General features: G+C 66.6%; 57 protein-coding genes (2 of these 57 cut by a window edge). 23 read left to right on the top strand and 34 right to left on the bottom strand.

The features are described from left to right. The 5 genes from NP511_RS03495 to NP511_RS03475 form a co-directional block, all read right to left on the bottom strand. Nucleotides 1-1,703: the 5' portion of a formate/nitrite transporter family protein gene (locus NP511_RS03495; RefSeq protein WP_049964433.1), read on the bottom strand. The gene continues 169 nt to the left of window position 1, outside the view; 1,703 of the gene's 1,872 nt are visible here — the first part of the coding sequence; the start codon lies at nt 1,701-1,703; the stop codon falls past the left edge of the window. Nucleotides 1,704-1,784: 81 nt separating this feature from the next. Beyond that, a complete protein-coding gene (locus tag NP511_RS03490; protein ID WP_049964431.1) occupies nt 1,785-2,936 on the bottom strand; it encodes an ABC transporter permease in 1,152 nt (383 codons plus the stop codon). After that, the gene (locus tag NP511_RS03485) at nt 2,926-4,815 is read right to left on the bottom strand and encodes an ABC transporter permease family protein (RefSeq protein ID WP_049964430.1); all 1,890 of its coding nucleotides are present in this window, start codon (nt 4,813-4,815) and stop codon (nt 2,926-2,928) included. The genes NP511_RS03490 and NP511_RS03485 overlap by 11 nt, the downstream gene beginning before the upstream one ends. After that, nucleotides 4,812-5,729, bottom strand: a complete 918-nt coding sequence (locus NP511_RS03480; protein WP_049964428.1) for an ABC transporter ATP-binding protein — start codon at nt 5,727-5,729, stop codon at nt 4,812-4,814. The genes NP511_RS03485 and NP511_RS03480 overlap by 4 nt, the downstream gene beginning before the upstream one ends. 79 nt (nt 5,730-5,808) lie before the next feature. Then, on the bottom strand, nt 5,809-6,201 hold the full coding sequence (locus NP511_RS03475) for a winged helix-turn-helix domain-containing protein (protein ID WP_049964426.1): 393 nt from the start codon (nt 6,199-6,201) through the stop codon (nt 5,809-5,811). Between the two features lie 106 nt (nt 6,202-6,307). Here NP511_RS03475 and NP511_RS03470 point away from each other — a divergent pair, with 106 nt between their 5' ends. Then, complete coding sequence (locus tag NP511_RS03470; RefSeq protein WP_049964425.1) at nt 6,308-6,976, top strand: DUF7509 family protein; 669 nt, start codon at nt 6,308-6,310, stop codon at nt 6,974-6,976. Between the two features lie 55 nt (nt 6,977-7,031). After that, nucleotides 7,032-7,451, top strand: a complete 420-nt coding sequence (locus NP511_RS03465) for an SRPBCC family protein (protein ID WP_049964424.1) — start codon at nt 7,032-7,034, stop codon at nt 7,449-7,451. A 41-nt stretch (nt 7,452-7,492) separates the two neighbouring features. Here NP511_RS03465 and NP511_RS03460 read toward each other — a convergent pair whose 3' ends face one another. Further along, nucleotides 7,493-8,122 (bottom strand): flavin reductase family protein, encoded by a 630-nt coding sequence (locus NP511_RS03460; RefSeq protein WP_049964561.1) that lies wholly within the window; start codon nt 8,120-8,122, stop codon nt 7,493-7,495. A 123-nt stretch (nt 8,123-8,245) separates the two neighbouring features. Here NP511_RS03460 and NP511_RS03455 point away from each other — a divergent pair, with 123 nt between their 5' ends. Further along, nucleotides 8,246-8,596 (top strand): winged helix-turn-helix transcriptional regulator, encoded by a 351-nt coding sequence (locus NP511_RS03455; RefSeq protein ID WP_006648922.1) that lies wholly within the window; start codon nt 8,246-8,248, stop codon nt 8,594-8,596. A gap of 39 nt (nt 8,597-8,635) precedes the next feature. Here the strand turns inward: NP511_RS03455 and NP511_RS03450 are convergent, their stop codons facing one another. After that, nucleotides 8,636-9,082, bottom strand: a complete 447-nt coding sequence (locus NP511_RS03450; RefSeq protein ID WP_006181749.1) for a UPF0179 family protein — start codon at nt 9,080-9,082, stop codon at nt 8,636-8,638. A gap of 79 nt (nt 9,083-9,161) precedes the next feature. Further along, on the bottom strand, nt 9,162-9,593 hold the full coding sequence (locus NP511_RS03445) for a DUF5820 family protein (protein ID WP_049964421.1): 432 nt from the start codon (nt 9,591-9,593) through the stop codon (nt 9,162-9,164). 585 nt (nt 9,594-10,178) lie between these two features. Here NP511_RS03445 and NP511_RS03440 point away from each other — a divergent pair. The 6 genes from NP511_RS03440 (at nt 10,179) to NP511_RS03415 (ending at nt 19,489) form a co-directional block, all read left to right on the top strand. Continuing rightward, nucleotides 10,179-12,251, top strand: a complete 2,073-nt coding sequence (locus tag NP511_RS03440) for a PrkA family serine protein kinase (RefSeq protein ID WP_049964419.1) — start codon at nt 10,179-10,181, stop codon at nt 12,249-12,251. A 1-nt stretch (nt 12,252) separates the two neighbouring features. After that, complete coding sequence (locus tag NP511_RS03435) at nt 12,253-14,544, top strand: PrkA family serine protein kinase (protein ID WP_049964417.1); 2,292 nt, start codon at nt 12,253-12,255, stop codon at nt 14,542-14,544. Further along, nucleotides 14,535-15,860 carry a YeaH/YhbH family protein gene (locus NP511_RS03430; protein WP_049964415.1) on the top strand — a complete coding sequence of 442 codons (1,326 nt, stop codon included), beginning with the start codon at nt 14,535-14,537 and terminating at the stop codon, nt 15,858-15,860. Before NP511_RS03435 ends, NP511_RS03430 begins: the two co-directional genes overlap by 10 nt. Further along, nucleotides 15,853-17,880: a SpoVR family protein gene (locus NP511_RS03425; protein WP_049964414.1), complete on the top strand. Its 2,028-nt coding sequence runs from the start codon at nt 15,853-15,855 to the stop codon at nt 17,878-17,880. The genes NP511_RS03430 and NP511_RS03425 overlap by 8 nt, the downstream gene beginning before the upstream one ends. Before the next feature lie 146 nt (nt 17,881-18,026). After that, nucleotides 18,027-19,049: a HEAT repeat domain-containing protein gene (locus NP511_RS03420; RefSeq protein WP_049964413.1), complete on the top strand. Its 1,023-nt coding sequence runs from the start codon at nt 18,027-18,029 to the stop codon at nt 19,047-19,049. Between the two features lie 50 nt (nt 19,050-19,099). Then, nucleotides 19,100-19,489, top strand: a complete 390-nt coding sequence (locus tag NP511_RS03415; RefSeq protein WP_049964412.1) for a secondary thiamine-phosphate synthase enzyme YjbQ — start codon at nt 19,100-19,102, stop codon at nt 19,487-19,489. A 50-nt stretch (nt 19,490-19,539) separates the two neighbouring features. Here NP511_RS03415 and NP511_RS03410 read toward each other — a convergent pair whose 3' ends face one another. Next, nucleotides 19,540-20,205 (bottom strand): glycerophosphodiester phosphodiesterase, encoded by a 666-nt coding sequence (locus NP511_RS03410; protein WP_049964411.1) that lies wholly within the window; start codon nt 20,203-20,205, stop codon nt 19,540-19,542. A 182-nt stretch (nt 20,206-20,387) separates the two neighbouring features. Here NP511_RS03410 and NP511_RS03405 point away from each other — a divergent pair, with 182 nt between their 5' ends. Continuing rightward, nucleotides 20,388-20,834, top strand: coding sequence for a response regulator (locus NP511_RS03405; protein ID WP_049964410.1), 447 nt, complete (start codon nt 20,388-20,390; stop codon nt 20,832-20,834). A gap of 257 nt (nt 20,835-21,091) precedes the next feature. Then, nucleotides 21,092-21,826: an SDR family oxidoreductase gene (locus tag NP511_RS03400; RefSeq protein WP_049964409.1), complete on the top strand. Its 735-nt coding sequence runs from the start codon at nt 21,092-21,094 to the stop codon at nt 21,824-21,826. Between the two features lie 20 nt (nt 21,827-21,846). Here NP511_RS03400 and NP511_RS03395 read toward each other — a convergent pair whose 3' ends face one another. After that, nucleotides 21,847-23,196, bottom strand: a complete 1,350-nt coding sequence (locus tag NP511_RS03395; RefSeq protein WP_084158221.1) for a sodium-dependent transporter — start codon at nt 23,194-23,196, stop codon at nt 21,847-21,849. A gap of 353 nt (nt 23,197-23,549) precedes the next feature. Here NP511_RS03395 and NP511_RS03390 point away from each other — a divergent pair, with 353 nt between their 5' ends. From NP511_RS03390 to NP511_RS03380, 3 genes are all read left to right on the top strand, one after another. After that, the gene (locus tag NP511_RS03390; protein ID WP_006181734.1) at nt 23,550-25,094 is read left to right on the top strand and encodes an acyl-CoA carboxylase subunit beta; all 1,545 of its coding nucleotides are present in this window, start codon (nt 23,550-23,552) and stop codon (nt 25,092-25,094) included. Nucleotide 25,095: 1 nt separating this feature from the next. Continuing rightward, a complete protein-coding gene (locus NP511_RS03385) occupies nt 25,096-25,449 on the top strand; it encodes a DUF8022 family protein (protein WP_006648908.1) in 354 nt (117 codons plus the stop codon). A 136-nt stretch (nt 25,450-25,585) separates the two neighbouring features. After that, the gene (locus NP511_RS03380; RefSeq protein WP_049964406.1) at nt 25,586-26,509 is read left to right on the top strand and encodes a DUF3267 domain-containing protein; all 924 of its coding nucleotides are present in this window, start codon (nt 25,586-25,588) and stop codon (nt 26,507-26,509) included. Nucleotides 26,510-26,595: 86 nt separating this feature from the next. Here NP511_RS03380 and NP511_RS03375 read toward each other — a convergent pair whose 3' ends face one another. Continuing rightward, on the bottom strand, nt 26,596-27,741 hold the full coding sequence (locus NP511_RS03375) for an SPFH domain-containing protein (RefSeq protein ID WP_049964405.1): 1,146 nt from the start codon (nt 27,739-27,741) through the stop codon (nt 26,596-26,598). Nucleotides 27,742-27,930: 189 nt separating this feature from the next. Here NP511_RS03375 and NP511_RS03370 point away from each other — a divergent pair, with 189 nt between their 5' ends. Next, nucleotides 27,931-29,772 carry an acetyl-CoA carboxylase biotin carboxylase subunit gene (locus NP511_RS03370; RefSeq protein WP_049964404.1) on the top strand — a complete coding sequence of 614 codons (1,842 nt, stop codon included), beginning with the start codon at nt 27,931-27,933 and terminating at the stop codon, nt 29,770-29,772. Between the two features lie 416 nt (nt 29,773-30,188). On the opposite strand, the gene NP511_RS03365 is transcribed toward NP511_RS03370, so the two are convergent. After that, nucleotides 30,189-31,328, bottom strand: a complete 1,140-nt coding sequence (locus NP511_RS03365; RefSeq protein WP_049964402.1) for a TIGR04053 family radical SAM/SPASM domain-containing protein — start codon at nt 31,326-31,328, stop codon at nt 30,189-30,191. A gap of 147 nt (nt 31,329-31,475) precedes the next feature. Between NP511_RS03365 and NP511_RS03360 the strand changes: the two genes are divergently transcribed. Together NP511_RS03360 and NP511_RS03355 are read left to right on the top strand one after the other, a co-directional pair. Further along, nucleotides 31,476-31,823: an Htur_1727 family rSAM-partnered candidate RiPP gene (locus NP511_RS03360; RefSeq protein WP_049964401.1), complete on the top strand. Its 348-nt coding sequence runs from the start codon at nt 31,476-31,478 to the stop codon at nt 31,821-31,823. Next, nucleotides 31,820-33,043 carry a TIGR04347 family pseudo-SAM/SPASM protein gene (locus NP511_RS03355; RefSeq protein WP_049964400.1) on the top strand — a complete coding sequence of 408 codons (1,224 nt, stop codon included), beginning with the start codon at nt 31,820-31,822 and terminating at the stop codon, nt 33,041-33,043. Before NP511_RS03360 ends, NP511_RS03355 begins: the two co-directional genes overlap by 4 nt. Nucleotides 33,044-33,079: 36 nt before the next feature. On the opposite strand, the gene NP511_RS03350 is transcribed toward NP511_RS03355, so the two are convergent. From NP511_RS03350 to NP511_RS03340, 3 genes are all read right to left on the bottom strand, one after another. Further along, nucleotides 33,080-33,229, bottom strand: coding sequence for a DUF7577 domain-containing protein (locus NP511_RS03350; RefSeq protein ID WP_158413746.1), 150 nt, complete (start codon nt 33,227-33,229; stop codon nt 33,080-33,082). 70 nt (nt 33,230-33,299) lie between these two features. Further along, a complete protein-coding gene (locus NP511_RS03345) occupies nt 33,300-33,605 on the bottom strand; it encodes a CGCGG family putative rSAM-modified RiPP protein (protein WP_006181727.1) in 306 nt (101 codons plus the stop codon). Between the two features lie 87 nt (nt 33,606-33,692). Beyond that, nucleotides 33,693-34,118 carry a hypothetical protein gene (locus tag NP511_RS03340; protein WP_049964399.1) on the bottom strand — a complete coding sequence of 142 codons (426 nt, stop codon included), beginning with the start codon at nt 34,116-34,118 and terminating at the stop codon, nt 33,693-33,695. A gap of 88 nt (nt 34,119-34,206) precedes the next feature. Here NP511_RS03340 and NP511_RS03335 point away from each other — a divergent pair, with 88 nt between their 5' ends. Beyond that, nucleotides 34,207-35,586, top strand: coding sequence for a hypothetical protein (locus NP511_RS03335; RefSeq protein ID WP_211249085.1), 1,380 nt, complete (start codon nt 34,207-34,209; stop codon nt 35,584-35,586). Between the two features lie 8 nt (nt 35,587-35,594). Here NP511_RS03335 and NP511_RS03330 read toward each other — a convergent pair whose 3' ends face one another. Next, nucleotides 35,595-36,197: a DUF8159 domain-containing protein gene (locus tag NP511_RS03330; protein WP_049964398.1), complete on the bottom strand. Its 603-nt coding sequence runs from the start codon at nt 36,195-36,197 to the stop codon at nt 35,595-35,597. A gap of 94 nt (nt 36,198-36,291) precedes the next feature. On the opposite strand from NP511_RS03330, the gene NP511_RS03325 reads away from it, so the two are divergent. Next, nucleotides 36,292-37,563 carry a cation:proton antiporter gene (locus NP511_RS03325; protein WP_049964397.1) on the top strand — a complete coding sequence of 424 codons (1,272 nt, stop codon included), beginning with the start codon at nt 36,292-36,294 and terminating at the stop codon, nt 37,561-37,563. Nucleotides 37,564-37,659: 96 nt separating this feature from the next. On the opposite strand, the gene NP511_RS03320 is transcribed toward NP511_RS03325, so the two are convergent. From NP511_RS03320 to NP511_RS03305, 4 genes are all read right to left on the bottom strand, one after another. Beyond that, nucleotides 37,660-38,025 (bottom strand): DUF7344 domain-containing protein, encoded by a 366-nt coding sequence (locus tag NP511_RS03320; RefSeq protein ID WP_049964396.1) that lies wholly within the window; start codon nt 38,023-38,025, stop codon nt 37,660-37,662. A 59-nt stretch (nt 38,026-38,084) separates the two neighbouring features. Beyond that, the gene (locus NP511_RS03315; RefSeq protein WP_049964395.1) at nt 38,085-38,753 is read right to left on the bottom strand and encodes a helix-turn-helix domain-containing protein; all 669 of its coding nucleotides are present in this window, start codon (nt 38,751-38,753) and stop codon (nt 38,085-38,087) included. 100 nt (nt 38,754-38,853) lie between these two features. After that, nucleotides 38,854-40,074, bottom strand: a complete 1,221-nt coding sequence (locus tag NP511_RS03310) for a hypothetical protein (RefSeq protein WP_049964394.1) — start codon at nt 40,072-40,074, stop codon at nt 38,854-38,856. A 6-nt stretch (nt 40,075-40,080) separates the two neighbouring features. Beyond that, a complete protein-coding gene (locus NP511_RS03305) occupies nt 40,081-40,659 on the bottom strand; it encodes a DUF7998 family protein (protein WP_049964393.1) in 579 nt (192 codons plus the stop codon). A 297-nt stretch (nt 40,660-40,956) separates the two neighbouring features. On the opposite strand from NP511_RS03305, the gene ddfA reads away from it, so the two are divergent. After that, nucleotides 40,957-41,250, top strand: coding sequence for a DdfA family disk-determining factor (gene ddfA / locus NP511_RS03300; protein WP_049964392.1), 294 nt, complete (start codon nt 40,957-40,959; stop codon nt 41,248-41,250). Nucleotides 41,251-41,254: 4 nt separating this feature from the next. On the opposite strand, the gene NP511_RS03295 is transcribed toward ddfA, so the two are convergent. Next, on the bottom strand, nt 41,255-41,653 hold the full coding sequence (locus NP511_RS03295) for an acyl-CoA thioesterase (protein WP_049964390.1): 399 nt from the start codon (nt 41,651-41,653) through the stop codon (nt 41,255-41,257). A gap of 81 nt (nt 41,654-41,734) precedes the next feature. Continuing rightward, nucleotides 41,735-42,487 carry a ribonuclease H-like domain-containing protein gene (locus NP511_RS03290; protein ID WP_049964389.1) on the bottom strand — a complete coding sequence of 251 codons (753 nt, stop codon included), beginning with the start codon at nt 42,485-42,487 and terminating at the stop codon, nt 41,735-41,737. A gap of 289 nt (nt 42,488-42,776) precedes the next feature. Here NP511_RS03290 and NP511_RS03285 point away from each other — a divergent pair, with 289 nt between their 5' ends. Continuing rightward, entirely contained in the window at nt 42,777-43,541 is a 765-nt protein-coding gene (locus NP511_RS03285; RefSeq protein WP_049964388.1) for a DUF7547 family protein, read from the top strand. Nucleotides 43,542-43,801: 260 nt separating this feature from the next. Here the strand turns inward: NP511_RS03285 and NP511_RS03280 are convergent, their stop codons facing one another. The 4 genes from NP511_RS03280 to hflX all read right to left on the bottom strand — a co-directional run bounded on the left by NP511_RS03280 (nt 43,802) and on the right by hflX (nt 47,667). Continuing rightward, a complete protein-coding gene (locus NP511_RS03280; protein WP_006648890.1) occupies nt 43,802-44,161 on the bottom strand; it encodes a hypothetical protein in 360 nt (119 codons plus the stop codon). Beyond that, complete coding sequence (locus NP511_RS03275; protein ID WP_049964387.1) at nt 44,158-45,315, bottom strand: thiolase family protein; 1,158 nt, start codon at nt 45,313-45,315, stop codon at nt 44,158-44,160. The genes NP511_RS03280 and NP511_RS03275 overlap by 4 nt, the downstream gene beginning before the upstream one ends. A gap of 96 nt (nt 45,316-45,411) precedes the next feature. After that, nucleotides 45,412-46,257 (bottom strand): class I SAM-dependent methyltransferase, encoded by an 846-nt coding sequence (locus NP511_RS03270; RefSeq protein ID WP_049964386.1) that lies wholly within the window; start codon nt 46,255-46,257, stop codon nt 45,412-45,414. A 108-nt stretch (nt 46,258-46,365) separates the two neighbouring features. Beyond that, a complete protein-coding gene (gene hflX / locus NP511_RS03265) occupies nt 46,366-47,667 on the bottom strand; it encodes a GTPase HflX (protein WP_049964385.1) in 1,302 nt (433 codons plus the stop codon). Between the two features lie 366 nt (nt 47,668-48,033). On the opposite strand from hflX, the gene NP511_RS03260 reads away from it, so the two are divergent. Then, nucleotides 48,034-48,336 (top strand): FUN14 domain-containing protein, encoded by a 303-nt coding sequence (locus NP511_RS03260; RefSeq protein WP_049964559.1) that lies wholly within the window; start codon nt 48,034-48,036, stop codon nt 48,334-48,336. Between the two features lie 28 nt (nt 48,337-48,364). On the opposite strand, the gene NP511_RS03255 is transcribed toward NP511_RS03260, so the two are convergent. The 7 genes from NP511_RS03255 to tbsP form a co-directional block, all read right to left on the bottom strand. Further along, nucleotides 48,365-49,090: a ribosome assembly factor SBDS gene (locus tag NP511_RS03255; RefSeq protein WP_006181709.1), complete on the bottom strand. Its 726-nt coding sequence runs from the start codon at nt 49,088-49,090 to the stop codon at nt 48,365-48,367. A 171-nt stretch (nt 49,091-49,261) separates the two neighbouring features. Further along, nucleotides 49,262-50,026, bottom strand: a complete 765-nt coding sequence (psmA, locus tag NP511_RS03250) for an archaeal proteasome endopeptidase complex subunit alpha (protein ID WP_049964384.1) — start codon at nt 50,024-50,026, stop codon at nt 49,262-49,264. Nucleotides 50,027-50,030: 4 nt separating this feature from the next. After that, nucleotides 50,031-50,516 (bottom strand): Rpp14/Pop5 family protein, encoded by a 486-nt coding sequence (locus NP511_RS03245; RefSeq protein WP_006648885.1) that lies wholly within the window; start codon nt 50,514-50,516, stop codon nt 50,031-50,033. After that, the gene (locus NP511_RS03240; protein WP_049964383.1) at nt 50,513-51,151 is read right to left on the bottom strand and encodes a class I SAM-dependent methyltransferase; all 639 of its coding nucleotides are present in this window, start codon (nt 51,149-51,151) and stop codon (nt 50,513-50,515) included. Before NP511_RS03240 ends, NP511_RS03245 begins: the two co-directional genes overlap by 4 nt. After that, nucleotides 51,135-51,839: an RNase P subunit p30 family protein gene (locus NP511_RS03235; protein WP_049964382.1), complete on the bottom strand. Its 705-nt coding sequence runs from the start codon at nt 51,837-51,839 to the stop codon at nt 51,135-51,137. The genes NP511_RS03240 and NP511_RS03235 overlap by 17 nt, the downstream gene beginning before the upstream one ends. A 159-nt stretch (nt 51,840-51,998) precedes the next feature. Further along, complete coding sequence (locus NP511_RS03230) at nt 51,999-52,286, bottom strand: hypothetical protein (protein WP_049964381.1); 288 nt, start codon at nt 52,284-52,286, stop codon at nt 51,999-52,001. A gap of 371 nt (nt 52,287-52,657) precedes the next feature. After that, the gene (tbsP, locus tag NP511_RS03225) at nt 52,658-53,476 is read right to left on the bottom strand and encodes a transcriptional regulator TbsP (RefSeq protein WP_049964380.1); all 819 of its coding nucleotides are present in this window, start codon (nt 53,474-53,476) and stop codon (nt 52,658-52,660) included. A 271-nt stretch (nt 53,477-53,747) separates the two neighbouring features. Between tbsP and NP511_RS03220 the strand changes: the two genes are divergently transcribed. Beyond that, nucleotides 53,748-53,891 carry a hypothetical protein gene (locus tag NP511_RS03220; RefSeq protein WP_211249079.1) on the top strand — a complete coding sequence of 48 codons (144 nt, stop codon included), beginning with the start codon at nt 53,748-53,750 and terminating at the stop codon, nt 53,889-53,891. Between the two features lie 76 nt (nt 53,892-53,967). Here the strand turns inward: NP511_RS03220 and NP511_RS03215 are convergent, their stop codons facing one another. After that, nucleotides 53,968-54,606 carry the 3' end of a hypothetical protein gene (locus NP511_RS03215; RefSeq protein WP_049964379.1) on the bottom strand. The gene runs 1,500 nt beyond the window's last position, so only the last 639 of its 2,139 coding nucleotides appear in the window; its start codon lies off the right edge, out of view; it ends in the stop codon at nt 53,968-53,970.

Below are 54,606 nucleotides of genomic sequence, written 5' to 3'. Positions count from 1 at the left end.
GACCGGCGACAGATCTCTCGCTCGACGTCACCGGAGTCGTCGACGACGAGTTCGGCGTCCTCGAGGTCGCGTTCGGCGGCCCACTCGGCGAGGAACTCCTCGCCGCGTTCCCGGTCGTCGGGGCTGGCGACGACGTGTTGCAGCGTGATCTCGGCACCAGAATGGTCCCGGAGCGTACGCGCGACTTCGGCACTCAGATCCGAGTCCGGGCCGCCGGCGGTCGGGAGCAGAATCCGGGAGGTATCCAGCTCCCGGTCCTTGAGGATGAGGAAGTCACAGGGGAGGTTGCTGGTCAGTTCGTTCATCCGGCCCTCGGCACGGCCCTGGCCCCAGGGACGGTCATCGCCCCAGCCGAGAACCACGAGATCGGCCCGTTCCCGTTCCGCGGTGTCGAAGACGTCCTCGAACGAGCGATGCGAGACGACCGTCGACGTCTCGAAGTCGACGTCGTAGGAGGCCGCGCGCTGGCGGACGGTCTCCATGCGGTCCTCAGACTCGGAGACGATGCGTTCGGTCTGTCCCGCGCCATACCGCATCGACGACCGGCCGGGCATCTGGACGATGTGGACGGCGTGGACCGTCGCGTTCTCGTGGCCGCTGGCGAGCCGGCAGGCCAGATCGACGATCGTCGACTCCGTGCGGGGGTTGGCGATCGGGACGAGGACCCGGTAATCGCCGTTCTCGCTCGCGTGGGCCTCCGCGGTGTCGATCAGCGGCACGTACGAGCGGCCGGCATAGCTGCCGAACAGCCACTCCCGAATCGAGAGTTGGCGGTCGGCCCCCTCGAACCGGGCCGACTCGAGGCGGTGTTCGCTGGTCTGGAAGTAGTTGACGACGGTGACGAGGACGATCCCGCCGATGGTGTTGCCGAGCAGGACCGGCAGGACGAACCCGTAGAGTCCGGTCAGGACGGCGAGTTCGCCGGCCAGGACCAGATAGACCATCTCGGTAAAGGAGACGACGACGTGGAACAGATCGCCCAGCGGGATCGCGAGGAAGGCCATGTAGACGACGACCAGCCGCGAGATGGTATCTCGGGAGGCGTAGACGATCCAGACGACGCCGGCGACGATCAGGCCCGCGAAGGCCGCCTTGGAAAACAGCGTCCACCACGACGTCTCGACGCCGTGTCGGGCGAGATCCATCGCCGCGGCCGCCGAGTCGTCGTCAAAGACGCCGCCGTAGGAGAGCGCGAGCGCGCCGAGCGCGCCGCCGGCGAAGTTGCCCACGAGGACGATCGACCAGTGACGAAGCAGTGCGGGAATACTGGCCAACCGCTCCAAGGTGAGCGCGACCGGCGGCAGCGTGTTCTCGGTGTAGAGCTGGTAGCCGCCGATGATGATGTAGATAAAGCCCAGCGGATACAACAGCTTGCTCAGTATGGGATGACCGTCGGTCGAGGCGGTCAACGTCGCGTACAGCAGAAACGTGATCGTGATGGCGAAACCGGCCGCGAGGCCGCTGAAGAACAGTTCGCGACCCCCCGAGGTGACCTCCTCGTCGGCGGCCGCGACGATCCGCTGGAAGATCTCGTCGGAGGAAAACCGGTCGCGCACGACCGCGCCGACCGCCGGGGCCCCGCTTCTGGATCGTTCGACCGCTTCGCGGACCTGTTCTTGCTCCGTCGAGTCGTCGGTCCTGTAGCCCCCGCCGGGCGGCTCTCGGTTCGTCCGTTGCCGGTCGGGAGGATCCGAATCGCTCATTACCGCATACGCATTCGGGAAGCGACTAATCGTTTCGGATCTCCCCCGGTTCCGCCGGACGGCGCCGGCGCCCGATCCCCGTCAGAGCGACTCCGGCTCGAGGCGGTCGACGCCGCGTTGCAGCGCGAGGAACGCGGCGATCGCGAGCAGGCAGTAGCCGGCGAGCAGTCCCCATGTGGTCGTCGTCGGATTGCCGATCGCGAACTTCGCGACGGTGTTTGCAGGGTGTTCCGGCAGGACCGTCGCGACGACCAGCGCGCCGACGGTGGCCATGGAGTAGAGCAACTGTGCCTGTCGCCTGTCGGGGGCCCACAGCGCGACCGCGACGCCGCCGGTCACCACGAGCAAGGACAGCGCGGCGACCAGCGCGACGAGCGCGACCGGGCCGGCGATCGCCGTCCCGTTGACGGCGAGCAGCGCCAGCCAGGCGATCGCCTGGACCGGTGCCAGCGCCGCGATCGCCAGCAGCTTCGCATCGACCACCTCGGCGAGCGACAGCGGCGCGACCCGGAGCAGCTCGAGGGTGCCCCGCTGGCGCTCCTCGATCAGCGAGTCGACGGCGATCGAGCCGCTGATGAACACCGGCAGGAAGCAAAGCAGCGGCACCAGGATCGTGTAGGTGAAGCCGACGTACGGGCTGGCCTCGATCTCGCTCGGCACGGGGACCGGCGAGCGCTCGAGGCGGCCGGCGTCGGCGTTTCGCTGGCGCTCGACGCGCTCGACCTGCTGGAGGGTGTCCCGTAACTGGACCACGAGCAGGGTCGTCCGGATCCCCTCCTCCGGAGCCGTCACCCTGACGCTGAGCCGACCGTCGTCGTTCCGGTTGGCGTCGAGGACGGCCGAAACGGACCCGGCATCGAACGCCTCGTAGGCCGCCCCACGGTCGTCGAATTGCCGGGCAGTGACGCCGTCGCGTTCGTTCGCGACCGACAGCAGGGTCTCGGTGTCGTCGCCAGTGACCGCGACATCTAGCTCGTAGCTGTCGACGGCCCCAGGATCGTACAACGAGACGAGCCCGACGACCAGAAACGAGGAAAAGGCCGCGATGAACAGCTGGATCGCCAGCGCCAGGATGATCGTCTTCTCGGAGCGCAGCGATCCCAGCTCGCGGCGGGCAACCGCCCACCTAGCTCGCCGGCTCGAGCCGGTGTCGGCCTCGCCGTCGGCTTGCGGCGGGTTCGGGCCGCGCGGTTCCGAATCCCGGTCCCGACCGGGATCGCCGTTACGCGACAAGGGTCAACACCCCCAGGTTGTACGCGACGTGAACGATCGTCGCCGCGAGGAAGCCGACGGCGTAGCCGGTCCGCCCGCGGCTGGCACCGACGGCCGAGCAGATTGCGGTCACGACGTGCAGGGCAAGCGGTGCGAGGAACACGACCGCGAGTAGTAGCGGATCGCTCGAGACGGCCGGGCCGAACGCGGCGGTTCCGACCGGCAGGTCCGGGAGGCCGACGAACTGGACGACGTGGGTGACCTTCTCGCCGAGGAAGAAGCCGGCCCCCGAGAACGCGCCGAGGACGACGGCGGTCTTCGCGGTGGCGTCGAACCGCGAGCGGGCGAACCCGGCGTAGACGCCGACGCTTTTGGCCAGTTCCTCGATCGCGGCGGCGGCGACGACCATGGCCGGTACCGCGACGACCTCCGGGACGGCGAACAACAGCGCGACCGAGAGGAGTTGGCCGGCGAAGACGAACGGAATAAAGAGGATCGACAACAGGGCAACGCTCCGGCGGCCGTGGAGCCGGTTCGCGACCGCGTCGAGGACCTTCGCCGGGATCGGCTTCTGGGCGAACATGTCCTCCTCGCGGTAGACGCCGACCCCGAGCAGGAACAGCACCGCCGCGCTCAGGTAGAACGGCCCCGTCGAGAACAGGTACTCGCCGAGCCGAACCGACTCGTCCTGTAAGTCCATCACGATCAGCGTCAGCGGCGAGATCAGCGCGATCGGGTTCACGTCGGTGAAGATCGCCGGAATGAACGTATACGTCGTCAGAAAGACGCTGATCGTGACCGTCACGAACGTGAGTTCTTTGAACGAGCGGGCAAACATCGCGCCGGTAAACGACGCTGCCAGGAAGAGCAGGGCGATCGGCAGCGCCGCGGCGACTGCGAGCGGGCTCCCGCCGATACCGACCGCAATCGCGACGACGATCCCGACGAGTCCGAGCAGATACGGCAGTGTCTTCCCCGCGACGATCTCGCGGCTCGAGGCCGGCGACACCAGGAGGAGTTCGCCGCGGCGGTTGAGCCGTTCGTCCATGATCGTACTCCCGTAGGCCTGAATCACGAAGTTCATCGGCACGACGAACAGGAAGGCCAACACGAGCGAGTCGAAGGGGAACGGCGGCGCGATCGAGCCGGGCGTCCCCGGCGCGCTCGAGGCCCCCGAGTCACCGCCGACGTTGGGGACTTGGAGGCGGTCGTTGCCGCCGTCGTCCCCGCCCCCGCCGCCACCGGTCGCGGGTTCGTCACCGTCGCTGTCGGTCCCGCCGTCGGTGGTTCCGTCCCCGCCATCGCTCGATTCGTCCGCGGTTCCGCCCCCGTCGTCGCTCGTCCCGTCGGCGGTCGTCCCCCCGAGGTCGCGGTCCTGATACTCGAGGGAGACGAGGACAGGGTAGGCCGCTGCCTGGTCCGACTCCCGATCCATCAGGTTCGCGTTGTACGTCTCCACTGCGCTCCGGAACTCGTCGTAGGCCGCCGCGCCGTTCGGGCCGTCGTGGGCGATCCGCCCGTCGCGGGTCACCACCACGTCGACGTTTGCGTCCTCCCGAAGCGCGATGGTGTCGGCGTTCCCGCCACCGGATTCGGCCACTACGTCTTCCAGTGGGACCGGGCGAAACTGCTCTGCTTCGACCGCGACGTCGTGGTACTGACTCTCCTCGGCGACGCCGACGACGTATATCTCGCGCTCGAGGCCGAGCCCCTCGTCAGAGACGGAGACGCCGGCGGTTCCGGCCGCGAGGACCAACACAACGAGCGCGACCGCCGTCTTCCGGTCGACGGTGCCCGCGCTGGAGGTGACTTCCCAGCGGGCGATCCGGCCCGTGCGCGCGATGGAGTTGGAGAGCCGTCGGAGGCGGTCGGCGAACGCACTGCGGCGGCCGTCACTCACGCCTCCGTCTCCTCCGGTTCGCTGGCGACCTCGAGGAAGATCTCCTCGAGGCTCGGCGTCTTCGTCTGGATGTCGGTCACGCGGCCGCCGGCGGCCTCGACGGCCTCTCGAACGGCCTCGACGGTGGCCATATCGGCGACGACGTGGCGGATCTGGCCGTTCTCCTCGGTGACCTCGAGCGGCGAGTCGGCGTCGGCCGGCCCGTCGCTACCGTCGGCCGTCGCGTAGACGTGGTACTCGGTGCCGCCGTGGGCCTCGCGGATCGCCTCGAGCGTGCCGCGGGCGACGATCCGACCGTCGTTCATGATGATGAGTCGGTCGCAGATGCTCTCGACGTGAAAGAGGTTGTGCGCGCTGAAGACGATCGTCTTCCCCTCGTCGCTCAGCTCGCGGGTGAACTCGATGATGTAGTTGGTCGTCAGTGGGTCCAGTCCCGAGGCGGGCTCGTCGAAGATCAACACGTCGGGATCGTTGACCAGCGCCCGCGCGATCGCGACCTTCCGTTGCATCCCCTTGGACATGTTCCCGATCCGTCGGTCCCGGTGTTCGAGATCGAGGCGGTCCAGCGAGTCGTGGATCCGCTCGGTGGCCACGTCCGCGGGCACGTCGTAGAGATCCGCGAAGAACTCGAGGTAGCCGACCGCGGTCATCTCCTCGTAGAGCGGGGACTCCTCGGGGAGGAAGCCGAGTCGGCGCTGCATCTCGCGCTCGCCGGGGGTGTGGCCGGCGACGACGGCGGTGCCGTCGGTGGGCTCGATCAGCCCGGCCAGCACCTTCAGCGTCGTCGTCTTGCCCGCACCGTTGGGGCCGACGACGCCGAAGACCTCGCCGCGTTCGATCTCGAAGGAGCTGCCCTCGACGGCGGTGAAGCCGCCGTATTCCTTCCGGAGGTCGTCCACTTCGAGTATCGCCATTCGATAGTCCGACGGAGGGAGCCACCCCAGTAAAGTCTAGTGGTGACGACAGTCAGGTCCGGGAACCGATCAGCCGCGGTCAGGCGTAGGCGTCGTTGAACTCGCGTTCCCGGCGCATCAGTTCGTGGACGCCGTGTTCGAGGATGCCCCGTCCCATCGCCGTCGGCCGATAGTAGGTGTAGAAGCCGCTGCTATCTGGCGTCCGCCGCTGTCGTTTATCGACCAGTCCGACGTCGACCAGTTCGTCCAGGTGATAGTGGAAGTTGTGCGACGCCACGTCGACGGCGTCGTTGAACGCCGACGCACTCAGTTCGTCGTTCGCGACCAGCGTTCGCAGCAACCGGTACCGGACCGGATGGCCGATCGCCCGCTGCATGTCGAGGTACTCCTCGAGCGTCAACCCGCTGTTCTCCGGGAGCGGCGGCTCCGGCCGCCGGACGTCCCCTGCGTCTCGGTTAGTTGCGTCTGCCATACCGTCTCGTGTGAATCGCTTGTCGCCCGATCGACTTAGGCGTTGTCTACTAGAGAACTCTCTATAGCGGCCGGTTTTATATGTGATCCCTCGGTAGCCGACGCCAATGCGACAGCGTATCATCGAGAATCTCCCGCGGGACTGCGGCGATTCCGACGCGCTCTCGCCCGTCGAACGGGAGCGGTTTCTGGTGTACGTGATGGGTCCGTACCGAACGTTCGACGTCGAGGCCCTGCTCCCGGACGACGCCGATTCGACCGACGACGCTCTCCCGTCGTTCGCGACGTGGAACGAGCGCTCCGGGTCGTACGCGGAGGACGACGTTCTCCGGCTGCTACAGGAGACCCGAGACTGTCTGCGCGAGCGCGGCTTCAACGCCTTTCTGGCGATCGATGTCGGGATCGATCTCGAGGAGATGGACGCGGCGACCCAGAGCATCGAGTTCGCCAGGGCCAGCAACGCGACGGTGTTCGTCGCACCTGCCGTCGGTGACAACCTCGGTGTCGGGATCGAGATCGGGAGCGTCCTCGAGGACATGCTCGGATCGGACGCCGACGGGGATCCGGCCGACGCGAACCCGCCGCGGCGCGCCGAGCGGTTCATGGTGGCGACGGAACCGGACGTCCGAAGCGCGATGCTCGGTGCCGTGCATACGCGCTGGGACGGGAGTGTCAGGACCTTCGACGACGCAACCGCGCTCTGTCGGCTGTGCGCCCAGTTCTGTACGCACGTCCAGAACGAAGAGCTGTACGGCGACCTCCGACGGCTAGACTGAGCCGCCCCGCCCGTCGGCGTGAAACCCTCATATCCGAGGAGCGGCTAGGGAACCCATGACTCGAGTTCGGACCGCGACGACCCCGGACGGCCGCCGCCTCGAGGTGTCGCACGTCCTCTCGGTTCCCGCGGCCGAGGCCTGGGACCTCCTGGTCGACACGACCCGCTGGCCGGAGTGGTCGCCGCTGGTCAACGGCGTCGAGGCGACCGACCGGCGGCTTCGTCCCGACACGCGGGGACGGATCCGTGTGCCGGGTGCGTGGGTCCCGTTCCGGATCACGTCGTGTACGGAACGGCGCTGGACCTGGCGCGTGACTGGGATCCCCGCAGCCGGCCACCGCATCGACGACCTCGGCGAACGGCGGTGTCGGATCGCGTTCGAACTCCCCGTCCACGCTGCGGGTTCGGTCCCCGTCTATCTGCGGGCGCTGGAGAACCTCGAGACGTTGCTCGAGAGCGACCCGCCGGCGGAGTAGCGCCGGCCGTGACCCGCGTTCGCGACGGAGACGGTCGGGAGCTACGGCGGTCGCTCGAGCGAGAACCGATCCCCGGTTCGGGCGTACCGGCTCCCCGCGAGTCGACCGAGAGCGTCGATCTCGTCGACGTCGATCTTCCCGTCGGTCGTCACCGATTCCTTGATGTGGACGTGTTCGACTTCACCCAGCACGAGCGTCGAGCCGCCGACGTCGACGAGGTCGTGGAGGGAACACTCGAAGGTCACCGCGGCGTCGGCGACCCGCGGTACGTCGACCGCGCTCGAGGCGGCGCGCTCGAGGCCGGCGTGGTCGAACTCGCTCTCGTCGGCCGACAGCGTGGCGCTGGTCTCGTTCATCGCTTCGGCGAGGTCCGCAGTGACGAGGTTGACGACGAACTCGCCGGTGTCGCGGGCGTTTCGCGGCGTGTCCTTGAGCCCGTCGGCTCCATCGACCGGCGCGAACAGCAGGACCGGTGGGTCGACCGACGCCACGGTGAAGAAGCTGTACGGCGCGAGGTTGTCGACGCCGTCCTCGCTCGTGGTACTCACCCACGCGATCGGCCGGGGGACGACCGCGCTCGAGAGGATCCGATAGAGCGAGCCGTCGTGGTCGGCGGCATCGATTTCGAGGGCGTCGGACCCGTCCGTTCCGGCCGTTCCGCCGTCGGTCATCGCCGTCTCACCCGTCGGGCCGGCGTCGGCGCTGCCGGTCGCCGCGCACAATCTACTAACACGATGATACCCGGTTCGTATGCGAACTACTAAAACGGTTCGCGACGTAGGCGGCGGTACTCAATGGCATCCCAACGGCCCGAACCCCGCGAACAGGACGACGGCGCCTGTCCCGTGATCGCCTCCCTCGAGCAGATCGGCTCCAAGTGGCGACTGGCGGTCCTCCACGAGCTACTGGACGGCGAACAGCGCTTCAACGAACTCAAGCGCTCGACGGGCGCGAACGCCCGCACCCTCTCGCGGGTCCTCGACGACTTAGGCGAGATGGGCTTCGTCGAACGACGCATCGAGGAGGACGCCCCCGTCGCCACCTTCTACAGCCTCACCGACAAGGGCGAGTCTCTCGAGCCGGTTTTCGGCGAGATCGAGTGCTGGGCGGGTAGTTGGCTCGAGGAGAGCGCGCTCGAGGCGTAGCTCCGGACGGCGAGAACAGTGCCGGGGTTCTCGATGTGATTACTCGTCGGTCTCGAGTTCGACCAGCTCGAGCGACCGATCGAGGTGACAGACCTCGTGTGGCGGCTCGCCGACGATTTCGGCGATGCGGTACTCCTCGTCGAAGGCGACGCCGTCGGGCTCGCAGTACTCGTGACTCGGACACTCGACGTAGGGGCAGGGGCCGGGGAGGCTGGTCTTGCTGCCGGCGAAGGCACCCTTCGACGTGATGTTCGCGCGCACGGAGACCGGCTCGACCTCGACGGCCCGGACCCCGCCGTCGTGCATGGCACACTCGAGGGTCTGTGCGTTCTCGCGGATGGAGGTGACCTGATACTTCGTGCCCGGCGAGAGATTGAGACACTGGCTCCGGTACGGACAGCCGGCACAGGCGTCGGCTTCGCCCTCGTAGATGAACTCGGTCCCCGGTTCGGCCAGCCGGGACCCGACGAGCGTAACGGTCGACATGGGAACGGATACTCGCCACTGGCGGTTAAGGGTCACGTCACGGCGGCCGCGACGGTCCAGTCGATCACCGCTTCGGGAGTCAGTCCTCGCAGCCGTCGCCGGTGAGGTCGTCGAGTCGCTCGAAGTACGCCTCGCGGGGAACCTGATACAACCCGCGGTAGTCGATCTCGCCGTCGTCGAACCGCCGGGCGAGTGCGACCGTTTCCTCGAGGGCCGCGTCGCGCGTCGGGTACCGGAGCGTCTCGTTCAGCGAGACGTCGGGCTCGAGATAGAGCGTGACGAACCAGTCCGCGGTGTCGGCGGTGTCGCCGGGGTGAACGCCGGGACGTCGGGTTCGCTTGCCGTGGGTGAGATACAGCGTCGGCAGACAGGGAGCGGGGAAGTCCGCGGCGTCGAAGACATCCGGTCGGTACGCGAGGACGAGCCGGCCGTCCTCGCCCCGACTCCAGACCTGCCAGGCCTCGGGGAGCCGCGAGTCGATACCCCCGTCGTCAGCGGTCGAGTCCGACATAGCCTCCGATAGACGCCCCGCGCCTAAATCCCCCTCGTCACGGTGGCCAGAGGGACGAGGGTGGTCCAGTGACTCGCTGCGACCACGAACTGGCGCGCGCGAGCCCACACTGCCCATGCAGGCTGGCAACTTATACCGTAGTCGCCCGAATGTGGGGTGTGATACCTATGCCCAATATATGTTTCTAGCAGAATTCGTGTGGAAAGAGGTTCTGACAAATACCTTTTGGGGCTAAGGTTAAGTAGCTGGATTACTCACTCATTAAATACTATCGGTATCCGATCGCCGGACCGATCCACTCCGCGCCCGTCCCCGGCGCACCGTTGCTCGACCCCCGACACGGTGTTGCGCAACGGAGAGTGGTGAAAGGTGACAGATGACACGCTACCACGCCGCCCACGAACGGGTCACGCTCCCCGAGAGTCCCCTCGAGGAGCCCGACGAGTTCGACGCTCACGTCGGGTACAGCGAGGCGACGGATTCCGACGGTTCGGCCGCGAGACGCCTCGGCTGGTCGAAGACGTCCGCTTTCACTCCGTGCGATCACGGACGACCGCAAACGGGGGGAACCCACTCAACGATACCATGACCGGTGACATCGAGACACTCGAGCAGCTCAGTACCGATTACAAAGAGTCGATGCCCGCGGACCTGCGGGAGACCAAGTCCTTCGACTGGTACCTCGAGGAAGTATACGAGGACCCGAAGGTGGCCCGCAACGCCCACCAGCGCGTCGCGGACATGTTCGACTACTACGGCACCACCTACGACGAAACCGAGGGGATGGTCGAGTACCAACTCGCCAGCGAGGACCCGCTCGGTGACGGCGAGAACACCTTCTACGGGAAGGTGATCCACCAGTCGATCCACGAGTTCGTCAACAAGGTCAAATCCGGCGCTCGCCGGCTCGGGCCGGAACGGCGGATCAAGCTCCTGCTGGGGCCGGTCGGCTCCGGGAAGTCCCACTTCGACAAACAGGTCCGGCAGTACTTCGAGGACTACACGCTCCGCGAGGACGGCCGGATGTACACCTTCCGGTGGACGAACCTCTGTGACGTCATCCAGGACCAGGACCCGGCCGACGACACCGTCCGGTCGCCGATGAATCAGGACCCGCTCGTCCTCCTGCCGCTCGAGCAGCGCCAGCGGGTCATCGACGATCTCAACGAGAACCTCGATGCCCCCTACACCATCCAGAACGAGCAGGCGCTCGATCCGGAAAGCGAGTTCTACATGGACAAGCTGCTGGCCTATTACGAGGACGACCTCCAGCAGGTCCTCGAGAACCACGTCGAGATCGTCCGCTTCGTCGCCGACGAGAACAAGCGACAGGGCCTCGAGACCTTCGAGCCCAAGGACAAGAAGAACCAGGACGAGACCGAGCTCACCGGCGACGTCAACTACTCGAAGATCGCCATCTACGGCGAGTCGGACCCGCGGGCGTTCGACTACTCCGGCGCGTTCTGTAACGCGAACCGGGGGATCTTCAGCGGCGAAGAGCTGCTCAAACTCCAGCGGGAGTTCCTCTACGACTTCCTCCATGCGACTCAGGAACAGACGATCAAGCCCAAGAACAACCCCCGGATCGACATCGACCAGGTGATCGTCGGCCGGACGAACATGCCCGAGTACAAGGACAAGAAGGGCGACGAGAAGATGGAGGCCTTCAACGACCGTACCAAGCGGATCGATTTCCCCTACGTCCTCTCCTACGAGGACGAGGCCAACATCTACGAGAAGATGCTGCAAAACGCCGACGTTCCCGACATCAACGTCGAGCCACACACCCTCGAGATGGCGGGGCTGTTCGGCGTCTTGACTCGCATCGAGGAACCCGACACCGAGACCGTCGGGCTGCTCTCGAAGGCCAAAGCCTACAACGGCGAGATCGACGAGGGCGACGATATCGACACGAAAAAGCTCCGCGAGGAAGCCGAGGCGAAAGCCGAGATCGGCGAGGGCATGGTCGGGGTCTCACCGCGCTTTATCGGCGACGAGATCGCCGAGGCGATCATGGACTCCAAACACCGCCAGCGCGGGTTCCTCTCGCCGCTAACGGTCTTTAACTTCTTCGAGGAGAACCTCGAACACCACGGCTCCATCCCGGAGGACAACTTCGAGCAGTACTACCGCTACCTCGAGACGGTCCGCGAGGAGTACAAGGAACGCGCCATCGAGGACGTCCGCCACGCCTTGGCCTACGACATCGACGAGATCCAGCGCCAGGGCGAGAAATACATGGACCACGTGATGGCCTACATCGACGACGACACCATCGAGGACGAGTTGACGGGCCGCGAGCAAGAGCCCGACGAGACGTTCCTGCGCTCGGTCGAGGAGAAACTCGACATTCCCGAGGACCGCAAAGAGGACTTCCGACAGGAAGTCTCCAACTGGGTTTCCCGCCGCGCCCGCGAGGGCGAGGCGTTCAACCCGCAGGACAACGAGCGCCTGCGCCGTGCCCTGGAACGCAAGCTCTGGGAGGACAAGAAACACAACATCAACTTCTCCGCGCTGGTGTCGGCCAACGACTTCGACGACGACGAACGCTCCGCGTGGATCGACGCGCTGATCGAACAGGGCTACTCCGAAGGCGGCGCGAAGGAAGTACTCGAGTTCGCCGGCGCGGAGGTCGCCAAAACCGAGATGGAAGACTAACATGACCGGACACGACTACGTCACCGAGGCCGACCGCGCCCTCGAGGAGACCTACGAGGAGCCGATGAGCCTCGCGGCGTACGTCGATCGGCTCTTCGAGAACCCACAGATTGCCTCCCACGCCTCGAAGTACCTCCTCGAGGCGATCGAGGCCGCCGGCACCCGCACGGTCGTCGAGGAGGGCGAGGAGAAGGAGCGCTACCGCTTCTTCGACGACCCGTACAACGACGGCGAACACGCCATCTTGGGCAACACCGAGGTCCTGAACGGGTTCGTCGACGACCTGCGGTCGATCGCCGCGGGCCGGGCGAAAGACGAGAAGATCATCTGGTTCGAGGGCCCGACGGCGACGGGCAAGTCCGAACTCAAGCGGTGTCTGGTCAACGGGCTGCGCGAGTACTCGAAGACGCCCGAGGGCCGCCGGTACACCGTCGAGTGGAACATCTCGACCGCCGAGGGCGGCGAGCGCGGACTGAGCTACGGCGACGACGGCGGCACGAGCGCCGCCGACGAACAGAACTGGTACGAGAGCCCGGTCCAGGCCCATCCTCTGTCGGTGTTCCCCGACGCCGTCCGCGAGGACCTGCTCGCCGAGTTGAACGACGAACTCGACGATCACGTCCCGATTCAGGTCGACGCGGCGCTGGACCCCTTCTCGCGGGAGGCCTACGACTTCCTCGAGGAACGCTATCGCCGACGGGGCGAGGACGACCTGTTCTCGGCGATCACCGACGAGGATCACCTGCGCGTGAAAAACTACGTCGTCGACGTCGGACAGGGCGTCGGCGTCCTCCACTCCGAGGACGACGGTCGGCCCAAGGAACGGCTCGTCGGCTCGTGGATGCACGGGATGCTTCAGGAACTGGACTCGCGGGGCCGGAAGAACCCGCAGGCCTTTAGCTACGACGGCGTCCTGTCGCAGGGCAACGGCGTCCTCACCATCGTCGAGGACGCGGCCCAGCACGCCGACCTCCTCCAGAAGCTGCTGAACGTCCCCGACGAACAGTCCGTGAAACTGGACAAGGGGATCGGGATGGACGTCGACAGCCAGATGCTGATCATCTCCAACCCCGATCTCGAGGCCCAGCTCAACCAGCACTCCGATCGAAACGGAATGGACCCGCTGAAGGCGCTGAAGCGGCGCCTGGACAAACACCGCTTTGGCTACCTGACGAACCTCAGCCTCGAGACGGAGCTGATCCGGCGCGAGCTAACCAACGAGACGGCGGTCTGGGAAGCCGGGAGCTACGACGAACTCGCCGACCGGATCCGCGCGCCGGTGCGGGTGACGATCAAGGACCGCGACGGCGAGACGCGGGTCCAGGAGTTCGCGCCCCACGCGATCGAGGCGGCCGCGCTGTATGCCGTCGTCACGCGACTGGACGAGGAAACCCTCCCGAACGGGCTCGATCTCGTCGACAAGGCACTGATCTACGATCAGGGCTACCTGCAGGAGGGCGACAGCCGCCGCGAGAAAGAGGAGTTCGACTTCGACGACGACGGCAACGACGGCGATCACGGCATCCCGGTGACGTACACGCGGGACACGCTCGCGGAACTGCTCCAGACCGACCGCGACCGCCACCACGCCGACCTCCCGGTCGAGGACGTCGTCATGCCCCGCGACGTCCTCAACGCGATGGTCGAGGGGTTGGTCGACGCGCCGGTGTTCTCGACGGGCGAGCGCTCCGAGTTCGAGAACCGCGTCGTCCCCGTGAAAAACTACGTCTACGACCAGCAGGAGAGCGACGTCATCGAGGCAATCATGTACGACAAGCGCGTCGACGAGGAGACCGTCGCCGAGTACGTCGAACACGTCTACGCGTGGGAGACCGAGGAACCGCTGTACAACGACCGCGGCGAGCGGGTCGAGCCCGATCCGCTGAAGATGAAGCTGTTCGAGATCGAACACCTCGGCCGGTTCTCCGAGAGCGAGTACGAGGGGAATCAGCCCCGCGAGAGCGTCCGGAACTTCCGCCGCGAGAAGGTCATCACGTCGTTGAACCGCCACGCGTGGGAACACCGCGACGAGGACTTCTCGGTCGAGGACGTCGATCTCACCGCGATCCCGGTGATCAAGACCGTCCTCGAGAGCCACGACTGGGACGACGTCGAGCGGACCTTCGAGGACTTCGATCCACGACAGTGGAGCGATCCGCCGAGCGACACCCAGACCGCGGCGGTCAAGGAAGACACGATCGAGACCATGGTCGACCTCTTCGGCTACTCGGCGGCGTCGGCCGAGCTAACCAGTAGACACGTCATGGGACAGGTGAGTTACAGATGGGACTGAGAGACGACCTCGAGCGGTTCCGCGAAGTCGGCGAGGAGCGGCGCGAAGACCTGGCCGACTTCATCCAGTACGGCGACCTCGCGGGGAGCGGCCCCGGCGAGATCAACATCCCGGTCAAGATCGTCTCGCTGCCGGAGTTCGAGTACGATCAGCGCGATCAGGGCGGGGTCGGCCAGGGTGAGGACGGGACCCCCGACGCCGGGCAGCCGGTCGGCCAGCCACAGCCCCAGCCGGGCGACGACGGCGAGGACGGCGAGCCCGGCGAGGAGGGCGGCGACCACGAGTACTACGAGATGGACCCCGAGGAGTTCGCCGAGGAACTCGACGAGGAACTCGGGCTCGACCTCGATCCCAAGGGGAAGAAGGTCGTCGAGGAGAAGGAGGGACCGTTTACCGACCTCACCCGGACCGGTCCCAACAGCACGCTCGACTTCGAGCGGATGTTCAAGGAGGGACTCAAGCGCAAGCTCGCGATGGACTTCGACGAGGAGTTCCTGCGGGAACTCTGCAAGGTCGAGGGGATTTCGCCCCGCGGGGTCTTCGAGTGGGCCCGCGGCGAGAACCTCCCGGTGTCGATGGCCTGGATCGAAGAGGCCTACAAGGACATTCCGGACGAGGAGCGCGGTACATGGGACTCCATCGAGGCGGTCGAGGAAAACGTCGAGCGCGAGAGCGTCCAACAGAAGATCCGCCGCGAGGGGATCCAACACGTCCCCTTCCGCCGCGAGGACGAGCGCTACCGCCATCCCGAGATCATCGAGGAAAAGGAGAAGAACGTCGTGGTCGTCAACATCCGGGACGTCTCCGGCTCGATGCGCGAGAAGAAACGCGAACTCGTCGAGCGGACCTTCACCCCGCTGGACTGGTACCTGCAGGGCAAGTACGACAACGCCGAGTTCGTCTACATCGCCCACGACGCCGACGCCTGGGCGGTCGAGCGCGACGAATTCTTCGGCATCCGCAGCGGCGGCGGGACGAAAATCTCGAGCGCGTACGAACTGGCCCAGCAGCTCTTGGAGGAGTACCCCTGGAGCGACTGGAACCGCTACGTCTTCGCGGCGGGGGACTCCGAGAACTCCTCGAACGACACCGAGGAACGGGTCATCCCGCTGATGGAGGAGATCCCGGCGAACCTCCACGCTTACGTGGAGACCCAGCCGTCGGGCAACGCGATCAACGCCACCCACGCCGAGGAACTCGAGCGCCACTTCGGGACCGACGCCGACGACGTGGCGGTGGCCTACGTCAACGACCAGTCGGACGTGACCGACGCGATCTACGACATCCTCTCGACGGAGGGCGAATCAGATGAGTAAACGCAACTCCAACGCGGACCGCTTCCGCAAACAGGCGATCGCGGGCGAGCTCGAGGAGCCGGTCGAAGAGGCCCGCAATCTGGCCGAGAAACTCGGCCTCGAGCCCTACCCCGTGAAGTACTGGATCATCGACTACGACGAGATGAACGAACTCATCGCCTACGGCGGGTTCCAGTCTCGGTATCCCCACTGGCGGTGGGGCATGCAGTACGACAAGCAACAGAAACAGGGCCAGTACGGCGGCGGGAAGGCCTTCGAGATCGTCAACAACGATAACCCGGCCCACGCCTTCCTGCAGGAGTCGAACACGGTGGCCGACCAGAAGGCGGTGATCACCCACGTCGAGGCCCACTCGGACTTCTTCGCGAACAACGACTGGTTCGGCATGTTCACCGGCGGCCAGGCCGACGAGGATCAGGTCAACGCCGCCGCCATGCTCGAGCGCCACGCCAGAGCCATCGACGAGTACATGTCCGATCCCGACATCGACCGCGCCGAGGTCGAGAAGTGGATCGACCACTGTCTGAGCCTCGAGGACAACATCGACCAGCATCAGGTCTTCACCCGTCGGCTCGATGTCGACGGTCCCGCGGGCGAGATCGACGAGGATCTCGCCGAGAAGTTGGACGAACTCGACCTCTCCGACGAGATCAAAGGCGAGGTCTTCGACGCGGAGTGGGTCGAGAAACTCGAGGGCGAGGAGATCACCGGGAGCTTCCCGGAGGAGCCACAGAAGGACCTGCTGGCGTTCGTCCGCGAACACGGCAAGCAGTACGACGCGGAGGCCGGCCGCGGCGTCGAGATGGAAGAGTGGCAACGCGACATCCTCGATATGATGCGCGCGGAGGCCTACTACTTCGCCGCCCAGAAGATGACGAAGGTGATGAACGAGGGGTGGGCCGCCTACTGGGAATCGACGATGATGACCGACGAGGCCTTCGCCGGCGACGACGAGTTCCTCAACTACGCCGACCACATGGCGAAAGTCCTGGCCTCGGGCGGGCTCAACCCCTACAGCCTCGGGATGGAACTCTGGGAGTACGTCGAGAACACCACCAACCGGCAGGAAGTCCTCGAGGCTCTGCTGCGCGTCGAGGGCGTCTCCTGGCGCAACCTCACCGACGTCGTCGACTTCGACGACGTCCTCGAGACGCTCGAGCCGCCCGCGGCGCTCGAGACGATTTCGCCCGACACGCTCGACGACGTCGCGACACTGCCCGACGAGTGGGTCGATCACGAGGCGCTCGAGCGGGCCCGCGAGGGCGAGATAGACGTCGAGAAGTACCCCTGGAAGGTCCTGACCTACGAGGGGCTGGCCCGCCGGCACTACTCGCTGGTCAAGCGCCAGCATCGGGGCTTCCTCAAGCGAGTCAGCCAGAACGACCTCGAGCGGATCGGCCGCTACCTGTTCGACGACGCGCGGTACGACTCCGTCGCGGACGCGCTCGCGGAGATCGACTACGCGGCCGGCTGGGACCGGCTGTTCGACGTCCGGGAGAGTCACAATGACGTGACCTTCCTCGACGAGTTCCTGACTCAGGAGTTCATCACGGAGAACAACTACTTCACCTACGAACACTCGCAGGCGACGGGGCAGTTCCACGTCGCCAGCGACGCCGCCGCGGACGTCAAGAAGAAACTGCTCTTGCAGTTTACCAACTTCGGGAAGCCGACCATCGCCGTCTACGACGGCAACTACAACAACGCCAACGAACTGTTGCTCGGTCACCAGTACAACGGCGTCATGCTCGATCTCGGGCAGGCAAAGGAGACGCTGAAGCGGATCTTCGAGCTGTGGGGCCGGCCGGTGAACCTGCTGACGATCGTCAAGGAGGTCGACGAACACGACATCGAGGTCGCAAAGCGGCGCAACCGCGAGCCCGACGCCGAAGAGCAGGGCAAACTGATCCGATACGACGGCCAGACGATGACGACCGAGGACGTCCCCTGGGAGGAGGTCGAACACCTCGCGGCCGACGACGTGGACTACGACACGAAGCCCGACGAGTGGCTGGCCTGAGCCGGTCCGCCGTCGGACGGCGCCGAACGGCCGCGCTCGAGCCGGCACCGGCTCCGAAGCCCGCCCGCGACGGCCCGTCGTCAGGCGAACGGCCGATCGCGTTGGCCAGAAGGCTTTTGCTGGTTTTGTTCGATTGGCGAGACACGATGGATGGGGATGGGGGCGAGGCCGTCGAGCCCCGGGGCCGGGGAGCCACCGGGATCGACCTGCCAGCAGTCCTGACACGACTCGACGGGGAGCCGAGCGAACAACGAGCGGCGGTAAACCGGATCCGGACCGCGATCGACGAGCGGGACGGGGCGGCCGGCTGTGCCCCGACGGTCCCGAAACTCCGGTCGCTGCTCGAGCGGCCCGAGATCGACTTCCGGGAGACGGTCGCCGCCTGCCTCGCCGATCTGGCGGCCGAGGCACCGACCGACGTCGCACCGTCGACGGGGTCGATCGTCGCCGTCGCCCGCGACGACCCCGATCGGCCGATGACCGGCGAGTTGCTCCGGTGTCTCGCGGCCGTCGCTGCCGAGCGACCCGACGTCGTCGTCGATCATACCGTGGCGATCGCCGACGTCCTCGAGCAGCGGTCGGACTACGATACGGACGGCCTCGACGCGCTGGCGCACGTTTCTCGGGTCGATCCGACGGCACTCGAGCCGGCGGTATCCGTGTTGAAAGCGGCGCTGTCGGCTGCTCCGGCAGAGAACGGGCGGCCCGCACTGCGCGCGCTCGGGCGACTGGCGCGGTCGGAGGGGGATCTCGGCTCGCTCGCGTTCGTTTCCCACGCCGCGGCGCTCGTCGATCACGAAAACCCGGCCGTCCGACACGAGGCGATCGGCTGTCTCGGCGACGTGGCCCACCACGACCCAGCGGCGGTCGAATCGGTCACTGCGGAGTTGGGGACCGCGCTTTCCTGTGACGATCCCGACACCCGGGCCGCAGCCGCGGTGACGATCGCCCGCATCGCCGCCGGCACCGAAACCGCGGTGGACCCGGTCCGCCGCCAGTTGCTCTCGTTGCTCGCCGACGACCACGCACACGTTCGGGCGAACGCCTGCGTCGCACTCGGACACGGCGGCGTCGAAGCTGCCGAACCGCGACTCGCCGACCTCGCGAGTCGGGACCCGGCACCGAACGTCCGCGACCGCGCGTCGTGGGCCGCGGGTCGGTTGTCGTAGTCCGTGCCGGAACCGAAACCGAGCCCTTTCTCGCCGCCGTAGGCCAGCCCATGACGTTCACCGTCGAGACGGACGAGCGACTGACGACCGTCGACGTGACCGAGTCGATCGCCGCGGCGGTTCCGGACGACTGCGAGTCGGGTACCTGTACGGCCTTCGTCGAACACACGACGGCCGCGCTCGTCGTCCAGGAAAACGAGCCACGGCTCCGGGGCGACCTCGAGTCGTTCCTGCGGGACCTCGTTCCCGATTCGGGACACGCACACGACGAACTGGACGGCAATGCGGACTCGCATCTGCGGGCCGCGCTACTGGGCCCCGACGTGACGGTCCCGGTCGCGGACGGCGAGCCGGCGCTGGGGACCTGGCAGTCGGTGTTGCTCGTCGAATGTGACGGGCCGCGAACGCGGACCGTCTCGGTGACGACGACCGAGGCGTAGCCGATCAAATCGTCTCGGCGAGCGGCCGGTCGGCGGTCGTCACTCGCCCGCTACACGTCGAGCGGCCGATCGGCCGAGACGTAGTCGACGCCCCGCCGCTCGAGCAGCCGCGCCGTCGCTGCCCGCTCGACCGTCCAGGCGTGGACCTCGAGATCGACTGCCGTCGCCCGCGGGACGATCCCGGTCGCCAGACACCGAACGCGGTTCGCGCCGAGGACGGCACAGTCGAGTTCCACCGCGGTCGTCACCGGCGTCTCGAGGCGGTGGCTGGCCAGCAGGCCGATCGGTTGGCTCGAATCACGCTCGCGGATCGTCCGCAGTTCGCCGGGCAGAAAGGAGGTGACGACGACTCGGTTGGGGAGGTCGGTTCGGTCGAGGATCGCGAGAACGTCGGCGGCGAGGCCGCGTTCTTTCAGTTCGATGTGGACTTCGACTGTCGGCGGGACGGCCGCGAGCATGGCGGCGAGCGTCGGGATCCCCTCGCCGGTCCCGCGGACGGACCGGTCGGCGAGGGCCGCAAGCGACAGCGCCGCGACGGTGCCGGTCCCGTCGGTGACTCGATCGATCGTCTCGTCGTGAACGACGACGAGTTCGCCGGTCCCACAGCGGCGCACGTCGAACTCGACGGCGTCGGCGCGGTCTGCCGCAGCGCGGACCGCGCCGATCGTGTTCTCGGGCGCGACCGCGGCGAACCCCCGGTGGGCGATACAGCGCATAGCGGTCGATCGTCGCCCAGCGGCTTCAGTCGGTCGGCGGGTCGCAGCCGTCGGATCCGCGGAGAGTCATCGGGACCGATCCAAAGCACTTAGCAAGTATTGTTAAAAGAACCGCCTGACTAGATGGAGACGACTGTTGCACCGGGCGGGACACCGACTGCCCGATCAGTTCTGATCCACGCATGAGAGGTCGATGTGACGACGCGGTCGATGTCCTCCTCGTCGCGGACGACGACGAGACGAGCAGCCGTATCGAAGCCGAGTTCGACGACATCGCCGTCAAAACGTCGGTTCAGGTCGTGTCCAACGGGACCGAGGCGCTTCGGATCCTCACCGACGCGGCGACCGACTCGTCGGCCGGCCCCGATCTCGTCTTGCTGGACCGGGACCTGTCGCGAACCGACGGCCTCGAGTTACTCGAGGCACTCGCCGACGAGGCGGTACTGGGACGGCGTCCCGTCCTCGTGCTGGCCCGACCGGGGGATTCGGAGGCAGTCCGCGAGAGCTACCGCCTTGGCGCGAACGCCTCCCTCGAGAAGCCGACGGACGCCGAAGGGTACACCGAACTGGTCGAAGCGGTCGCGGAGTTCTGGTTCAGACGCGCGGCCCTGCCGGTGGGCGACGGCTAATACTGTTGACGGAACGACGTGACGATCGGTCGCATCACTGCGGCCGTCGCTGGTATGGACGGCCGCGAATTCTCGATCGGCTTCGTATCGGCTGCTAGCGACAGTAGCACGCGCGGTGTGAAATGGACTGGTGTCCGTCATGCTCGGTGCAACCGCGTCCGTCCTGTGGTTGTCCCGGTCCGTCGTTACACGGCCCGTATGAGTCGACGCCGCGTGCAGCCCCGCCTTTGATGCGACAGGGACACACACCCACCCGTATGTCACCCGATACTGACTTCGAGGTCGACTTCGAGGGGACTGTCGCAGTGATCACCGGCGCGAGCGGCGCGCTCGGCAGCGCCGCCGTCGATCGCTTCCGCGAGGCCGGCGCGACCGTCTGTGCGGTCGACGTGATCGCACCCGACGACGAGGACAGTCTGCTCGAGCGTGATCCCACCGACGAGTCCGCTCTCGCCTTCTACGAGGCGGACCTGACCGACGAGGACGAGGTCGCGGCGCTGATGGACACGATCGTCGACGACCACGGCCGGATCGACCACCTGCTGAACGTCGCCGGGACGTGGCGCGGCGGCGACCGCATCGAGGAGACCGACCTCGAGGAGTTCGACCTCCTCCTGAACGTCAACCTGAAGACGGCCTTCCTCGCCGCGAAACACGCCCTGCCCCACCTCCGGGAAACCGAGGGGGCGATCGTGGGCATCAGCGCCCGCTCCTCGCTCGAGGGCGGCGAGGGCGACGGCCCCTACCGGATCACGAAGGCCGGCATCCGGCTGCTGACGGAGACGCTGGCCGAGGAGAACCGCGGGACGGTGCGAGCCAACTGCGTCATGCCGAGCGTTATCGACACCCCGATGAACCGCGAGATGATGCCCGACGCCGATCACGACGCATGGGTCGATCCGCTCGAGATCGCCGACGTGATGGCGTTTCTCTGTAGCGACGCCGCGGCGGTGACGAGCGGCGCTGCGGTGCCAGTGTACGGCGAGGCCTGATCGGCGAAAACGGCCGCCGATTAGCCGAGAATACCGCTGATCGCCTCGTACGCACCGATCGCGTTCAGTCCGAGGATCACGACCAGCGTGACAACGACGGGCACTCGAAGGGCCCAGATCCAGGCCGTTCCCCACCCGCCGAGGTTTCGGATCCCTTTGCCGAGTTCCTCGAGGCCGAGGTCGGTCTGGACCCAGCCGATGTAGACGGATAACAACAGCGCGCCGAGGATGAGCAGGATGTTGTTCGCGAGTTCGTCGTAGACCGTGAGCCACGAGAGGCTCCCGTCGTACGCGACGGGAGCGCCGAAGAGGAATATGGCGGTCCCGATGAGAAGCGTTGCCGGGATGCGATCGACGCCGCGTTCGTCGATCAGGTAGGAAACGACGACTTCCATGATACTGATCGCGCTCGAGAGCGCCGCGATGGTGACGGTACCGAAGAAGACAGCCCCGAGAACGCTACCGAACGGAATGTTGCTAAACGCCTGCGAAAGCGCGATGAAGATGAATCCCGGACCGTCGCCGATTGCGACGATGTCGGCGACGGCGAGTTCGCCGGAGAAGAGGACCGGGAACGCGACGAGGCCGACGGTGAACGCGATCGCCGTGTCCAATCCGACGATGATGACGGCGTCTTTGGCGAGGTTACGATCCTCGCCGAGGTAGGACGCATAGGTGATCATCACGCCCATCCCGAGCGAGAGCGTGAAGAACGCCTGTGCGGCCGCTGCGGGTAAGATGCTCGTCCAGTTCGCGGCGATCGTACCCAGGTCGGGCGACAGGTAGTACGCGTAGGCTTCCCCGGCACTCGAGAGTGTGCCGGCGTAGACTGCCAGTCCGACCAGGAGGATGATGATCGCGGGAACCATCAGCTTCACGGAGAATTCGATACCGCGCCGGATACCGAGCCCGACGACGGCGATGACGGCCGCCATGAAAATCGCGTGTGTGAGGACCGACATCATTCCCCCGGTCGTCGCTCCGAACTGCGCCGCACCGTCTGCGGCGTAGTTCCCTTGCAGTCCGTAGACGGTGTACTGCAAAACCCAGCCAGCGATGACGCTGTAGTACGAGAGGATAACGAAGCCCGCGAGGACGAACACCCACCCGATCCGCTGCCACGAACCCGTGCCGATCTGCTTGAGCGCGCCGACGGGATTCCGATCCGTGTACCGGCCGACAGTGAACTCGACCAGAATCACCGGGAACCCGATGACCGCGATCAACGCGAGGTACACGACGAGAAACGCCGCGCCGCCGAACTCGCCGACCTGATACGGGAACCGCCAGACGTTACCTAATCCCACTGCACTGCCGACCGCAGCGAGGATGAACCCCGCTCTCGTTGCCCATGTTTCGCGTTGTGCCATGGTGTAACCCTTTCTCACCATGCCTTAAAACCTTACATTCGGGGACTATATTCAGTATTTTCCGCTTTCAGTGTTATCTGTCATGATTCGTTCCGCATTTGTCCACGAATCGAAAAGTGCGTCACGGAATATCTCTTCACAATGGGAATGTGTTTCACACCGGGTAGGACTCGACGCCGCCGACCCGTCCCCCCGGCCGCAGCCGAACGAAATCGCGGCCGGTCGGCTGCCGCCCCGTGTGATACGACAACACCCGAACCCTCATGGGAAATAATACGAGTTACAGAACGTTTTTTATTCCGGTGGCCGTTGCCACGGCCAATGAGTCGCCACGGGAGGGTTTCCCTATGACGATGGAAGACCGCATCGACGAACTCGAGGAACTTCGCGAAGAGGCGCGCAAAGGCGGCGGCGAAGCGCGGATCGAGAAGCAACACGACAAGGGGAAGATGACCGCCCGCGAGCGGATCGACTACTTCCTCGACGACGGCACGTTCACGGAGTTCGACCAGCTCCGGACCCACCAGACGAGCCAGTTCGGGATGGAGGAGAAGAAGGTCCCGGGCGACGGCGTCGTCACCGGCTACGGCGAGGTCAACGGGCGGACCACCTTCGTCTTCGCCCACGACTTCACCGTCTTCGGGGGATCGCTCGGCGAGGTCTTCGCCGAGAAGGTCTGTAAGGTCATGGACATGGCGATGGAGGTCGGCGCGCCCGTCATCGGACTCAACGACTCCGCCGGGGCCCGCATTCAGGAAGGCGTCAAGAGCCTCGCCGGCTATACCGAAATCTTCCGCCGGAATCAGGAAGCCAGTGGCGTCGTCCCGCAGATCTCCGCGACGATGGGGCCGTGTGCCGGCGGGGCCGTCTACTCCCCGGCGATCACCGACTTCATCTTCATGGTCAAAGACACCAGCCACATGTACATCACCGGCCCCGGTGTCACCAAGACCGTCACCGGTGAGGAAGTCTCCCACGAGGAACTCGGCGGCGCGATGACCCACGCCAACAAGACCGGCGTCGCCCAGTTCGCCTGCGAGAGCGAAGAGCAGGCCCTGGACGACATCAAGCGACTCCTCTCCTATCTCCCGCAGAACAACGTCGAGGACCCGCCCCGCGTCGAGCCGTGGGACGACCCCGACCGCCGCGACGAGGAGCTCAAGAGCATCGTCCCCCCGAGTCCCCAGAAGCCCTACGACATGACCAACGTCATCGACTCGGTGGTCGACGAGGGTTCCTTCTTCGAAGTCGCGGATAACTTCGCCCAGAACATCGTCGTCGGCTTCGGCCGTCTCGACGGCCGTTCCGTCGGCCTCGTCGCCAACCAGCCACGGGTCAACGCCGGCACGCTGACCGTCGACGCCTCGATGAAGGCCTCGCGGTTCGTCCGCTTCTGTGACTCCTTCAACATTCCCATCGTCACCTTCGTCGACGTCCCCGGCTACATGCCCGGGACCGATCAGGAACACCGCGGGATCATCCGCCACGGCGCGAAACTGCTCTATGCCTACGCCGAGGCGACCGTCCCCCTGCTGACCGTCATCACCCGGAAGGCCTACGGCGGTGCCTACTGCGTCATGGCCTCGAAGAACCTCGGCGCGGACGTCAACTACGCCTGGCCGACCGCCGAGATCGCCGTCATGGGTCCCCAGGGCGCGGTCAACATCCTCTACCGCGAGGAACTCGAGGAAGCGGACAACCCCGACGAACTCCGCGACGAACTCATCGAGGAGTACCGTGAAGAGTTCGCCAACCCCTACACCGCGACGGACAAGGGCTTCCTCGACGACGTCATCGTCCCGACCGAAACCCGACCGCGGCTGATTCGGGACCTCGAGATGCTCGAGACGAAACGCGAGTCGAACCCGGACAAGAAACACGGCAACATCCCGCTGTAACATGACCTCCCAGCAACAGCCGTCGGCCGACGACCGGGCCGCCGACGCGGGCGGCGCGGGGGACGACGATGCGTCGATGGGCCTCGAGGCGGCCCTGCCCGGCGACGTTTCGATCGAGTTGCCCGACGACGCCGACGACGAGGAGGCCGCGGCCATCGCGGCTGCGATCGGTGCCCACCTCCACGACCACGCGCTCGCGGCCGCCGCGGCCGCCGCCGACGGTGAGGAGACGTGGGACGACAAGCGGTGGGCCTTCGCCGGCCGGGTCCGCGCACAGCAACACCGGACCGTCCGCGTGCCCCGCGGCGCGCCGACCGACGCGTGGTCGGCGGCGGGACGGACCGAGCAGTTCTAACGCGGCCTCGGCCGTTCTTTTCGACGGCGCGCATGTCGGTGTCGTGAGGGAACTGCGTCCGGCCCTCGAGCGACTGGTGGGGCAACCTCGCCGACGTCGTACGAACCGTTAATAGTCACCCGATTGAGACAATTCCATGGCGATCGAAGACGCCCGCGAGTCGGAGACCGTTATCGGCGAGTTGGAACTGACTCGCAGCCTTACTATCCAGATGTCGGCACTGGGAACGCTCGGGCTGATAGTCGCCGCAGCGGCCCTGAGCGCACTCTATCAGGCGGTCACCGGCCACCCGGCGACGTTCCAGTTCGCGCCCGACGGCGTCGGCTGGTGGACGAACGGGCTGAACGTCCTGGTCGTCCTGTTTCTGGGGACTGCGTTTCTCGTTCCCCACGAGTGGCTGCACGGCCTCGCCATCCGCTACTACGGCGGCGAGCCGAAGTACGGCGTCGGCGTCGCACACTTTATCCTGCCGTACGCCTACGCGACGACCGACCACGAGTTTACGCGCGACCAGTTCGTCGTCGTCCTCCTGACCCCGCTCGTCGTGATGACGGCCGTCGGTCTCCCGGCGATGCTCGCCTTCGGCTGGGGATGGCTGCTCCTCCCGCTGGCGGCGAACGCCGCCGGCGCGATCGCGGATCTCTGGATGGCGATGACGCTGCTGACCTATCCGGCACACGTCCGCCTCGAGGACCACGAGAGCGGCGTCAGGATCCTCGGTCGGGAAGACGATCGCCCGCGGTCACTTTCCGTGACTGCGCTCGTCTGGGACGCGCTCGCGGGGGCCGCCGTGGCGGCGATCGGCGTGGTCGCCCTGCTGGCGTTGGTTGGCCCGGTGCTGCTGTCCGCACTCGGGATCGAGTCGCTCACTGTCGGAACGCCGGACACGTTCACGTACCTGTTTTCGTTCGTCAACACGCCGACGGAGATTTCGTTCGGCGTCGGTCCCGGCGTGTTGGGCGTCGGGTCGGTAGTCGGTGTGGTCTACGCGTTCGTCCGGAGCTACCGCCGAAGTAACGCGACCGCTCCGGAGACGGCGACTGCGGTAACTCGCCGCTGACTCGAGGGCCGTGAAGGAAAGTACCCCGTTCCGGGACGGGCCGACCGTTCGAAACGGGTCCTGCGAGGATCGGGAACGCGCGGCCGCTACTCCGAACCGGAACTCGAGTCGGCGTCCTCGGTCTCGGACATGGTGATCGGCTCTTCGGCCTCCATGCCCACGTCCTGGCCTTCCTTGATCGCCCGGGCCTGCTCTTCCATCGCCTCGACGTCCATCTCGGCTTGTTCGTCGATCTCGCCGATGATGTCGGCGATGTCGTCCAGGCCGATCAGTTCGCGCGTCTCGTCGTCGAACTCGAGGCTCTCGAGGTCCGTGCCGTTGCCCTCCACGTCGCTGCCCGAGAGGTGCTTGCCGTAGCGGCCGACCAGCGAGGTGAGTTCCTGGGGCATGACGAACGTCGTCGACTCGCCCTGGCCGATCTCGGCCAGGGTCTCCATCCCCTTGTCGATGACTGCACGCTCGCCCATCGACTCGGCGGAGCGAGCCCGCAGCACGGTCGAGATCGCGTCACCCTGGGACTCGAGGATCTGGCTCTGCTTTTCACCCTGGGCGCGGATGATGTTCGACTGCTTGTCCCCTTCGGCTTTCTCGACGGCGCTGCGGCGTTCCCCCTGGGCCTCGAGGATCATGGCACGGCGGCGGCGCTCGGCGGAGGTCTGTTCCTCCATCGCCCCCTTGACGCCCGCGGAGGGCGTGACCTCGCGGACCTCGACCGACTCCACTCGAATACCCCACTCGTCGGTGGGCTCGTCGAGTTCGGTCCGGATGCGCTCGTTGATCATCTCCCGCCGGGAGAGCGTGTCGTCGAGTTCCATGTCACCGATCACGGCCCGCAGGGTCGTCTGGGCCAGGTTCGAGACGGCGCGCTGGTAGTCGTCGACCTCGAGGAAGGCGCGCTTGGCGTTCATCACCCGGATGTAGACGACGGCGTCGGCCGTGACGGGGGAGTTGTCCCGCGTGATGGCCTCCTGCTGGGGCACGTCCAACGTCTGGGTCCGCATGTCGAACGTGTAGATCCGGGAGACGAACGGTGGCACGATGTTCAGCCCCGGCTCGAGCAGTTTGCGATACTCGCCGAAGACGGTCAGTGCGGCCCGGTCGTAGGCGTCGACGATCTCGACCATCTGCCAGACCGTGATCACCACGAGCAACAGCCCCACGGCACCGATGAGCAAGAGGGGGTCCTCGAGTACCGACTGGGTCTGTAGCGGACCGGGTACGAACTCGGACATGCCTGATTCAGGGTCCGTGATCGGATAACGATTGCCCATAACTAGCATGGGTCCGGTCGGTGAGGGATCGCGGTCGCCGAGTCCGACTCGAATCGGCGGCGATCGGGGTCGTCAACTGGCAAAAACTGACGCGTTGTCGAACCCGTTGCGAAAAAGTAAGGTAGGGTCCTGCCGACGGTTCTCACAGGAATGTTCAGGAAGGTTCTCGTGGCGAACCGCGGGGAGATCGCCGTCCGCGTCATGCGGGCGTGTGAGGAGTTGAATATCGGGACCGTCGCCGTCTACTCCGAGGCGGACAAGGACTCGGGACACGTCCGCTACGCGGACGAAGCGTACAACGTGGGGCCGGCGCGGGCCGCCGACTCCTATCTCGATCACGAGGGGGTCATCGAGGCCGCACGGAAGGCCGACGCCGACGCCATCCACCCCGGCTACGGTTTCCTCGCGGAGAACGCCGAGTTCGCGGGCAAGGTCGAGGACGCCGAGGGGATCACCTGGATCGGCCCGTCCAGCGATGCGATGGAGTCGCTTGGCGAGAAGACCAAGGCCCGGACGATCATGAACGAGGCCGACGTGCCGATCGTCCCCGGGACGACCGACCCCGTCACCGAGCCCGCGGAGGTCAAAGAGTTCGGCGAGAAACACGGCTACCCGATCGCCATCAAGGCCGAAGGTGGCGGCGGCGGCCGCGGAATGAAGGTCGTCTGGGACGAAAGCGAGGTCGAAGACCAACTCGAGAGCGCCCAGCGCGAGGGCGAGGCCTACTTCGACAACGACTCGGTCTACCTCGAGCGCTACCTCGAACAGCCCCGTCACATCGAGGTCCAGATCCTCGCGGACGAACACGGCAACGTCCGCCATCTGGGCGAGCGCGACTGTTCGCTCCAGCGACGTCATCAGAAGGTCATCGAGGAGGGACCGTCGGCCGCGCTCTCGGACGAACTCCGCGAGAAGATCGGCGAGGCCGCCCGTCGCGGCGTCGCCGCCGCGGACTACACCAACGCCGGCACCGTCGAGTTCCTCGTCGAGGAGGAGGACCGCGAGGCGGGCGAACTGCTCGGCCCCGACGCGAACTTCTTCTTCCTCGAGGTCAACACCCGCATTCAGGTCGAACACACGGTCACCGAGCAGATCACCGGCCTCGACATCGTCAAGCGTCAGATCGAGGTCGCCGCCGGCGAGGAAATCGACTTCGAGCAGGACGAGGTCGACATCGACGGTCACGCGATGGAGTTCCGTATCAACGCCGAGAACGCGGCCAACGACTTCGCGCCCGCGACCGGTGGGACCCTCGAGACCTACGACCCGCCGGGCGGGATCGGCGTCCGACTCGACGACGCCCTGCGACAGGGCGATGAACTCGTCACCGACTACGACTCGATGATCGCCAAGCTCGTGGTCTGGGGCGAGGACCGCGACGAGTGTATCGAGCGCTCGCTGCGCGCGCTACGGGAGTACGAGATCGAGGGGATCCCGACGATCATCCCGTTCCACCGGCTGATGCTCACCGACGAGGAGTTCGTCGCGAGTACGCACACGACGAAGTATCTGGACGAGGAACTCGACGAGAGCCGTATCGAGGAGGCCCAGGAGCAGTGGGGCGGCGACACCGGCTCCGGCGGCAGTGAAGACGACGAGGAGTCCACCGAGCGGGAGTTCACCGTCGAGGTCAACGGCAAGCGCTTCGAGGTCGAACTCGAGGAACACGGCGCGCCAGCCATCCCGACGGGCGATGTCGAAGCCGGCGGCGGTGCCAGCCGACCGGAGCCGGCGGGCGGTTCCGGCGGCGACGACGGCGGTGCCGAACTCGAGGGCGACGGCGAGACCGTCGACGCCGAGATGCAGGGGACGATCCTCGACGTCGAGGTCGAGGAGGGCGACGAGGTCGCGGCCGGCGACGTGCTGGTCGTCCTCGAGGCCATGAAGATGGAAAACGACATCGTCGCCTCTCGCGGCGGTACCGTCACCCAGATTGCCGTCGAGGAAGGCGAGAGCGTCGACATGGGCGACACGTTAGTCGTCCTCGAGTAGCGCTCGCCCGCGGACGAACGTCTTCGCCCGAACGGCGAAGGGGTCCCTACCCAACGGTCGATCGCACGCGACGTCGGCGAGACCCTGCGGGCGGTCGACCGGGAGCGGAGAGCGACCCCGGTGACCGCCACCCACCATCCATACTCGACGCCGCGTGCCCGCGAATACGATCGGTAACGCGACCGGTATGTCGATGTGCGGCAGCACCGAGCCATCGTCACTGACGACGGTCGCGGCCGCGTCGAACGATCGACGCGGCACAGTGGTCGTTCGGTCAGCCATTGTCGCCAGTTTCGTGGCGGCGATACCGCGGCCGCGACCGTCTCCGACTTGCTTCTCTCGACCCCTGTTCTCTGTAGTCGCCGGTAGCGGTCCTCGAGTAGGGGACAGCACGCGTCGCGGAGAACGAGTGTCGATCAGTCGCCGGTTGAGACGCCTCGAGCGTCGCCCTCGGTGTCGTCCCAGGGGAGCGGGCCGTCGTAGCCCTCGGGAACGAACGGACAGAGCGGGTCGCTGGCGAGCGGGTCGCCGGTGTGGGCGAACGCGCGCGAGCGGCTGCCGCCACAGACGTGGCGGTAGGGACAGGCCCCGCACTTGCCCGAGAGGTTGTCCCGGTCCCGAAGCGAGCGGAACAGCTCTGAATCGCGATACAGCTCCGTGACCGGTCGGTCGCGGACGTTGCCGGCCGACTCCGGCAGGAATCCCGAGGGGAACACCTCGCCGGTGTGGCTGACGAAGGCGAAGCCGTCGCCCGCGACGATCCCTGTCCGTCGTTCGATCCCGTCGCCCGGGCCGGGTCGGCCGCCGCTCTGGCCGCCCTCGTCTTCGTCGGCTCGTCGCTGCACCGCGACCCGCCGGTACTGCGGCGCTTCGGTCGTCTTGACGCCGAACGGTTCGGTGTCGCTGACCTCGTGGAGCCACTCCATGACCGCGTCGGCCCGATCGGGTGCGATCGGCTCGAGGACCCGTCCACGACCGACGGGGACGAGGAAGAAGACGCTCCACATGACGGCCCCGATCTCGGTCAGCAGGTCCCGGATCGCGGGGAGTTCCGCGACCGTCTGCTGGCAGACGGTGGTGTTGACCTGGACGGGCAGCCCGGCCTCGCGGGCGTCCTCGACGGCCCTGATCGTCTCCTCGAAGCTGCCGTCCTCGCCGCGGAAGGCGTCGTGGGTCTCCGGCGAGGCCCCGTCGAGGCTGACGGCCATCCGTTTGAGCCCCGCGTCGGCCATCTCCTCGATCCGGTCGGCGGTCAGCGAGCCGGTCCCGCTGGGGGTGATCGTCATCCGCAAGCCGAGATCGTCACCGTGGGCGATCAGTTCCGGGACGTCGTCACGAACGAGCGGGTCGCCACCCGAGAGGACGACCAACTGGCCGTCGCCGAACTCGGCCGCATCCTCGAGCAGCGCTTTCCCCTCGGCGGTCGAGAGTTCGTCGGGGTGGCGCTGGGGCTTGGCGTCGGCCCGACAGTGGTCACAGGCGAGGCCACAGGCCTGGGTGAGTTCCCAGATGAGGACGAACGGCCGTTCGGACGTGTCGAGATTGCCGGGGCGCATGGCGGAGTCTCGGGACCGTCGAACCGAAAACGCCGCTCCTGTTCCCGCGGGTCGGGAAGACCGGAAGATGTTCGGGCCGGCCGAGGGGAATTCCCGCGTGTTGGGAGGTCACGCAACGGCCTTCGTTTTCGTCCCGAAGACATCGACATGGTCGAGAAAGCACGCCGCGCCCCGGTCGACAGCGACGAACGCGGGAACCCGACGCCACAGTGGGAGGTCTTCGTCCGCAACGAGGCGGGCGATCCGATGCGCCACGTCGGCAGCGTCGCCGCGGCCAGCGCGACGGAAGCCCACGAACACGCCGGTCGGTTGTTCGGCTGGTACGCCGTCGATCTGTGGGTCTGTCCGGCGGAGTCGGTCGAACGGTTCTCGACGCGCGGATTGGCCGCCGACGCCGAGGAGCGGCCGGACGAGGAGGCCGACGACGATGACGACAGCGACGAACCTCGCGTCTACAAGGAAACGGCCGGCGCGTCGGAGGTGAACAGCCTGTGATCTCGATCAGCAAACTGCTCTGTGATCTCGACGCCGAGGGCGACGGGCTGCGCTACGACGCGGCCGACGAGTCGAAAAAGCCCCAGATCACCGACGAGAAACAGCACCGACCGGTCGTCGTCTGGAACACCACCCGCCGATGTAACCTCTACTGTTCGCACTGCTATGCCGGCGCGGAGAACCAGGCTGCGACCGGCGAGTTCTCCACGGCCGAGGCGAAGACGTTCATCGACCAGCTCGCCGACTTCGGCGCGCCCGTCCTGCTGTTCTCCGGCGGCGAGCCGCTGGTTCGCGAGGACCTGATCGAACTCGTCGGCTACGCCGCCGACCGGGGCGTTCGCCCGGTACTATCCTCGAACGGAACATTGCTGACCCGCGAGAAGGCCATGGCCCTGAAAGACGCCGGGCTCCAGTACGCCGGCATCTCCGTCGACGGACTCCCCGAGCGCAACGACCGGTTCCGCGGCGAAGAAGGGGCGTTCGACGCCGCCGTCCGCGGCATCGAGAACTGCCTCGAGGTCGGACTCAAGACCGGCCTGCGCTATACGATCACCGAGGCCAACGCGCCCGATCTCGAGGGCGTCGTCGACCTGCTGGCCGAGAAAGGTCTCGACCGGTTCTGTTTCTACCATCTGGACTACGGCGGTCGCGGGGCCGAAATCGTCGACGCCGACCTCTCCCCCGCGGAGAAACGCGAGGCGGTCAAGCAGGTCGCCGACCTCACGCTCGAGTACCACGACCGCGGCGAGGAGATCGAGACCCTGCTCGTGGGCAACTACGCCGACGCGGCCTACCTCGTCGAGTACGCCCGTGAGGAGTTCGGCGAGGCGAAGGCGCAGGCGGTCTACGACTACCTCGAGCGAAACGGCGGCGATCCGACCGGCGAGCGGATCGCCGACGTCGACTACCAGGGCAACGTCCACCTCACCCAGTTCTGGCAGGGCTACAGCCTCGGGAACGTCCGCGACCGGCCCTTCGGCGAGATCTGGGAGGACGAGTCCAATCCGTTGCTCAAGGCCCTACGGAACCGCGAGGAGCGGCTGAACGGCAAGTGCGCGGACTGTCAGTACAAGTCGATCTGTCGCGGTGCGTCGCGGCTGCGGGCGCTGGCGACGACGGGCGATCTGTTCGCGCCGGACCCGCAGTGTTACCTCACCGACGAAGAGGTCGCGGGCGCGGGGTCGGCCGTCGGCGGCGCGGCCGGGGCTGGAGCCGACTGACGGGGAATCGGACGAAGGAAACGATCGGGCGGGCGTTCAGTCCGGACCGCCGGCTCGGCGTCGGGCGTCGGGCCGCGCCGGCAGGTGGCCAGTACAGCGGCGACAGTAGGTGTACAGGTGTTCGTTTTCCGTACCGCAGTGCCGACAGGTGACCGGGTCGTCGATCGAGGTCGTGCGAGAACGCATCGGCGACGCTACGAAACGGGAGCGAATAGCCGCCGGGCTGACGTTTGCAAGGCCGTCGCCGTCGGTCGATCTACTCCTCGAGGACGTGCGCGCGAGTGACGTGGCCGCCACAGCCACACTGATCGACGTACTCGAGCCGGAGGCCGTCGAAGGCCGCCTCGAGTTCGTCCCAGAGGTAGGTCTCGGGGTGGCCGTGGTCGCCGTGGGTGACGAGGTTGACGTGGTAGCCGGCGGTCGTCGCCACGATCGCGTCTTTCGCCTGTTCGACGATGAGGTCCCGGTCCATCGCGTGTTCGGGCCCCTCGAGGTTCGCCGACCAGGACGCGTCGTGTTCGCCGCGGGTCACGGGTTCGACGCCGGAGACGTCTTCGGTCATAGTCGTCACTCGGCCGTCGACGGGCGTAAGGCCTGAGCCGAACCTATTCGGCTCTCGTCCATCGGGACGGGCGACCTCACGCCCGCATCAACAGCAGAACATGAACGGGTAGATCAGGGCGACGCGGTCGTCCTCCTCGAGTTCCGCCTCGAACCCGCCGAGGTGTTCGTTGAAGCGGCCGTTGACACAGACGCGAGCGTAGGGCCTGGTCTGGTCGCCCTCGGGGTTCTTGCGCCAGGTCCCGGGCAGATCGTCGGGCACCGGGGCCCAGCCGCTGTGGGTCGCGTCCGCCTCGGTTTCGGCGATGAGCATGTCCTCGAGGTCGTACTCGGCAAAGAAGTCCTCGAGGAAGTCCCGCAGGCGGTCGCCCTCGAAGGTGAACTCGAGTTCGTGAGTCCCGACGGCGGTCCGGACGTGACCGGTACAGCGGACGGTCACGGTGGTCGTCTCGATGTCTCGGTCGGCTGTCGTGGCCGGTCGCGTCTCACCGGTGGTCGCTTGGTCCGTTCGCATGGGTGCGGATACGGGGCGAGCGGGCAAACAGTACCCTCCGAACGTGTTCGGGAAGAAGGGGACGGCGATCCGGACCGAACCCCGGGACATGAACGGGATACCGGGCGGGTTACGGACCGATCAGCAGCCCCCGATGGCGATCCCGCTGCGACACTTCGTTCTCGCCTTGGGCTTTCTGGTCGTCGGGGTCGGCGGCGGGTTCGTCATGGCCGTCGCGTCGCTTCCCGGACTGTCGGGGCTCGCCCACCTGCACACGCTGCTGGTGGGCTGGGTCGCGGTGACGATCATGGGCGCGATGACCCAGTTCGTCCCTGTCTGGTCCGGCGTGACGATCCACTCGCGGCGGCTCGCGGTCGCACAGCTGTGGCTGCTCGTCGTCGGCGTGGCCGGCTTCGCGACGGCGCTGCTCGCGGGTACCTACGCCGCGTTGCCGGTCCCCGCCGCCCTGATGCTGGCGGGGATCTGGACGTTCGTCTACAACGTCGGCCGGACGCTCGCCCGCGCGCGCCCGTTCGATTTCACTGAGCGACACTTCGCGTTCGCACTCGCCGCGTTCGCCCTCGTTGCGCCCTTCGGAATCCTGCTGGCAGTCGGGTTCACGCGACCCGTGTTCGACTCGGTCGGCGTCGCTCGGTTCGAAGTGCATCTCGCGCACGCGACGCTCGCGCTGTTCGGTGCCCTGCTTTCGACCGTCGTCGGCGCGCTCTACCAACTCGGGAAGATGTTCACGCAGGCCGACCCCGACCGGCTCGATCAGTGGCTGCTCCGACTCGAGCAGGCGACCTTCCCCGCGGGCCTGCTCGCGCTCGCGCTCGGTCGCGGGCTCACCCTCGAGCCGCTGGCACGGGTCGGTGCGGTCGCCCTGCTGGTCGGGTTGGCCGTGTTCGCGGTCGTCATCGGCCGACTATTGGTCGGCGCAACCGTCGAGGGCTCGCCGATGCTCGCCCGCTACTGGGTCGTCGTCGCGGCGCTGTCCGCCTGGATCGCGCTGGCCGCGCCGACGTGGTGGGCCGATCCGCTCGCCTACGACGCGCTCTTCGGCCATCCCGACGGGCGGAACCTCCTGTTGTTCGGCGTCTTCGGCTTCGTCGTCATCGGGTCGCTGTATCACATCGTCCCCTTCATCATCTGGATCGAGCGCTACAGCGACCGGCTGGGGTTCGAACAGGTCCCGATGATCGACGATCTCTACGACGACCGCCTCGAGCGGGCCGACTTCTGGGCCACGCTCGTCGGGTTCGCCGGCCTCGCGGCTGCGCCGCTGGTCGACCTCCCGGGGGCCGCCGTCGCGGCCAGCAGCGCCCTTGCGACCGTCGGCGTCGGCCTGTTCGTCGCGAACATGCTGTGGACGATCCACCGCCACGGGCCCGACGGACTCGCGGGCGTCCTCTCGAGCGCGCTCGAGTCGGGCGAGGAGTCGCCCGCGGCGGGCGGCGAGCCCGACGTCGACGTCCCGCCGGACCAGTAGACGGGACTCTACTCGTCGGGGGAGACGTCAACCCCCGGCTCGTACCGCTGTGACTCGATCGTCGAGACCACCAGCTCGCCGTACTCGGCGGCGGTCAGTTCGCCCGCGTTGTACTCCTCGGCATAGGTCGTCTCGACGGTCGCCGACCCGTAGGAAGCCGGCGCGTCGTCGAGGATCGTCGCCCCCAGTGCGACGGCGTCGTACCCCGTCTCGATCAGCGCAGCGTACCCGCCCGCGAGCAACGCGACGTCGTGGATATTGCCCTCGTCGTGGCGGTCCGTATTGACGTACTCGAGGGTCACCACGTCCCGCTCGCGCTCGATCGACTCGACGGCCATGTCGTACTCCTCGAGGGCCGATCCGAGCCCCTCGGGATCGGTGATGTCGGCACCTGCGAGTTCCGGAATCCGCTCCTCGAGGATCGCGCTCCGTTCCGCGACGGGCAGCGAGGGAACGTACTCCGATATCGGCCACTTCTCGTTCGTCGGAAACTCCGTTCCCATCTCCTCGATGCAGCCGGCGAGGGCGGCGGTCGCGGCGACGGTTCCCGCTCGCAGGAACCGCCGCCGCGTCCGCGTTCGACCGCCCGTCTCCGTCGCGTCCCGATCCATACCCCGTTCTCGCTGCCGCGGGGCAAATGGGTTCGTTCTGCAAACGCCGGCAGCGGGGTAAAGGGACGATTTCCCGTAGGGTCGCTCACCCCGGATGGCCCTCGAGCTGTACACCGTCGGCCTCGTCGTGATCGGGATCGCGCTGTTCGGCGTCGCGGTCCTCCCGCGGTTCGTCTCCGATCGAGCGATCTCCCTGCCGATCTTCTTCGTGGCGTTCGGAATGCTCGCCTTCGGGCTGCCGATCGGACTGCCCGCACCGGATCCCTTAGAGCAGGGGACGACGACCGAACACCTCGCGGAGATCGGCGTCATCGTCGCCCTGATGGGCGTCGGACTGAAGATCGACCGCGTCCCCGGGCTGCGCGAGTGGGCCTCGACCTGGCGGTTGCTGGCGGTCACGATGCCGCTGTCGATCGCCGGCGCGGCGCTGCTGGGCCGGTGGCTCGGCTTCGCCGTTCCGGCCGCGGTCCTGCTCGGGGCCTGTATCGCCCCGACGGATCCCGTGTTGGCCTCGGAGGTGCAGGTCCGCGGGCCGGGGATGGGCACCGAGGCGAAGTCGGCCGACGAAAAGGCGGGGATGGAAGACGAGGTCCGGTTCGCGCTCACCTCCGAGGCCGGGCTGAACGACGGGCTCGCCTTCCCCTTCACGAACCTCGCGATCGCCGCCGCGCTCGTCGGGCTCGCGCCCGGCAACTGGATCGGCGAGTGGCTGCTGGTCGACGTGGGTTACCGGATCGTCGTCGGCGTGATCGCCGGGATCGTCCTCGGCGCTCTGACTGCTCGCCTCGTCTTCGCCACCGAGCCCGACACGCCGGTCGCCAAATCGGTACAGGGGCTCGAGGCGATCGCGGGCACGCTGGCGGTCTACGGCGCGACCGAACTCGTCGGCGGCTACGGCTTCATCGCCGTTTTCGTAGCTGCCCTGATGGTCCGCCACTACGAGCGCTCCCACGACTACAACCGGTCGCTCCACGAGGTCAGCGAGTTCGCCGAACAGGTGATGATGGCGCTGATCATGCTCTTTTTCGGCGGCGCGATCGTCGGCGGATTGCTGGAACCGCTCACCCTCGAGGCGGTCGTTGCGGTCGTCGCGATCGTCGTTCTCGTCCGGCCGTTGGCGGGGCTGATCGGCTTCCTCGGGTTCGATCGCGACCCGGCCGAGCGGGCGACGATCGCCTTCTTCGGCGTCCGCGGGATCGGCTCCTTTTACTACCTCGCCTACGCGCTGAACCACGCCGCGTTCCCCGACGCCGACCGCCTGTGGGCGCTCGTGGGGGCCGTCGTCCTCGTCTCGGTCGTCGTCCACGGGATCACCGCGACGCCGGCGGTCCGCTGGCTCGAGGCGCGGGCGGAGAACCGGGAGTAACGGTCCGCGACGCGACGGCCCGCCGGTCGAAACGACGGGCAAAATCGACCCGCTCGAGCGGCACCCATCGCACCGTTCGGGCAGCGGATCTCCCGTTCAAATCCGGAGTTCGATTCCGTCCTCGAGTTCGGGATCGGCACCGAGGATCGCGGACAGCTGGGGCTGTAGCCGGTCGAACCGGTCCGTCGGTCGCACGAGCTTTCGCTCCGAGTCGTACTCGATCACGCCTTCGGATTCCAACTTCGGAATGTGCGTGTGACGGAGCGAGAGTCGAATTTCGGTTAACACACCGTCGGAAACGTCGGTAACTGACGTCTGATGGGTTTGAGTGAGGACCGTCCGCCTGAGATCGTTCACTGTCAACGGCCGCCGCTCCCCGTCGAGTACTGCGAGGACGACGCGGCGGCGCCGATTCCGACAGAGGTCGAGTACCGTTTCGAACGCGATCGGCTTCTTGCTCATTACGCGTGTTTCAGCATGCCTTCGGGCTTCACGTTCACTTTTTAGTATTCAGAACCCTTTTAAGCACTCTCTCGGCGATCGACCGAAACGTCGGAGAGCGTGTTGCCGAGAACGTGGTTGATGCCCCGCCGGAGACGGGACGCGACGGCCTGCTGTGTGATCCCGAGTTCGTCGCCGATCTCTTCCATCGTCACTTCGCGCGGCGATTCGAAATAGCCCCGCTCGTAGGCCAGTTCCAGCGCCTCCTGCTGGGTCTCGGTCACGGCCGCCTCGGTGGCCGTTTCGACCGGCGTGAGCGCGTTCAGTCCCGTCAACGTGATCGGGATGCCCAACTCCCGACAGCGGGACTGAAACGCCGCGATGTCGCTCCGGTCGTCGCCTCGGATCTCGAAGGTCCACTGTACGTTCGTTCCGACGGCTTCGATGAGCGCGATCTCCGTGTCCGTCAGGACCGTCAACACGTCGTCGTAATCAACCGCCCATTCGACGCGCAACAGATACTCGTCCTCGACGGAGTCGACGAACCGGATTCGCTCTACGCCCGGATGGTTCGTGAACGCGCTCTCGATGTCGTCGATCTCCGTTCCGCGAACCCAGAAGTAGGGGATCACGACGTCTCGAGCGGGGATGATCCGCTCGAGTTCGACCGTCACGTCCGGCAGCCGTTCGAACACCGTCCCCAGCGGGAACTCGTCCGCCGGAACGGTAAAGGAAGCCTCGGTAGCCATCGTCCGATACGTCTCGTCCGGGACCTAAAACGTCACGGCGCGATGCGACCGAGCCGCGACCCGACTCGCTCTCCTCGTTCGATACCGCACGGCCGTCCCGTCAGCCGGTCAGCGAGGACCGCTCGAGGAAGATCGTCCAGCAGACCGCGGCGTAGAGGGCCGCGCCGAGGACCGAGAGCCACCGGCCGGGGCCGACGAGCGCGGGCACGGATCCGAGCAAGCCCGCGACCTCGAGCGCGAGGCCGCCGAGCAGGGCCGTGATCGAGGCCCGTGCAGTGCGGTCGCCGATCCAGGACAGCGAGGCGACCGCGGGCGGATAGAAGCGGTAGCTGATGCCGACGATCGTCAGCGCGAGGAAGCCGCCGACGGCGAGCCGGTAGTGAGCTGTGTATGCGGTCGTCGGAAGGAGCCCAGCGGACGCGAACGCGAACCCGAGCCCCAGTAGGGCAACGGCCCCGGCACAGCCGGCGGCCCCCAGCAGCGCACGGCTTCCGACACGGTCGCGGTCGCTCTGTCGGGAGAGATCGGTGACGGCGGCCGCGAAGCCCACCAGCGCGACCGCCTCGAGGCCGGCCCCGAGCGAGAAGACCGGTCCGCCGCGGAAGTCGACGGCGAGCAGCACGGGGCCGACGCCGCCGCCAGTCAAGACGACGGCCGCGAGCGCCGGGCGGACGTCGGCGACCAGCAGCCGCGGCAGCAAGCGAAACCCGATCGCAAACACGAGGAGGGCAGCCGTTCCCGCCGCGAACAGGTGGGTCGTTGCCGGGCCGGCAGCGGGGGCGATCGTCGGCTCGAGGCCGAGCGCCCGCGCCACCTCCAGCGCCGATCCGGCGAGCAGATAGGCGACGACGACGGGGACGGCGGCGTTCGCGAGCCGGTCGACCCGCCGGCGGTGGGCGTCGGTGTCGCCGGTCCCGGTCTCCCGTCCCGTCGGGTTGTCGCGGACGGTCCAGCCGATCGCGGCGACGAAGACGATCACGCCGACGAACCAGCAAACCACGCCCGCGGTGCCGACGGCCGGCGGGCCGACTCCGGCCCCGGCAACGGCCGTTCCGATCGTTCCGATCACCGCGAACGGGAGCTGGATCGCGGGTGCCAGCGGGACTGCCAACTCCCGTGCGAAATAGGACGGGACGAGGGTGTAGGCCTTCCCGAAGACGACGTGGAAGACGAATCCATACACGCCGAGCGGGACCGTCGCCGCCCTCGGGAGACCGGCTGCGACGGCGACTTGCCACGCGAGAAAGAAGCCGACGCCGACCGCGACGAACGTCCGCGACCACCGCGTGACCGTCGCCGCCGCGGTCCCGGACGCGGCCATCGATCCTCAGAAGGGCGACTGGACGCTCGAGTCGTCCTCGTCCCCGTCGGCGGTGGTCGGGCTCGGTACGGCCGGCCCATCGGGTTCGCTGGGCATCTCGCCGGACTCGAGGTAGGTGTCCTCGAGGGTAGCCAGCGCGTCGTTCAGGGTATCGGATTGGTGGTGGCTCTCGCGGACGCGTACCCGGACGAGATCGTACTCGTGGCGTTCGCTGAGGCCGTTCCACGCACGGAACGACCCCTTGACGAGGGCGTCGGCCTGGGGACAGAACTCCGTGGTCGGGCTGAACTCCGCCCGCAGGACCGTCGGATCGTTGGCGTCGACCGCGTACCGGTAGCCGGCGTCGGGATGGCGCTGGTCGAGGTTGAGCCGCGCGAGGTTGTAGCCGAACGTCGCGTCGTAGACGCCCCGTTCCTCGAACAGTTCCCGCGAGATCTCGTGGAAGGCGACGTGATCCTCTCTTTCGAGGAGGTCGTGACCCTCGAGGAACCGTCCCGGCTCCGGGAGGTGTTCCGGAACGAACGCGTCGGGATCGTCGAACCCGTCGCCGTCGTCCGTCGACCGCCCGCTCGAGAAGGGGTTCATTGTACTCGTCTATACTGCCCGAACTCCCCAATGCAGTTCCCCGAACATGTTCTGCACTCGTCGCATCCGGCCGTCTATTTTCCGTGAGAAACCGGTATCCACGGTATAACCGGTGATTTCCCCGTGACTGTCGGTCCCTGAACAGTTTTAGATTGTCTGAATATAATAAAAATATATATTAATAGGGACCCAAAAAATACGCCAATATACTGTTCTGATCATCATTGGTGATATATGTGTATTCAATTCGAGTTTGGGCCAGAGGATTTATATCTGATCGAAGTAAGAGTCCGGCCAATGCTACTCTCAGTCGATCGATCGGATGCGACAGCCGGCCAGTCAGTTTGTTTCGACATCATCGCCGCTGTCGCCGAGCGGGAAGGCATCGATCCGGTAGACCTCGAGCCGCCCGAGTACGAAGCGCTCTACGACGTCGTCAACCCCGAGGCGCTCGATGCCCTGTTTGCGACCCGATCGAACGGCACACAGCGGCCGACCGGCCGCGTCGAATTCCCCTTCTGTGGCTATCACGTGGTCGTCGACAGCGACGGCGAGGTCGAGGTCTCCGACCCCGAGACGGACCTCGAGTAACGGGTCAGTCCCGTCGGTTCTCGATTCGCCGCCGCCACTCGTCCGGAATCGACCGCGAGCCGTCCCCGTCCGGCTCGGCCAGTACCTGCACGGTCCGTGCCGTCGCTGCCCGCTTCCCGTCGGCGCGGATCTCGTAGGCCATCGGCAGGCTCGACTCGCCCAGGTCCGACGCGCACAGTGCGACTGTCACCGTCTCGTCGGCCTCGATCGGTCGCTCGTACTCGATCTCGAGGCTTACGAGGACCGTGGTCGTCTCCTCGAGCGAAATCCCGAGGACGTCCCGGAAGTAGGCCTCGCGGGCCTGCTCGAGGTAGGTCGCGTAGACCGCGTTGTTGACGTGCCCCATGAAGTCGATGTCGCGGAGCCGGACATCGATCTCGGTCTCGTAGCTGTAGTCGGCCATCGACGGACGCGTAGGAGAGCGGGTGCCGTATAGCTGGTCACTCGCGGCCGGCGGCTCGAGAAGTGAAGGTCGCGATCGCAGTCAGTCGCCGGCCTGCGCCGCCTCGAAGACGTCCTCGTGCAGCCGGTCGGCGACGTGTTCCATCAGCGGTTCCATGTTGCGGGTGTCGGCCCGGTTGTACTCGACGAGCGTCTCGAGGGACCCCTCGTCGCCACTTTCGTACTCGTGCCAGAGACGGACGGCGTCGCGGCCGCTCAGCTCCGGCATGTCGCGGTCGATGCCGATCTCGCGTTCGATCGCCTTCAGCCCGCCGTCCAGCCCCAGCTTCTTGCAGGGGTACATGAGATCGACGTGGGGGACATCGACCGAGACGTCGAAACACGTCTCGAGGAAGGGGACGTCGAACCGCTGGCCGTTGAACGTGACCAGCAGGGCCGATTCGTCGAGTTCCCGCTCGAGGCGGGCGGCCGTGAGATCGCGGTCCTTGACGAAGGTCTTCGTCTCGCCGCCCCGGTGGAGGCTGACGGTCGTCACGTCCTCACAGGCGGCGTCGAGGCCGGTCGTCTCGATGTCCAGAAAGCAGGTCTCGTCGCTGACGTTCTCGTAACAGCGCCAGCGGCTCGCGGCCGGCAGCGCTTCGGCGAACGGCGAGACGTCGCCCCGCTCGAGGTGGGCCCGGCCCTCCTCGATGAACGTCTCGATCCGTGCCGCGAGCGTCGAGCCGACGACGCTGCCGTCGAACTCGTCCCAGTGGGTCACACCGTTCTCCCAGAGCCGGCGCTCGGTGGTCTCTCCGACGCCGTGAACGGGAATGAAACTGTTCTCGATTCGCACACCGGGTAGAGGGGGCAGGGTAGCTAAAAACGCTTGGATCGTCGATAGCGTCGTCGCGCCGTCACACCGTCGGTCGTTCTCGTCCCGTCGCGGTTCGCGTTAGCTGCTGTTGGCCAAAGAGACAGTCCGTTCGACGACGCTCCCCATCGGGCGCTCCCGCGCCCTCGTCGATGCTTCCGAGCCGAAACCGACGCGAGCAGCACGCGGTGGCGTTCCGGTGCTAACAAACGGGTTCACTCGAGCGGTGGGCGACCGCCCGACTTTTCGTGTTGGCGGCCGTAGGTATCGTATGACCGACCACGAGGACGAACTCGTCGATGCCGTTCGCGAACTGACGCGGACGATCGACGCGCTCCGAGCGGAACTGGATGAATCGGGTCCGCGCCGGCCGCGGCTTCGGCCGCCGACGCCGCGGGAGCTGTTGCGCGTGACCGACGAGGTCGCGATCCCCGCCGCGCTGGCCGTCCTCGAGACCAGCGTCCGCGCGCTCGAGGCGTTCCAGCGCGGGCTGCAAGTCGTCCGCACTGAGCGGGCGGTCCGGGATCGGACCGAGACGGCCGCCGCGTCGACCGGCGAGCAGGCGGATCGGCTCCGCCAGACGACGCTGTCCAGTCTCGATACCGTTCTCTCGGAACTCCAGCGGGCCGCCTCGTCGGGGCAGTTGCCTGCTGACGACGAGGCCCGTGACCTCCTCGCGGAGGCCCGCGACCTCCGCGACGACGTCGACAGCCGACTTCGGGCGGCCGCGGAGACGGACCCGGAGGCGGCCGATCGGGACCGATCGGACGGTGCGGGCGGCGTCACGATCGATATCGAAGAGGGGCCGCTGGACGACGGTGGTCGGGACGGCACCGACGGCGACCCGGACCCCGCCGTCGACGTCGACGCCGAACTCGAGACGCTGCGGGATCAGTACGGCGAGGGCGACTCGAGCGACGGTGATTCGGACGCGTCGGACGGGACTGACGGCTCCTCGAGCGACGGCGGGGACGACGGCTCGAGCGGGGGCGAAAACGCCGACGGAACGGCCGACGGCTCGAGCGACGAGAACTGAGGGCGGAATTTGCGGACGCGTTTTTCCACGGGACCGACCGCCATGAATGGGGAGAAGAAGTGTTCTGCTATCGTGGCAACGGGGAGTTTCCACACCCTCCCCAGCCGACTCGTTCGCTCATTTCAGTCGCTCACTCGTCCCTCGCACAGTGTCGTCGACTGCCCTCACCGTCGTTCGGTCAGTCGACAGCGCGCGCCACCGCACGCTGGATGATCGGGATGGCTCCGCGTTCGGAAAAACGAACCCGCGCTACTGGCGAATTAGACCGGTTCGAACCGGTAGCCGTCCCACGACTGGCTCTCGGGCTCTCTGATGCCCGCGCCGGGTTCGCGGAGTTCGTCGACGTGGACCGGCCGGACCTCGTCGCCGGTCTCGAGGTCGTCGGTCGTCGCCTGACCGATCGCGCGGACCGTCTCGCCGTCTACCTCGAACTCGACGATCGCGAGCGTGTTGGGTTCGCGGACGCCCGGCGGCGTCGCGGTACTGGTCGTCCAGGTCACGACCTCGGCGGTGTACTCGCTGAGGTCGATCGTTTCGACCGGTTCCGAGCCGCCCGGTCCGCGCGGGTGGCCGGGGTAGGTGATCGAGCCGTCGTCGTAGCGGGTCGCGTCCATCGTCATTGTGCTGCCTCCATGATGGTGGTGATGACGCAGTTGCCGAAGCCGCCGACGTTACAGCACAGCCCCACGTCCGCGTCGACCTGTCGGGGGCCGGCCTCGCCGACGACCTGTTCGTAGATTTCGACGCCCTGTGCCACGCCGCTGGCTCCGAGCGGGTGGCCCTTCGACTTGAGCCCGCCGGAGGTGTTGATCGGGAGGTCGCCGTCGCGTTCGGTGTCGCCGTCCTCGACGCGCTTCCAGGCCTCGCCCTGCTCGGCGAAGCCCAGCCCCTCCATCTGGAGGAACTCGAGGATCGTGAACATGTCGTGGAGTTCGGCCACGTCGATGTCTTCCGGTCCGCGACCGCTCATCTCGTAGGCCCCGTTGCCGCTCTCGACGACCCCGCCCATGACGGTGGGGTCCTCGCGCTCGTGGACGACGTGGGTGTCCGTCGCGCCGTCGATTCCCGTGATGAGGGCGTAGTTGTCGGTGTACTCCTTGGCGACGGACTCGGGACAGAGCATCAGCGCCGCCGAGCCGTCCGTGATCGGACAGAAGTCGTACAGCCGCAGCGGGTCGGCGACGATCGGCGACTCGAGGGCCGTCTCCACGTCGATCTCCGTTTGAAACTGCGCGTTCGGGTTGTCGACGCCGTTTTTGTGGTTCTTGACCGCCACCTTCGCGAGGCTCTCGCGGGGCGCGTCGAACCGCTCTAAGTAGTGTCGCGCCGTCAGCCCCGCGAAGGATGGCAGCGTGACGCCGTGTTTGTACTCCGCGGGATGGGTCAGCGACGCGATGACGTCGGTGGCCTCCCCCGTGGTCTTGTGGGTCATCTTCTCGCCGCCGACGAGCAGAGTCATGTCGCTGGCCCCGCTGGCGACCGACTGCCAGGCCGCGTAGATCCCCGCACCGCCGCTCGAGCTGGTCTGATCCACTCGTTGCGTGTACGCCGGCATCGCGTCGAGGTCGTGGGCCAGGGCGTTTGGCACGCCGGTCTGGCCTTCGAACTCGCCGCTTGCCATGTTCGAGACGTACAGGTGTTCGACGTCGTCGGCGTCGACACCCGCGTCCTCGAGACACTCGATTCCGGCCTCCGCGAGGAGGTCTTGGATCCACTCCCCCTCGCGTTGCCCGAACTGGGTCATCGAGGCGCCGATGATTGCAACCGGTTCCATATCTTACTGGACTCGAGTGAGGGATTTATAAGGTGGGGTTCGTGTCAACGATTGGAAGTCGGGATGGTACCGGGAGTCGCGGGGGACTCGACCGGGTTACGCCTCGGCGACGGCAAGCATGTGGACGGAGAGATCCGTTACGACCGGATCGTCGCCGGTCCGCCCAACCGTCCGCTCGAGCGCCGCCAGTTCCGCGTCGGAGGCGTCCTCGAGGGCACTCCTGAGCCGGTCGTCGTGCAGCGGCGACGCGAGGCCTTCCAGCCCCGTCGTGGTGACGACGGAGAGCCCGTTCCGGGACAGGAGCGATTCCAGTTCCGCCCGCCGAAAGAAATGCGTCGCGGTGAACTCGTTCTCGTAGCTGTACGCGTCGACCAGCCGTGACGTGTAGTCGCCGTGTTCGAGGAGGTCGGGGAGTGCCTCGAGATTGTGACCGGTAACGAGATACAGTTGAACGGCGCCGAGCAGGCCCATGACGGACGCAAACACCGGGGCGTCGGGCCGAGTAACGCGCTGCAGTTCCCGGACGGCCCGCGCTCGCTCCGCCTCGTCGATGACGTGGGACAGCGGACCGCCGAGACAGCACGTGGCGTCGAACGCGTCCGCGGCAAGTCCGAGATCCGTGATCGACCCTTGAGCGAGTTCGATTCGGGATTCGACGCCGCGCTCGCGAATCCGGTCTCGAGCAACGGCCAGTTGTCCGGGGCTGAGATCGACCATCGTCACGTCGTATCCGTGTTCGGCCAGCCAGATGCTGTACCGTCCCGCGCCGCCGCCCGCGTCGAGTACGCGGCCCGACGGCGGGAGGTGTTCCTCGAGGGTTTCGATCGTCCGAGTGTACTCTAGCCGGCCGTCGAGTCGGCCCTCCAGACGGTCCCACTCACGGGTCCCATACTCGTCGTAGAAGGCCCGTGGATCGTCGCCTCGTGACGCATCGTCCGCCATTCGAGATCGACCGTGCGGTGGCACTCGAGCGACATAACGTTCCCCCTCTCCGATCGAATCGACGCCACCGCCGTGGCCCGCATGTCCGATGCTGTCGAACCCCGTCGGTCAGGCAGACTCGGCCGCGGCCGTCCGCAACTCGCTCGCACGCGAGCGCGCCTGCGAGATCACCGCAGGACGGGCTTCGAAGGAGACGACGACATCCTCGTCGCCGTAGGTGACGTCGTCGACGTGGGCATTGTCGTGGAGCCACGAGACGACGCTCATCGTGTCGTCGGTCATCGGTAACAGCAATCGCTCGGCCTCCCAGTCGGGCAGTTCATGCTCGATGCGCTCGAGCAGGCCGTCGACGTTCAGCCCCTCCTTGGCGCTGACCGTGACCGGGTTCGGCGCGAGCGAGGACAGCGCCTCGCGCTTCTCGGCGAGTTCCGCGTCGTCGACCTGGTCGATCTTGTTCAGCACGGTCACGATCGGGGCCTCGTTGCGCTCGTAGAGGGTGTCGTGGGAGGTGACGAGCTTCTCGTGGATCTCGTCGATCGGTTCGCTGACATCGACGACGAGCAAGACGAGATCCGCCCGGTAGACCGAATCGAGCGTCGACTTGAACGACTCGACCAGCCAGTGGGGCAGGTCGCTGATGAACCCGACGGTGTCGGTCACCAGCACGTCGCGCCGGTCGATGTCGGCGCGTCGGGTGGTCGTTCCGAGCGTCGTGAACAGCTTGTCCTGTGACTCGGCGGTCGGATCCAGATCCCGGTGGAGGTCCTCGTTCTCCTCGACCTCGAGGTCGGTCGCGAGTTGCCGGAGCAGGGTCGACTTGCCGGCGTTGGTGTAGCCCGCGAGCGCGACCAGATCGAACCCCGAATCGCGCCGACGCTCCCGGCGCTGCTGTTCGGTCTGTTCGATCCGCTCTAACTCGTCTTTGATACGGCTGATCTGGGCCTTGATGTCCTGCTCGCGGCTCTCGTCGTACTCGCCAAGCCCCATGAACCCGGGGTGTTCCTCGCGCTTGGCGAGGCTGGTCTTGGCTTCGGCCCGGGGGAGTTCGTACCGGAGTTCGGCCAGTTCGACCTGGAGTTGTGCTTTCCGAGTCTGGGCGCGTTGCCCGAAGATCTCGAGGATCAGGGTAAAGCGGTCGATGACCTCGACCCCCTCCGGCAGGAGCTGCCCGAGGTTGTACGTCTGGTAGGGGCCCAGTCGGTTGTCGAAGATTACCGTCGCCGCGTCGGTCTCTTCGACCAGCGCCGCGAGTTCCTCGGCTTTCCCCTCGCCGATCTGGAGCGCCGGATCGGCCCGGCGAGACTGGGTGACCTCACCGACGACGGTATACCCCGCCGCGCGGGCCAGGTCTCGGATTTCGCTCGTATCGGGCGTTCCCGAGTCGACGCGTTTGGCGATGATCGTGTTCATGCGGGTAGCTGTGTGGTCCCCGGGTGCGGCCGTGATCGGTCGCGGTCGCTCGAGCGGCGCGGCTCGTCGGCCCCGACGGTCGCCGTCGAGAAACGACTGACTCGAGGGCGGTGTGGAAACCGCCGCGTGGTCCCGGCAACGCTAACGATGCCGGCCGAACACCTCCGTTGCGTGGCGCGGGCGGACGTGACACATACTCGCCCGTACGCGACCGATCGTCTTGAATCCCGTGCCCGGGGCCGTCCCGCGATCGCCCGCTCGGCGAACCCAGCCCCGCCACGGACCGGCCTGGCCCGGCCCGAAAGCCGGTTCCGACGCCCTCACTGATCGAAACAGTCATGCGAGCCGACTCGAATGGACGCCCACATGCTAGATCTCGATCCGACGACGCTGGGCCTCGAGTTCGGGGCCAGCGCACTCGTCGGGGGCCTCATCGGCTACGCCGCCAAGAAGATCGCAAAGTTGCTCGCGATCATCGTTGGCGTCGAACTGATGGCCTTTCGCTTTCTCGAGTCCGAAGGGATCGTTACCGTCGACTACGAGCGCCTCACGGCCGGGTTGCTCTCGTCCGGCGACCGCACGGGGAGTTGGCTCGAGTCGGCCGTCTCGACGCTGTCGATCGGCGTCGGCTTCACCAGCGGCTTCCTGATCGGGTACAGGCGAGGGTAAGGGCACGAATCGGCCCCGAATCACTCCCTCAGCGGGTCTTCAGATCGCCCTTGTCCTTGACGATCTCCGTTTCGGCCTCGCCACTGGTGTGTTCGTTGACCAGGTCGTAGAACTCGTTTTGCATGCCGGCCGGGAACGTCAGGACCCCGATCCACGAGCCATCGGACTGCCACTCCTCGCGCTCCAAGTCGCCGAACTGACGGATCTTGGCCTGTGCGCTGCCGGCGTAGTCGGCCGGGACGTTGACGGCGACGGTGACCTCCTCGAACCGGATCGGGATCACCGGCCGCAGGGCGTCCAAGGCGTCGTCGACCTGTTGTTCGACCGGTTCCATCGGATCGACGGTGACGCCGGCCTCCTCCAGGGCGTTTTCGATCCGTTCGGGCGGATGGGGCGCGTTGTCCATCTGCGGGTTGACCGCGTTGCGCGTGATGGTATCGATCAACTGCCTGCGTTTCTGTTCTTGCATCTCGCGGCGCTGATCGGCCGTGATCTGGATCTCCCCTTCCTTGATGACCTCGGGGATGATCTCGAGGGGCTCCGTGGTGTCGAAGACTTTCTCGAGGTCGGCCTCCGCGGGTCGGTCACCGCGGGAGGCGTCCTCGAAGACGTCCTCGGCGGCGATTACGTCCTCCAACTCGCCGTCGAACTCGTCGCGTTTGATCTCCAGTGCCGCGTCCGGGTCGACTAACACTTCGAAGCGCGCCCCGTGGGACTCGAGTCGCGCCGTCACCGCCTCGTCGAGCGAAATCATATCACACGGTTCCGCCGCCAGTGAAAAGAGTGTTTCCCGATGGGTGCCCCGAATCCGGCCAGGATTCGGCGCGGCGTCGACCGTTCGACGGGGGCCGCACTCGGTCGCGTCGCTCGTGACGGGCCGATCGGCACTCGGAAAACGCGTCGAAAACGGACCGCGGCGGGTCGGTTACTCCTCGTCGTCGGCCGGTTCGTCTTCGCCGGTATCGAGGAGGTCGTTCTCCTCGAGGTGGTCGGCGATCCGGTCCCGGTCGAACTGCTCGAAGGTCTCGGTCTCGACGTCGACGGTCGCCAGCCCGACCTCGCTGGGCAGCAGGGAGCCGTCGTTGACCGACGCGAGCGCGTCCAGGGCGAGCCGGATGCCGCCGTCTAAGTCGGCGTCCTCGTCGTAGTTCTCCTCGAGGTAGGTCTGGAGGTCGCCCCGGTCGGCACCGACGGCCAGCGCCTTCCACTCGTAGGGGGTCCCGGAGGGGTCGGTCTCGAACAGGCGCGGCTCGCCGTTCTGGATGCCGCCGACGATCAGCGCGACGCCGAACGGGCGAGCGCCGCCGACCTGCGTGTACTGCTGGATGTGGTCGGTGACTTCCTTGGTCAGCGTCTCGACGCCGATCGGCTGGCCGTAGCGCAGCTGGTTGACCTGCGTCTGGCGGCGCGCGAAGTCGATCAGCTGGCGAGCGTCGGCGACGTGGCCCGCGCTGGCGATGCCGATGTGGTCGTCGGCCTTGTGGATCTTCTCGACGCTCGAGTCCTCGAGCAGCGGGGAGGGGACTCGTTTGTCGACCGCCAGGACGACGCCGTCCTGCGTTCGAACGCCGATGCTTGCCGTGCCTCGCTTGACCGCCTCGCGAGCGTACTCGACCTGGTAGAGTCGGCCGTCGGGCGAGAAGATCGTGATGCCGCGGTCGTACGCCTGCTGTTGGGCTTGTCCCTGCATAGTATCACGCTAAATCGTAGTCGAGGTCTGTCGCGCCCACGAACGCCTCATCGAGTCGAACGTCCCCCACGCTGTCCCGGCGGACGGCGACTCGCTCTTCGTTCCCGAACACGACGTTTCTCTCCTCCGAATCTTGCCCGCGTCGCCGTAAATAGTTTTCTTCAGCGGCACGGATCGTGCCACTGATACCGCGGACGGCGACCCCGACGGGCGCGCCGTCTACCTCGTCGAGACAGGCCAGCGCCGCCCGAGCGGGGTCGGTCTCGCCCCGACGGACTTTGACGATCGCCTCCCCTCGTCCGTCGGCGAAGTCGTAACGGACGACCGAGAGGTCGGCGTCGGCGCTGCCCGGATCGCCCAGCAGGTTCTGGCCCGCGTACCACAACTCGCGCTGGAACGACCGCCGGCCGATTCGCTCGTCGGGCCAGGTCTCGAGTTCGACCGCGAGGTACCGCCACCGCGGCCGGAGGTGTTTCGGCAGGTGCTTCATGACTCCTCGGTCGCCGCGTCGACGCCCGCCGTCGGGCTCCGCTCGGCGACCAGCACGCCGACCTGGTCGTGGACGCGCTCGACCGCGGTCAGCGAGAAGCCGGCGTCGGTGAAGGCATCGGCGAGGACGCCGACCGTCGCCGGATCGTCGACCTCGGGCGAGTAGAAGGGCTCGTCGGGGTCGGGCTCGCCGAAGAACATCACATCCCCGAGGACGAACCGCCGGGGCTCTAAGTCGGCGATGACCGCGATCGCCTCCCGTTTCTCCTCGTCCGAGAGGTGATGCAGGGCGAAGTTCGAGGTCACCACGTCGACCGGCCCGTCGTAGTCGGGTTCGCGAAAGGTCCCCTGACCGAATTCGACGTTCTCGAGTCCGGCGTCGGCGGCCTTCTCGCGGGCCTCCTCGAGCATCCCGTCGCTGATGTCGCGGCCGACGACCCGCGCTGCATCGGGGGCGACCGCGAGCGCGATCGCGCCGGTCCCGGTCGCGAGATCGAGGACGACCTCGTCGGCCGCGGGCGCGGCGTGTTCGACGACCAGATTCGCACAGGCGTGGTACTCCTCCGATTTCGAGTCGTCGTACTCGCCGGCTTTCTCGTCGAACCGGGCGGCGTGGTCCTCAAGCGTCCTCTTCATACCTGCCCCGTTCGACCCCCGGCTCAATGAACGACTCGGAGTGGACGTGCCGATTGCGCTCGGCCAGTCGGCCCCACTCCGCGAGGCCGTCTTCGACGAACGCGCTCGAGAAGCCGAGTTGCTCGCCCAGGGCTTGCAGTTCGCGAGGCGCTCGTAACTCGAGATGCGAGGTCGGCTCGGCGCTGACGACGTAGGGCGCGTCGTAGTGGGCGACGATCTCCCGGAGTTTTCGCAGCGACTGGAGGATTCGAACGCGGTGGCCGCCGCTCTCTCTGAGAGCCCCCGAGAGGTCGAACTCGAGGCGGACGCCGTTCTCGACGGCGGCTTTGACCAGCACGTGGTTGATATCGCCGTCGCCGCGCATCGGATGCGAGAGGACGTCGACTTTCGGCTGTTCGACAGCGAAGCGGTTCAGTCGGTTCGTCCCGCCGTGAACGGCGACGATGGTGTCCGACGAGCGGTGGTTCCCGACCGCGCCGCTTGCGCCCTGCGGGTCGTCGGCCCGGATCTCGACGCCCGCGACGACGTCGATCCCGTACTCCGACTCGATCCGTTCGGGGTCATACTCCGCACGCGACCCGTCGTGATTGCGTACGACCACGCCCTCGTAGCCGTAGTCGGCCGCCCGTTTGGCGACCCGGGCAACCGTACTCTTCCCGTCGGGATGGGCGCGGACGGCCTCGTACATATTTGAACCGTCTCACGGCGTCGACTTGGGGTTTGCGCCATGCGACGACCGACCGATCGAATACGGAATTCGATCTTAGAGAGATTGTTCGGTAATCCCAAGCCGTAGCTGAAAGTCCCAGCAGACGAGAGTGACAATCAGCCGATGACGGAATACCCGTCACACGAACGTCCTGAAAGAGACGAGCCCCACTGTGAGCATCAGGAGACCGAGAGCGACCACGATGACGGCACCGCCCCAGTTGACAATGCGGTAACTCAACGAATGCTCCCGATCGAAATCCGTCCTCGAGAAGATGTTTTCAAGACTGACCGCGAAGGCGAACGTCGCTCCGATCCCGATAACCGCGGTAGTCACGAACCCAGCGAGTACAAGGCTGACGACAGTCACGAGACTTCCGATCAGTCCCAGTACGAGACCGACGACATAGAGCTGCTGGGTGTCCATCGTCACACTGGGCCGACACTACAATCACGGCGGATATGTATCTGCCGACCGTGCGCCCGCCGGAACTGACTCCAAATCCGCTATTGAAGCGAGTAAAGAATCACATGGCCGGGAGCGCGTCCGAACGAATGTGAGGGCGCGGGACCCGGGGGAAGGCAGGCTGTTACCCGATACTGACCGCGAGCGAGGCCGAAGGCCGAGCGAGCGGGCCGACGACTGATGTGGAGTGCGCGGCGCGTAGCGCCGCGAATAGGCGAACGGCGAAGCCGTGAGCCGAGTGACGCGACGCGTCACAGAACGGAAGGAGGAGTGCTTTTAATCGAATTTTTGCCGAGGGCGCGGCTCTGCCGCGCCCGCAGCGCAAAACTTCGTTAGTTGAGAATGCTCTGTGCGACCGTCGCGAGCTGGCCGTTGTCGGCCTCGCTGAGGCGCTCATCGCCGATCTTCAGTCGGAGGCGCGGCCGGCCGACGTCGATCGGGACCTTCTCGGTGTCGATCAGGCCCATGTCCTCGAGCTTGGTCTTCGTCCGGGAGAACGTCGCCTTGGAGGCGATCCCGACGTCCTCGCCCCACTTGCTGATGTCGTACAGCAGCGCTTCGTTCTTGGCCGCCACGAGCAGGGAGATGGTGACCTCGTCGAGGCCATCACCGTCGCCGCGGGCGGTCTCGAGCGAGTCCAAGATTGCAGTGAAGTCTTCTTCGGCCTCGGGACTGATCTCGTCGGCCAGCGTCTCGCGGACGTCCGTAATCGGGGGCGTCCGGAGGTTGAAGTCGCTGGCGTCGGCCCAACGGTCGGCGTAGGTGTCGTAGGTATCGGCGACGAAGCTCTCGTCGTCGGTAACGAGCCCGCCGACGCGGTCGCCGGCGTGGACGATGGCGACGACCCGGTCCTCGCTGACGAGCAGGGAGTTCTCGGGCGTCTCCTCGAGCGTCCGCAGGACGAGTGCCCCCTCGCTGATGAGGTCCGCGGCGTTCGAGGCGACGATGAAGTCGTCCATGACGTCTTTCAGGGTACGTTCGTCGGCCAGCATGTGTACCGACGGCAGGTCGTCGTCGAAAGCGGTCGCGACGGAGACGAACTCCTCGATGGCGTCCCGCGAGGGGTTGACCATGTAGACGTCCCCGGTCACATCCCCGAGGACGGACTCGAGGATATCGTCAATCTGGTGGTTAAGTAAATTCGAGGTCATGCCTATACAGAAGTAATCGATAGCTCGGTACTTAATTTTGGTGGCCGTTTGCACAGCAGAACAGTTGGCTGCGCGCCTGAACCGGTAATTTTTGTCCCATATCCCGTTAGTTCGCCGACGAAATACGGATGGTCGTTGTCGACTTCCGGGTGGAACTGGGGGCAGGGACAGCGGTGGTCGCGATGCCGGCCCGATCGGTACCGCGTCTTATTATGGGGTTGAATACTGTCGGCAATAATTATATACACGCATCGATGTATTACAGTATCGTATGGCAGTTACACGCAATCGGCTGTGGCGGGTCGTTCACGAGCTGGCCGAACGGGTTCGAACCACGGCGGGAACCGTTCGTGGCCGATCGCCGCCGGCGATGGCCCTCGAAGCAAAGCGCGTGAGTACGTACGGCGGACCCTGATACGGTTTGCTGTCCCGGTGGGACCGCAGGGCGGGTCGCGGTCCCACCGGCAGTGACGGACAGGAGACCGTATGAGTCAGCGATCGAAGCGGGGCCACAGTTCCGTCGACCAGTAGATGTCCCCGTCGTAGATCACCGACGCCTCCGTTTCTTTGAGCATCGTCACCAGTTCCGACGCCGTGAGCGTGAAACTCGACTCGTTCCCACAGAGGTAGGCGTAGTCGTTGGTTTCGGTGTGGGGGAAGTAGTAGGAGCCGGTCGCCTGGGTCGAGTAACAGTCGACGGTCAGCAGGTACTCCTTCTCGCTTGCGTCCTCGAGTTCCTCGAGGGTCGCGGTCGTCGGGAGCCGCTGTTCGCCCTGGACCAGCGAGTGGGTGCCGTCGCCGACGACGGCGTAGTCCTTGCCCATCATGATGCGTCGTCGAGCCAGCCCCATCGCGCGCTCGATGCTGAACCCGTGGACGAGGAGTTTGGCGAACGTCGAGCCGACCTTGACGGCGTGATCGTTGAGGACCTTGGTGAACGTAACCGCGCCGGCGACGCTGCCTTTCTCGATCAGCGACCGCCCCTCGTAGTAGGAGCCACAGGCGTTGAGAAAGAACGTCTGGGCGTTACAGCGATCGAGGCTCGAGGCCGAAAGCGTCCCGTCGGGACAGCACAGGCCGCCGGTCTCGCAGTGGCCGATGTAGTGGACGAAGTCGTGGTCGTCCTCGAA

Source organism: Natrinema thermotolerans, assembly GCF_031165565.1.
Lineage (GTDB): Archaea > Halobacteriota > Halobacteria > Halobacteriales > Natrialbaceae > Natrinema > Natrinema thermotolerans.
Note: the sequence above shows the minus strand (reverse complement) of the source record. Positions and strands in the feature narration are given on the sequence as shown.

Coding starts and splice junctions, on each gene's coding strand:
- NP511_RS03480 (WP_049964428.1), bottom strand. CDS start 5,729: ATGGCGATACTCGAAGTGGACGACCTCCGGAAGGAATACGGCGGCTTC.
- NP511_RS03475 (WP_049964426.1), bottom strand. CDS start 6,201: ATGGCAGACGCAACTAACCGAGACGCAGGGGACGTCCGGCGGCCGGAG.
- NP511_RS03470 (WP_049964425.1), top strand. CDS start 6,308: ATGCGACAGCGTATCATCGAGAATCTCCCGCGGGACTGCGGCGATTCC.
- NP511_RS03465 (WP_049964424.1), top strand. CDS start 7,032: ATGACTCGAGTTCGGACCGCGACGACCCCGGACGGCCGCCGCCTCGAG.
- NP511_RS03460 (WP_049964561.1), bottom strand. CDS start 8,122: ATGACCGACGGCGGAACGGCCGGAACGGACGGGTCCGACGCCCTCGAA.
- NP511_RS03455 (WP_006648922.1), top strand. CDS start 8,246: ATGGCATCCCAACGGCCCGAACCCCGCGAACAGGACGACGGCGCCTGT.
- NP511_RS03450 (WP_006181749.1), bottom strand. CDS start 9,082: ATGTCGACCGTTACGCTCGTCGGGTCCCGGCTGGCCGAACCGGGGACC.
- NP511_RS03445 (WP_049964421.1), bottom strand. CDS start 9,593: ATGTCGGACTCGACCGCTGACGACGGGGGTATCGACTCGCGGCTCCCC.
- NP511_RS03440 (WP_049964419.1), top strand. CDS start 10,179: ATGACCGGTGACATCGAGACACTCGAGCAGCTCAGTACCGATTACAAA.
- NP511_RS03435 (WP_049964417.1), top strand. CDS start 12,253: ATGACCGGACACGACTACGTCACCGAGGCCGACCGCGCCCTCGAGGAG.
- NP511_RS03430 (WP_049964415.1), top strand. CDS start 14,535: ATGGGACTGAGAGACGACCTCGAGCGGTTCCGCGAAGTCGGCGAGGAG.
- NP511_RS03425 (WP_049964414.1), top strand. CDS start 15,853: ATGAGTAAACGCAACTCCAACGCGGACCGCTTCCGCAAACAGGCGATC.
- NP511_RS03420 (WP_049964413.1), top strand. CDS start 18,027: ATGGATGGGGATGGGGGCGAGGCCGTCGAGCCCCGGGGCCGGGGAGCC.
- NP511_RS03415 (WP_049964412.1), top strand. CDS start 19,100: ATGACGTTCACCGTCGAGACGGACGAGCGACTGACGACCGTCGACGTG.
- NP511_RS03410 (WP_049964411.1), bottom strand. CDS start 20,205: ATGCGCTGTATCGCCCACCGGGGGTTCGCCGCGGTCGCGCCCGAGAAC.
- NP511_RS03405 (WP_049964410.1), top strand. CDS start 20,388: ATGAGAGGTCGATGTGACGACGCGGTCGATGTCCTCCTCGTCGCGGAC.
- NP511_RS03400 (WP_049964409.1), top strand. CDS start 21,092: ATGTCACCCGATACTGACTTCGAGGTCGACTTCGAGGGGACTGTCGCA.
- NP511_RS03395 (WP_084158221.1), bottom strand. CDS start 23,196: ATGGCACAACGCGAAACATGGGCAACGAGAGCGGGGTTCATCCTCGCT.
- NP511_RS03390 (WP_006181734.1), top strand. CDS start 23,550: ATGGAAGACCGCATCGACGAACTCGAGGAACTTCGCGAAGAGGCGCGC.
- NP511_RS03385 (WP_006648908.1), top strand. CDS start 25,096: ATGACCTCCCAGCAACAGCCGTCGGCCGACGACCGGGCCGCCGACGCG.
- NP511_RS03380 (WP_049964406.1), top strand. CDS start 25,586: ATGGCGATCGAAGACGCCCGCGAGTCGGAGACCGTTATCGGCGAGTTG.
- NP511_RS03375 (WP_049964405.1), bottom strand. CDS start 27,741: ATGTCCGAGTTCGTACCCGGTCCGCTACAGACCCAGTCGGTACTCGAG.
- NP511_RS03370 (WP_049964404.1), top strand. CDS start 27,931: ATGTTCAGGAAGGTTCTCGTGGCGAACCGCGGGGAGATCGCCGTCCGC.
- NP511_RS03365 (WP_049964402.1), bottom strand. CDS start 31,328: ATGCGCCCCGGCAATCTCGACACGTCCGAACGGCCGTTCGTCCTCATC.
- NP511_RS03360 (WP_049964401.1), top strand. CDS start 31,476: ATGGTCGAGAAAGCACGCCGCGCCCCGGTCGACAGCGACGAACGCGGG.
- NP511_RS03350 (WP_158413746.1), bottom strand. CDS start 33,229: ATGCGTTCTCGCACGACCTCGATCGACGACCCGGTCACCTGTCGGCAC.
- NP511_RS03345 (WP_006181727.1), bottom strand. CDS start 33,605: ATGACCGAAGACGTCTCCGGCGTCGAACCCGTGACCCGCGGCGAACAC.
- NP511_RS03340 (WP_049964399.1), bottom strand. CDS start 34,118: ATGCGAACGGACCAAGCGACCACCGGTGAGACGCGACCGGCCACGACA.
- NP511_RS03335 (WP_211249085.1), top strand. CDS start 34,207: ATGAACGGGATACCGGGCGGGTTACGGACCGATCAGCAGCCCCCGATG.
- NP511_RS03330 (WP_049964398.1), bottom strand. CDS start 36,197: ATGGATCGGGACGCGACGGAGACGGGCGGTCGAACGCGGACGCGGCGG.
- NP511_RS03325 (WP_049964397.1), top strand. CDS start 36,292: ATGGCCCTCGAGCTGTACACCGTCGGCCTCGTCGTGATCGGGATCGCG.
- NP511_RS03320 (WP_049964396.1), bottom strand. CDS start 38,025: ATGAGCAAGAAGCCGATCGCGTTCGAAACGGTACTCGACCTCTGTCGG.
- NP511_RS03315 (WP_049964395.1), bottom strand. CDS start 38,753: ATGGCTACCGAGGCTTCCTTTACCGTTCCGGCGGACGAGTTCCCGCTG.
- NP511_RS03310 (WP_049964394.1), bottom strand. CDS start 40,074: ATGGCCGCGTCCGGGACCGCGGCGGCGACGGTCACGCGGTGGTCGCGG.
- NP511_RS03305 (WP_049964393.1), bottom strand. CDS start 40,659: ATGAACCCCTTCTCGAGCGGGCGGTCGACGGACGACGGCGACGGGTTC.
- ddfA (WP_049964392.1), top strand. CDS start 40,957: ATGCTACTCTCAGTCGATCGATCGGATGCGACAGCCGGCCAGTCAGTT.
- NP511_RS03295 (WP_049964390.1), bottom strand. CDS start 41,653: ATGGCCGACTACAGCTACGAGACCGAGATCGATGTCCGGCTCCGCGAC.
- NP511_RS03285 (WP_049964388.1), top strand. CDS start 42,777: ATGACCGACCACGAGGACGAACTCGTCGATGCCGTTCGCGAACTGACG.
- NP511_RS03280 (WP_006648890.1), bottom strand. CDS start 44,161: ATGACGATGGACGCGACCCGCTACGACGACGGCTCGATCACCTACCCC.
- NP511_RS03275 (WP_049964387.1), bottom strand. CDS start 45,315: ATGGAACCGGTTGCAATCATCGGCGCCTCGATGACCCAGTTCGGGCAA.
- NP511_RS03270 (WP_049964386.1), bottom strand. CDS start 46,257: ATGGCGGACGATGCGTCACGAGGCGACGATCCACGGGCCTTCTACGAC.
- hflX (WP_049964385.1), bottom strand. CDS start 47,667: ATGAACACGATCATCGCCAAACGCGTCGACTCGGGAACGCCCGATACG.
- NP511_RS03260 (WP_049964559.1), top strand. CDS start 48,034: ATGCTAGATCTCGATCCGACGACGCTGGGCCTCGAGTTCGGGGCCAGC.
- NP511_RS03255 (WP_006181709.1), bottom strand. CDS start 49,090: ATGATTTCGCTCGACGAGGCGGTGACGGCGCGACTCGAGTCCCACGGG.
- psmA (WP_049964384.1), bottom strand. CDS start 50,026: ATGCAGGGACAAGCCCAACAGCAGGCGTACGACCGCGGCATCACGATC.
- NP511_RS03245 (WP_006648885.1), bottom strand. CDS start 50,516: ATGAAGCACCTGCCGAAACACCTCCGGCCGCGGTGGCGGTACCTCGCG.
- NP511_RS03240 (WP_049964383.1), bottom strand. CDS start 51,151: ATGAAGAGGACGCTTGAGGACCACGCCGCCCGGTTCGACGAGAAAGCC.
- NP511_RS03235 (WP_049964382.1), bottom strand. CDS start 51,839: ATGTACGAGGCCGTCCGCGCCCATCCCGACGGGAAGAGTACGGTTGCC.
- NP511_RS03230 (WP_049964381.1), bottom strand. CDS start 52,286: ATGGACACCCAGCAGCTCTATGTCGTCGGTCTCGTACTGGGACTGATC.
- tbsP (WP_049964380.1), bottom strand. CDS start 53,476: ATGACCTCGAATTTACTTAACCACCAGATTGACGATATCCTCGAGTCC.
- NP511_RS03220 (WP_211249079.1), top strand. CDS start 53,748: ATGGCAGTTACACGCAATCGGCTGTGGCGGGTCGTTCACGAGCTGGCC.